This is a genomic window from Thiocapsa marina 5811 (assembly GCF_000223985.1).
In the GTDB taxonomy this organism is placed as follows: Bacteria; Pseudomonadota; Gammaproteobacteria; order Chromatiales; family Chromatiaceae; genus Thiocapsa; species Thiocapsa marina.
Map to the genome: position 1 here is coordinate 341,511 of NZ_AFWV01000004.1, position 44,977 is coordinate 386,487.

General features: G+C 63.0%; 43 protein-coding genes and 1 riboswitch (1 of these 44 running past the window's edge). Of the genes, 24 read left to right on the forward strand and 19 right to left on the reverse strand.

Annotated elements, in window-relative coordinates; all coding sequences use genetic code 11:
- The 6 genes from THIMADRAFT_RS25525 to THIMADRAFT_RS27025 form a co-directional block, all read left to right on the forward strand.
- On the forward strand, positions 1 to 834 hold the final stretch of the coding sequence (locus THIMADRAFT_RS25525) for a glycoside hydrolase family 99-like domain-containing protein (protein WP_007192430.1). 1,371 nt of this gene lie to the left of the window's left edge; only the last 834 of its 2,205 coding nucleotides appear in the window; its start codon lies beyond the left edge, outside the window; the stop codon is at positions 832 to 834.
- Positions 835 to 1,268: 434 nt separating this feature from the next.
- Positions 1,269 to 2,186 carry a glycosyltransferase family 4 protein gene (locus THIMADRAFT_RS07685; RefSeq protein ID WP_158308368.1) on the forward strand — a complete coding sequence of 306 codons (918 nt, stop codon included), beginning with the start codon at positions 1,269 to 1,271 and terminating at the stop codon, positions 2,184 to 2,186.
- Between the two features lie 112 nt (positions 2,187 to 2,298).
- Entirely contained in the window at positions 2,299 to 3,618 is a 1,320-nt protein-coding gene (locus tag THIMADRAFT_RS07690; protein WP_007192432.1) for a glycosyltransferase, read from the forward strand.
- Between the two features lie 13 nt (positions 3,619 to 3,631).
- Positions 3,632 to 4,600 (forward strand): glycosyltransferase family 2 protein, encoded by a 969-nt coding sequence (locus tag THIMADRAFT_RS26520; RefSeq protein WP_007192433.1) that lies wholly within the window; start codon positions 3,632 to 3,634, stop codon positions 4,598 to 4,600.
- On the forward strand, positions 4,597 to 5,448 hold the full coding sequence (locus THIMADRAFT_RS07705; protein ID WP_007192434.1) for an ABC transporter permease: 852 nt from the start codon (positions 4,597 to 4,599) through the stop codon (positions 5,446 to 5,448). Before THIMADRAFT_RS26520 ends, THIMADRAFT_RS07705 begins: the two co-directional genes overlap by 4 nt.
- A 10-nt stretch (positions 5,449 to 5,458) precedes the next feature.
- On the forward strand, positions 5,459 to 6,745 hold the full coding sequence (locus THIMADRAFT_RS27025; protein ID WP_007192435.1) for a DUF29 family protein: 1,287 nt from the start codon (positions 5,459 to 5,461) through the stop codon (positions 6,743 to 6,745).
- Here the strand turns inward: THIMADRAFT_RS27025 and ubiB are convergent.
- The 6 genes from ubiB to hslV form a co-directional block, all read right to left on the reverse strand.
- The gene (gene ubiB, locus THIMADRAFT_RS07715) at positions 6,742 to 8,403 is read right to left on the reverse strand and encodes a ubiquinone biosynthesis regulatory protein kinase UbiB (RefSeq protein WP_007192436.1); all 1,662 of its coding nucleotides are present in this window, start codon (positions 8,401 to 8,403) and stop codon (positions 6,742 to 6,744) included. The two genes, THIMADRAFT_RS27025 and ubiB, sit on opposite strands and share 4 nt — an antisense overlap.
- Complete coding sequence (locus THIMADRAFT_RS07720; RefSeq protein WP_007192437.1) at positions 8,400 to 9,050, reverse strand: ubiquinone biosynthesis accessory factor UbiJ; 651 nt, start codon at positions 9,048 to 9,050, stop codon at positions 8,400 to 8,402. The genes ubiB and THIMADRAFT_RS07720 overlap by 4 nt, the downstream gene beginning before the upstream one ends.
- Positions 9,047 to 9,796, reverse strand: coding sequence for a bifunctional demethylmenaquinone methyltransferase/2-methoxy-6-polyprenyl-1,4-benzoquinol methylase UbiE (ubiE, locus tag THIMADRAFT_RS07725; protein WP_007192438.1), 750 nt, complete (start codon positions 9,794 to 9,796; stop codon positions 9,047 to 9,049). Before ubiE ends, THIMADRAFT_RS07720 begins: the two co-directional genes overlap by 4 nt.
- A gap of 236 nt (positions 9,797 to 10,032) precedes the next feature.
- Positions 10,033 to 10,395 carry a gamma-butyrobetaine hydroxylase-like domain-containing protein gene (locus THIMADRAFT_RS07730; protein WP_007192439.1) on the reverse strand — a complete coding sequence of 121 codons (363 nt, stop codon included), beginning with the start codon at positions 10,393 to 10,395 and terminating at the stop codon, positions 10,033 to 10,035.
- A 259-nt stretch (positions 10,396 to 10,654) separates the two neighbouring features.
- The gene (hslU, locus tag THIMADRAFT_RS07735; protein ID WP_007192440.1) at positions 10,655 to 11,986 is read right to left on the reverse strand and encodes an ATP-dependent protease ATPase subunit HslU; all 1,332 of its coding nucleotides are present in this window, start codon (positions 11,984 to 11,986) and stop codon (positions 10,655 to 10,657) included.
- 190 nt (positions 11,987 to 12,176) lie between these two features.
- On the reverse strand, positions 12,177 to 12,722 hold the full coding sequence (gene hslV / locus THIMADRAFT_RS07740) for an ATP-dependent protease subunit HslV (protein WP_007192441.1): 546 nt from the start codon (positions 12,720 to 12,722) through the stop codon (positions 12,177 to 12,179).
- Positions 12,723 to 13,211: 489 nt separating this feature from the next.
- On the opposite strand from hslV, the gene THIMADRAFT_RS07745 reads away from it, so the two are divergent.
- The 5 genes from THIMADRAFT_RS07745 to THIMADRAFT_RS07765 all read left to right on the forward strand — a co-directional run bounded on the left by THIMADRAFT_RS07745 (position 13,212) and on the right by THIMADRAFT_RS07765 (position 19,615).
- Positions 13,212 to 15,911: a glycosyltransferase gene (locus THIMADRAFT_RS07745; RefSeq protein ID WP_007192442.1), complete on the forward strand. Its 2,700-nt coding sequence runs from the start codon at positions 13,212 to 13,214 to the stop codon at positions 15,909 to 15,911.
- Positions 15,912 to 16,045: 134 nt separating this feature from the next.
- Positions 16,046 to 17,155, forward strand: coding sequence for a DegT/DnrJ/EryC1/StrS family aminotransferase (locus tag THIMADRAFT_RS07750; RefSeq protein WP_040730326.1), 1,110 nt, complete (start codon positions 16,046 to 16,048; stop codon positions 17,153 to 17,155).
- 4 nt (positions 17,156 to 17,159) lie between these two features.
- On the forward strand, positions 17,160 to 18,128 hold the full coding sequence (locus THIMADRAFT_RS07755) for a glycosyltransferase family 2 protein (RefSeq protein WP_007192444.1): 969 nt from the start codon (positions 17,160 to 17,162) through the stop codon (positions 18,126 to 18,128).
- On the forward strand, positions 18,121 to 19,095 hold the full coding sequence (locus THIMADRAFT_RS07760; protein ID WP_007192445.1) for a WxcM-like domain-containing protein: 975 nt from the start codon (positions 18,121 to 18,123) through the stop codon (positions 19,093 to 19,095). Before THIMADRAFT_RS07755 ends, THIMADRAFT_RS07760 begins: the two co-directional genes overlap by 8 nt.
- A 112-nt stretch (positions 19,096 to 19,207) precedes the next feature.
- Positions 19,208 to 19,615 (forward strand): GtrA family protein, encoded by a 408-nt coding sequence (locus THIMADRAFT_RS07765; RefSeq protein ID WP_007192446.1) that lies wholly within the window; start codon positions 19,208 to 19,210, stop codon positions 19,613 to 19,615.
- On the opposite strand, the gene THIMADRAFT_RS07770 is transcribed toward THIMADRAFT_RS07765, so the two are convergent.
- The 9 genes from THIMADRAFT_RS07770 to THIMADRAFT_RS07810 form a co-directional block, all read right to left on the reverse strand.
- Positions 19,560 to 21,077: a hypothetical protein gene (locus THIMADRAFT_RS07770; protein ID WP_007192447.1), complete on the reverse strand. Its 1,518-nt coding sequence runs from the start codon at positions 21,075 to 21,077 to the stop codon at positions 19,560 to 19,562. The genes THIMADRAFT_RS07765 and THIMADRAFT_RS07770 overlap by 56 nt on opposite strands.
- A 259-nt stretch (positions 21,078 to 21,336) precedes the next feature.
- Complete coding sequence (locus THIMADRAFT_RS07775; protein ID WP_007192448.1) at positions 21,337 to 21,708, reverse strand: diacylglycerol kinase; 372 nt, start codon at positions 21,706 to 21,708, stop codon at positions 21,337 to 21,339.
- 8 nt (positions 21,709 to 21,716) lie between these two features.
- Positions 21,717 to 23,174, reverse strand: coding sequence for an aminomethyl-transferring glycine dehydrogenase subunit GcvPB (gene gcvPB, locus THIMADRAFT_RS07780; protein ID WP_007192449.1), 1,458 nt, complete (start codon positions 23,172 to 23,174; stop codon positions 21,717 to 21,719).
- A gap of 165 nt (positions 23,175 to 23,339) precedes the next feature.
- Positions 23,340 to 23,837, reverse strand: a complete 498-nt coding sequence (tpx, locus tag THIMADRAFT_RS07785) for a thiol peroxidase (RefSeq protein WP_007192450.1) — start codon at positions 23,835 to 23,837, stop codon at positions 23,340 to 23,342.
- A gap of 144 nt (positions 23,838 to 23,981) precedes the next feature.
- Positions 23,982 to 25,382: an aminomethyl-transferring glycine dehydrogenase subunit GcvPA gene (gene gcvPA / locus THIMADRAFT_RS07790; protein WP_007192451.1), complete on the reverse strand. Its 1,401-nt coding sequence runs from the start codon at positions 25,380 to 25,382 to the stop codon at positions 23,982 to 23,984.
- Positions 25,383 to 25,587: 205 nt separating this feature from the next.
- A complete protein-coding gene (gene gcvH, locus THIMADRAFT_RS07795) occupies positions 25,588 to 25,980 on the reverse strand; it encodes a glycine cleavage system protein GcvH (RefSeq protein WP_007192452.1) in 393 nt (130 codons plus the stop codon).
- A 138-nt stretch (positions 25,981 to 26,118) separates the two neighbouring features.
- Positions 26,119 to 27,210, reverse strand: a complete 1,092-nt coding sequence (gcvT, locus tag THIMADRAFT_RS07800; protein ID WP_007192453.1) for a glycine cleavage system aminomethyltransferase GcvT — start codon at positions 27,208 to 27,210, stop codon at positions 26,119 to 26,121.
- Positions 27,211 to 27,623: 413 nt separating this feature from the next.
- A riboswitch (glycine riboswitch) is annotated at positions 27,624 to 27,712 on the reverse strand.
- A 274-nt stretch (positions 27,713 to 27,986) separates the two neighbouring features.
- Positions 27,987 to 28,505, reverse strand: a complete 519-nt coding sequence (locus THIMADRAFT_RS07805) for an SCP2 sterol-binding domain-containing protein (RefSeq protein WP_007192454.1) — start codon at positions 28,503 to 28,505, stop codon at positions 27,987 to 27,989.
- A gap of 239 nt (positions 28,506 to 28,744) precedes the next feature.
- Entirely contained in the window at positions 28,745 to 29,281 is a 537-nt protein-coding gene (locus THIMADRAFT_RS07810) for a zinc ribbon-containing protein (protein ID WP_007192455.1), read from the reverse strand.
- A gap of 262 nt (positions 29,282 to 29,543) precedes the next feature.
- On the opposite strand from THIMADRAFT_RS07810, the gene leuS reads away from it, so the two are divergent.
- From leuS to THIMADRAFT_RS07845, 7 genes are all read left to right on the forward strand, one after another.
- The gene (leuS, locus tag THIMADRAFT_RS07815; RefSeq protein WP_007192456.1) at positions 29,544 to 32,204 is read left to right on the forward strand and encodes a leucine--tRNA ligase; all 2,661 of its coding nucleotides are present in this window, start codon (positions 29,544 to 29,546) and stop codon (positions 32,202 to 32,204) included.
- The gene (locus THIMADRAFT_RS07820; RefSeq protein WP_007192457.1) at positions 32,204 to 32,824 is read left to right on the forward strand and encodes an LPS-assembly lipoprotein LptE; all 621 of its coding nucleotides are present in this window, start codon (positions 32,204 to 32,206) and stop codon (positions 32,822 to 32,824) included. The genes leuS and THIMADRAFT_RS07820 overlap by 1 nt, the downstream gene beginning before the upstream one ends.
- 21 nt (positions 32,825 to 32,845) lie before the next feature.
- Complete coding sequence (gene holA, locus THIMADRAFT_RS07825; protein ID WP_007192458.1) at positions 32,846 to 33,880, forward strand: DNA polymerase III subunit delta; 1,035 nt, start codon at positions 32,846 to 32,848, stop codon at positions 33,878 to 33,880.
- A 324-nt stretch (positions 33,881 to 34,204) separates the two neighbouring features.
- Complete coding sequence (locus THIMADRAFT_RS07830) at positions 34,205 to 35,479, forward strand: glutamate-5-semialdehyde dehydrogenase (RefSeq protein ID WP_007192459.1); 1,275 nt, start codon at positions 34,205 to 34,207, stop codon at positions 35,477 to 35,479.
- Positions 35,480 to 35,537: 58 nt separating this feature from the next.
- Complete coding sequence (nadD, locus tag THIMADRAFT_RS07835; protein WP_007192460.1) at positions 35,538 to 36,167, forward strand: nicotinate-nucleotide adenylyltransferase; 630 nt, start codon at positions 35,538 to 35,540, stop codon at positions 36,165 to 36,167.
- 143 nt (positions 36,168 to 36,310) lie between these two features.
- Positions 36,311 to 36,667: a ribosome silencing factor gene (rsfS, locus tag THIMADRAFT_RS07840; protein WP_007192461.1), complete on the forward strand. Its 357-nt coding sequence runs from the start codon at positions 36,311 to 36,313 to the stop codon at positions 36,665 to 36,667.
- Between the two features lie 10 nt (positions 36,668 to 36,677).
- Positions 36,678 to 37,643 carry a helix-turn-helix transcriptional regulator gene (locus THIMADRAFT_RS07845; protein ID WP_007192462.1) on the forward strand — a complete coding sequence of 322 codons (966 nt, stop codon included), beginning with the start codon at positions 36,678 to 36,680 and terminating at the stop codon, positions 37,641 to 37,643.
- Positions 37,644 to 37,791: 148 nt separating this feature from the next.
- On the opposite strand, the gene THIMADRAFT_RS07850 is transcribed toward THIMADRAFT_RS07845, so the two are convergent.
- Entirely contained in the window at positions 37,792 to 38,229 is a 438-nt protein-coding gene (locus THIMADRAFT_RS07850; RefSeq protein ID WP_007192463.1) for a DUF29 domain-containing protein, read from the reverse strand.
- Positions 38,230 to 38,326: 97 nt separating this feature from the next.
- Here THIMADRAFT_RS07850 and THIMADRAFT_RS07855 point away from each other — a divergent pair, with 97 nt between their 5' ends.
- Positions 38,327 to 38,851, forward strand: coding sequence for a dihydrofolate reductase (locus tag THIMADRAFT_RS07855; RefSeq protein WP_007192464.1), 525 nt, complete (start codon positions 38,327 to 38,329; stop codon positions 38,849 to 38,851).
- Between the two features lie 189 nt (positions 38,852 to 39,040).
- Here the strand turns inward: THIMADRAFT_RS07855 and THIMADRAFT_RS07860 are convergent, their stop codons facing one another.
- Together THIMADRAFT_RS07860 and apaG are read right to left on the reverse strand one after the other, a co-directional pair.
- A complete protein-coding gene (locus THIMADRAFT_RS07860; RefSeq protein WP_007192465.1) occupies positions 39,041 to 39,898 on the reverse strand; it encodes a symmetrical bis(5'-nucleosyl)-tetraphosphatase in 858 nt (285 codons plus the stop codon).
- Between the two features lie 26 nt (positions 39,899 to 39,924).
- On the reverse strand, positions 39,925 to 40,299 hold the full coding sequence (gene apaG, locus THIMADRAFT_RS07865; protein WP_040730330.1) for a Co2+/Mg2+ efflux protein ApaG: 375 nt from the start codon (positions 40,297 to 40,299) through the stop codon (positions 39,925 to 39,927).
- A 157-nt stretch (positions 40,300 to 40,456) separates the two neighbouring features.
- Here apaG and THIMADRAFT_RS27395 point away from each other — a divergent pair, with 157 nt between their 5' ends.
- Together THIMADRAFT_RS27395 and THIMADRAFT_RS07870 are read left to right on the forward strand one after the other, a co-directional pair.
- The gene (locus THIMADRAFT_RS27395; protein WP_007192467.1) at positions 40,457 to 40,624 is read left to right on the forward strand and encodes a hypothetical protein; all 168 of its coding nucleotides are present in this window, start codon (positions 40,457 to 40,459) and stop codon (positions 40,622 to 40,624) included.
- 125 nt (positions 40,625 to 40,749) lie between these two features.
- Complete coding sequence (locus THIMADRAFT_RS07870) at positions 40,750 to 41,685, forward strand: Gfo/Idh/MocA family protein (RefSeq protein ID WP_007192468.1); 936 nt, start codon at positions 40,750 to 40,752, stop codon at positions 41,683 to 41,685.
- A 433-nt stretch (positions 41,686 to 42,118) separates the two neighbouring features.
- Here the strand turns inward: THIMADRAFT_RS07870 and THIMADRAFT_RS07875 are convergent, their stop codons facing one another.
- Positions 42,119 to 42,829 carry a Crp/Fnr family transcriptional regulator gene (locus THIMADRAFT_RS07875; RefSeq protein WP_007192469.1) on the reverse strand — a complete coding sequence of 237 codons (711 nt, stop codon included), beginning with the start codon at positions 42,827 to 42,829 and terminating at the stop codon, positions 42,119 to 42,121.
- Between the two features lie 395 nt (positions 42,830 to 43,224).
- On the opposite strand from THIMADRAFT_RS07875, the gene THIMADRAFT_RS07880 reads away from it, so the two are divergent.
- The 3 genes from THIMADRAFT_RS07880 to THIMADRAFT_RS07890 all read left to right on the forward strand — a co-directional run.
- Positions 43,225 to 43,413, forward strand: coding sequence for a Thivi_2564 family membrane protein (locus tag THIMADRAFT_RS07880; protein WP_007192470.1), 189 nt, complete (start codon positions 43,225 to 43,227; stop codon positions 43,411 to 43,413).
- Between the two features lie 46 nt (positions 43,414 to 43,459).
- Positions 43,460 to 43,747, forward strand: a complete 288-nt coding sequence (locus THIMADRAFT_RS07885) for a sll1863 family stress response protein (RefSeq protein WP_007192471.1) — start codon at positions 43,460 to 43,462, stop codon at positions 43,745 to 43,747.
- 194 nt (positions 43,748 to 43,941) lie between these two features.
- Positions 43,942 to 44,977 (forward strand): ISAzo13 family transposase (locus tag THIMADRAFT_RS07890; protein ID WP_007192473.1); only part of this gene is annotated, 1,036 nt, incomplete at its 3' end.

The window sequence follows — 44,977 nt, forward strand, 5'->3', positions numbered from 1 at the left end:
CCCGATTTCCCGTTTTGTATCTGCTGGGCCAACGAGAGCTGGTCTCGGCGCTGGGACGGGCGTGAGGCGGATATCCTGATCGCGCAGCAGCATTCGGAAACCGACGACTTGGCATTCATTCGTCACCTGCAGCCGTTCCTCCGAGACCACCGCTATATTCGTATCAACGGCCGTCCGTTGATTCTCGTTTATCGTATCGAATTGTTTCCCGATCCGATGCATACTGCCGAGATCTGGCGCGAGTACTGCGTTCGTTCGGGGTTGGGCGAGATTTATCTTGCCTGCGTTCAAAGTTTTGGTTTGTCTTCCGATCCGGCGGATTTCGGATTCGACGCGATCGTAGAGTTCCCTCCGCACGATCTCTCGGTACCGCTCGAAACGCGGCCTCCTTTAGACAACTCGGCATTCTCGGGCCAGGTCTATGATTATCCGGCAACCGCCGAGCGGTTCATGCAGCGGCCGTTGCCCGATCATCGATTTTTTCGCACGGCAATGCCCTCCTGGGACAATACTGCTCGAAGGCAGGATGCGGGCACGATCTTTCTGAATTCCACGCCCGACCTGTACGAACATTGGCTTTCGACGCTCGTCACGCAGTCGAGACGTTTGAACCCGCCTGGCGAGCGGTTCGTCTTCGTGAATGCCTGGAACGAATGGGCGGAAGGAAATCACTTGGAGCCGGATCAGTATTACGGCCATGGCTACCTCGAAGCAACGCGGTCGGCTCTGGACGATATGGCGCCGCCGCAGCTCGGAAGTGATCCGGGCGCCACCGTCGCGGCGAGCTCTGCCGCATCCGCCCACGCCCAATCCGTTAGATCCAGCGCATGTTGATGCCAATCCGCAAAATTGTCACTCGGCATGGTGGACTCTTCACTGCCATCTCGCGAGCGCTGACGATCACGCGTGCAGATGGTTTTGCGGGTTTGCGTGATCGTTTCCTCTGCGCATGGAGATCGGCCCGCGAACGGTCGGTCGATTTGTCGAGCACCGAACAACCGTCGGATCGGTTGCTTTCGGACCGACCGATGGGGCTGCGGCGAAACACTCCCGTGCCGGGCGCTCTCTTGATTGGGCACCCTTATGCCGTACTGGGCCGAGCGGAGGATATTCGAACGGCCGCATCTGCCTGCGATGCCGCAGCGATCCCCTTCGCTCTGCGAAACCTCTACGGTGACTACGGCCGCGAGACGGCGGGGTTGCATAAGGATTTCGACATGATGCACCGCGAGGATTCGACGGCGGTCTACCGCGCAAACATTCTCGTATTGAACGCCGACGAGATGGAGAGGGCGTGGCAGCATCAGGGCGAAAGTCTGGATAGCGGTGCCTACAATATCGGCTATTGGGCTTGGGAGCTCAGCCGCTTTCCGGATGCTTGGTTGCCGGCATTCGAGGGCTTGAACGAGATCTGGGCGCCATCGCGTTTCATTCAACAGGCGATCGCCGAGAAGGCTAGTTGTCCCGTGGTATGGATGCCGCTTGCAGTGGAGCACCGTATCACCGCAGCCGTGTCGCGTCGGACACTCGGGCTGCCCGAAGATCGCTTTCTCTTTCTTTTCTTTTTTGACTTTCGCTCATTCGTCAGCCGTAAGAACCCATTGGCCGTCCTTAGGGCGTTTCGACAAGCGTTCTCGAGTGCCGACGATTCGGTCGGTCTCGTCATCAAAACGAATGGTATGTCGGAGTGCTCGGACGCCTACGAGGAATTCAAGAGCAGCGGCGTCGCGGACGACGAGCGGATCACTTGGCTCGATCGTGTGATGGACGATCGGGAGATCAGGTCGCTGATGAGCCGGTGCGATTGCTTCGTCTCTCTGCACAGATCGGAGGGCTTCGGGCGCGGTCTTGCAGAGGCGATGTTGATGGGCAAACCGGTTATTGCGACCGGATATTCCGGCAATCTGGATTTCACGAACGAAGAGAACTGTTGCCTGGTCGATTACGCCTTGGCTCCGGTCGGCGACGACGAATATCCGCATGGTGCAGGGCAGCTCTGGGCTGAGGCCGACGTCGAGATGGCGGCCGATTTTATGAGGCGTCTTGTCGATGACCGATCCTTTGCTGCGGCGAAGGGGAGTGCAGGTGCTCGCTACATTCGGGCGTTTCATAGTCTCGCAGCGGTCGGTGCCCGTTACCGCCGCCGCCTTGAGCGGCTTGGTTTAGTGGATCCGTTGACCGCATGATGTCGGACTCGCGGCGCATCAGGATATACGCTTCGCGTGCCGGATTTCGGCAAGACGAATGAAGTCCCCGGCTAGGCTGTTCTCAAGCGTCATTGTATCTTGGAGAGCCGCGATGGAGCGTTCGCTTCGATCCCTATTCCGGCGGCTGCCGCTGCAGGATACCCGGCGGCAAAAGATCAAAGCTGCAATTCGCTCATCGCGGATGCCCCTGTTCGGCAGAAATGGTTTGGAGGAGCCGGGCTGGTCCCAGCTGGTTCCTCCCTGGACAGGAGACTGGTCTTGCCTGTTTCCGACTCCGCGTGTCGGAGCACAAGATATTCTCGTGATTGATTGGAAACCGCCGACTCCCGACCGCGATTCCGGCTCGTATCGTATGCGCATGATTTTGGATGTGATGCGCGAGGCGGGATGTGGTGTCGATTTTATCGGTGATCACGACGCCGAAGGTGTTTCCTATACGAGGTCGCTTGAGAAGCTCGGAATCTCCGTCGTTATCGGTCGGGAGGCGGCATGGCGGCATCTGATCGTCAACGGCGCTATGTACCGATTTGTGTGGATTTCGCGTCCGGAGATTGCCGAGCGGTATTTGCCGATGGTGCGGGCACTCGCGCCACGGGCCGAAGTGATCTACGACACGGTCGATCTGCATTGGATCCGTTTGCGCCGCGGTATCCCCTTCAGTCCCGAACCCGAGCCGCTTGCTCATCTTGCGGAGTCATTTCGGCGCATCGAAATATGCAACGCTCGTTGTTCCGATCTGACGATTGCGATAACCGAGGATGAAAAGCGCGCTCTTTTGGACGAGGATCCGGGAATAAAGGTTCACGTCTTGCCGAATATTCATGCGGTTTCTTCGGTTGTCGCTCCGGTTTCTGGCCGATCCGGCCTTTTCTTTATCGGTAGTTTTAGTCATCCACCAAACATAGACGCGGTATTTTACTTCGTCAGAGATATTCTCCCCCGTATTCTCGATCAGATCCCGACAGTGCACTTCTACATCGTTGGCAGTGATATGCCTTACTCCATTCGCGCGCTCAAGTCACGATGCGTCCGTCCGGTCGGTTACGTTCGCGACGTGGAGTCGTGGTTCCGACGCATGCGTGTCTTCGTTGCACCGTTACGGCATGGTGCCGGGATGAAGGGAAAAGTCGGCCAGAGCCTTGCCCTCGGATTGCCGGTGGTGACGACATCTGTCGGCGCGGAAGGTATGGGGTTGACCCACGAGGTCGAGGCTATGGTCAGCGAGGATCCGGGAGACTTCGCCTCTTCGGTAATTCGTGTCTGCCTGGACAATGATCTTTGGGGCCGTCTCTCTTCGGCAGGCCAAGCGCTCGTCGCTCAGCGTTTTTCGAAGGAGGCTGCCGAGCGTGCCCTGATTCCCCTTCTGCGAGTCGAGCCGTTGCAACGGGGTATGCGATGTGAGCGGGATTGATCCGGAGGGACCGGTGCCTCCGATCAGCGTCGTTCTCCGCCTTTCGGATCAGTGTCGGGGGCTGAGGGATTGTCTTGACAGTCTTCATGCTCAGAGCATCGGCGTAGAGCGGTTCGAGGTCTGCGTTTCAGCGGAAGGGCTTGCGGAGGCGTTGCCGGAGGACCTTCAAGCGATCAGGTCCACTCTGCCTTTCCGGTATGCTTCGGGACGCCATTCCAAGACTTCCGTTGATTCCTATGCCGGGTTGTCGGTTGCTCGTGGCCGCATCGTGTTTTTTGTGAGCGGGGATGAGGTCTTGGACCCTTGCTGCCTGGAGGAGCACCAACGCACCCATAAGGAGTACCCGGACCCGCATGTCTGCGTCCTCGGTTATACTCGGCTGCGGGGCGAGGCCGCACGTTCTCCGCTGATGCATTACCTCGCCGACGCCGGTTGCATGCCTTGCGACCATCCCGAGGCGTCGTCCGGGTCCGCTATGGATGGCTCAGCATTTTTTGGAGAATCGCGGTCCTTCAAGCGCGCGTTTCTTCTTGAGCAGGGTGCGTTGGATCCACGTCTTCCACTTGGCTTCGAATGGGGCGAGTTGGGCTATCGTCTGCATAGCAACGGTCTGAAGGTCACTCGCAACGCGGCGGCGGTGACCGAGATGGCGCGGTCTTTGAGTTTCGAAGATGCCTGCAGTCATAGCTATCGACAAGGTCGGGCGGATCGGGTCTTGGTTCAAGTTCATCCCGAGCCCGAGGCCCGCGCCTGGTCGCAGATCGATCGTGCAGAATCAGACTGGGAGGTTGTCGAGCCGATTTTCGAAGACGTTGTGAAAGCGGCCCGTGAGCTCGATCGATTCGCGCAAGAGCGGTGTCGCTTCGACCTTCCTATCGACGAGCTGGCGACACGCCTTCTTTATCGTAGCTATGCAGCTGCTTTTCGTGCACACCGCCTTCTGGGTGCTGTAGGCGGCGTCGTCAACGGAACCAATCCATGACATCCAATACCGTTAATGTTCAATCACCACTGCTTCAGCAGCTCAGTCATGGTCTTGAGCCTGAGCAGCTCAAAAAGGCTTGGCGCGATATATTCGAAGGTTGGCGTCGGCGAGAGCTTTGGGCCACCTTGGGTCTGCATGACATCCGCCAACGTTATCGGCGTTCTACCCTTGGGCCTTTCTGGATTACGATCTCAATGGGTGTGATGGTCTTCGCACTGGGTCTTCTATACGGACAGATCTTCGGTCAAGAGCTGCATGACTACCTGCCGTTTCTCGCCGCCGGATTCGTGATTTGGGGTCTCGTATCCGCGATGATCTTGGGAGGGTGTACGACCTTTATCTCTGCGGAGGGAATGATTCGCCAGCTCAATGCGCCAGTGTCCATCTACGCGTATCGCGAGGTTTGGACGGCGGTTATCGCCTTCGCCCACAATATCTGGATCTTCGTTGCCGTAGCTTGGTGGTATGACGTGGATCTAAGCTGGAATGCACTTTGGATTCTCCCGGCGGTTGCGATTCTCCTGATCAACGGTTTCTGGATGGCGCTCTTCTTCGGTCTGCTGAGCGCGCGTTTTCGAGATGTTCCACTGATCATCGGCAGTATCGTACAGGTGCTGTTCTTTTTGACGCCGGTCATTTGGCGGCCCGAGATGTTGCCGGACCGTGCACTTTTGCTGGAGTTGAATCCCTTCTACCACATGGTCGAAATCCTCCGCGCGCCGATGCTCGGTCACACACCTTCTCTCAGTAATTGGTTGGCGGTCTTGCTTATTGCCGTGGTCGGCTGGGGGGTTACGCTCTTCTTTTACTCCGCTTATCGTTGGCGGATCGCCTACTGGGTCTGAGGATAGGCAGATGGCATCCATTACCCTGGAGAAGGTCTCGGTATCCTTCCCGGTCTATAGCTCCGCAACCCGATCCATCAAGAATCGTTTGATACAGAGTGCGACGGGCGGGCAGATCCGTTCCGAATCCGGCTCCGATCGAATTTCGGTCGTGCAAGCGTTACAGGATATCAACCTTCAACTCGAGAGCGGGGATCGGATCGGTTTGGTGGGCCATAACGGCGCAGGCAAAACGACGCTACTCCGTGTCCTGGGTGGCATTTACGAGCCGAATGAGGGGCGGGTTGCGGTCGATGGGTCGACGGTACCGCTGTTCGACATCAGCCTCGGGATGGATCCGGAGAGTACGGGCTATGAGAATATCATTCTGCGTGGTCTCTATTTGGGTCTGAGCCGGTCTCAGATGCGTGGTCGGCTCGATGAGATTGCGGACTTCACCGAGCTCGGGGATTTTCTCAACTTGCCGATCCGCACCTATTCGGCCGGCATGCGGATGCGTCTGGCCTTCGCCGTCTCGACGTCGGTTGCTCCGGATATTCTTTTGATCGACGAGGGCATCGGAGCCGGCGATGCAGCATTCTTACAGAAAGCCAGCGAGCGCTTGAAGCTCTTTACCGAGCAGGTGTCGATCATTGTGTTGTCGTCCCATTCAGAGGAGCTGATCAAGCGAATGTGCAACAAGGCGCTGCTGATGGAGCACGGTCGCGTTGTGGGATCAGGGTCGACCCAGGATGTTTTGACGCAGTATCGGCAGCGGCAGGAAGGGGGGGGAAGCGTCGAAATCAGCGCTCCGCTCCCGCTCGAGATCGCGTCCAAACCCGCGACCCCATCCGACCCATCGGCTTGGGCGATGGAAACGGCGAGATTCCTGAGAGAAGGTCGTTGGGATGCCGTGGACGTCGACCGTCTTGTGGAAGAGGTTGTCTCCCTCGTGGATCCCGATCCCGATCGCGATCTGATTGAAGGGCAGCTGACTTATCTTTTGGTGCAGTTGCTGATATGGCATTGGCGCGAATCGGAGAGATCCGGACTAAGGCGCGAGACTATCGATCAGGTCAGGCACCAGACGGAGTTGATGATCAGGGAGGATAAAAACGTCGTCGATGCCGCAGAAAAGTCTCTAGAGAGCGCCTACAAGAAGGCGCGATCGACGGCAGCGCAACGTATGGACATCGAAGAATCGCAGCTCCCTGCGAAATGCCCGGTTACATTGCCGCTCCTGCTGGATCGCACCTGGTTCCCGGGGCAGGCGGCAGCCGACGATGCGGTCGCTAGCCGGCGAGCTGCTGACGCCTAGGCCTGACGCGCCGCAGAGAAAAACAGCAGCGCGCCGAGCATGTAGCAGCCTGCGACGAGTGCAACTCCGGTCGTGGCAGGCAGCCACGGACCCGGGCCGAGCAGCAGCACGAGTGTGCCGCAGACGATCACGGTGGCGCCCCCGAGTGCGCGGACCGACTGGGATGTCGAATTGGCCGTGTCGTGGCTGCCGTTGCGGCCGTGGTCTCGGAGTGATCCGGCCTCGGCAGCCCGTAGACGCTTGTCGTAGGTGCTGAGTATCCGGTAGGCCATTAAGGGGATCTCGGGTGTCTGGTCGGCGACCGAGATGAAGTTCTTTTTGGTCCGGTCGAGCAGACCCACGACGCCGATCTGATCCTTCATCCAGCGTTCCATGTAAGGCTTGGCGGTCGTCCAGAGATCCAGCTCGGGGTAGAGCTGTCGGCCGAGGCCCTCGATGTTCAGGAGTGTCTTCTCGAGCAGCACCAACTGCGGCTGGATCTCCATGTCGAAGCGTCGGGCGGTCTGAAACAGGCGCACCAGGAAGTGTCCGAAGGAGATCTCGGCCAGAGGCTTCTCGAAGATGGGCTCGCTGACGGTGCGGATGGCGGACTCGAATTCATCCACGCGTGTCCCGGACGGGACCCAGCCGGATTCCACGTGCAGCTCGGCGACGCGCCGATAGTCGCGCTCGAAGAAGGCGAGCAGGTTCTCGGCGAGATAGCGTTGATCCTCGGTCGTGAGTGTGCCGACGATCCCGAAGTCGATCGAGATATAGCGCCCGGACGGCTCGACGAAGATGTTGCCCGGGTGCATGTCCGCGTGGAAGAAGTTGTCTCGGAAGACCTGGGTGAAGAAGATCTCGACCCCGCGCTCCCCGAGCTGCTTCATGCTCACGCCTTGGGCCTTGAGCCGCGCGACATCGCTGACCGGGGTCCCGTAGATGCGCTCCATGACCATGACGCCGGGGCGGGTCCAGTCCCAGTAGACCTCCGGGATGTAGAGCATCTCGCTGTGGATCCAGTTGCGACGCAGCAGGGAGGCGTTGGCGGCCTCGCGTTGCAGATCCAGCTCGTCGTAGATGGTCTTTTCGTACTCGCGGACCACATCGACCGGGCGCAGCCGACGCCCGTCTTTCCAGTAGCGCTCGGCGAGATGGGCGACGGTGTACATCAGCCCGAGATCACCGCGGATGGTCCGCTCGATGCCTGGGCGCAGCACCTTGACCACGACCTCGGTGCCGTTCTTCAAGCGTCCGGTGTGGACCTGAGCGATGGAGGCGGATGCGAGCGGGATGGGGTTGAACTCATCGAGGACATCGTCGACCGAGCAGCCCCAGGCCTTCTCGATGATGGCGCGGGCCTCCGCGCCGTCGAAGGGCGGCACCCGATCCTGGAGCTTGGCCAGCTCGACGGCCAGGTCGTCCGGGAGCAGATCGCGTCGGGTCGAGAGGATCTGACCGAATTTGACGAAGATCGGACCCAAATCCTCCAGCGCGAGGCGCACGCGCACGGGGTAGGAGGTCGGCAGGTCGCGCCGAAACCAGTGCCAGGGCGAGATGTACATGACCCAGCGCAGCGGCCGAAAGAGATGGGTCGCGAGGATGACCTCGTCGAGTCCGTGGCGCAGAAGGATCCAGTTGATGCGGAAGAGCCGCAGGGCCTCGCGGGGTCCGATCATGACGGGGTGCCGGACCCCGCATGCGGTCGAGCGAGGCGCTCGAGGCGTTCGATACGCGCCTCGGCGCGCTCGACATCGTCGCGCAGGATGTCGACCTGCGCGAGGAATGCCTCGACCTCGTAGCGGGTCGGGGTCAGGCGGGCCTCTTCCTGAAGGTATTCCTGAAGATCCTCGGTCAGGGACTCGGATGTCTTGCGTGCCCACTGCGCCGCTGCACGCGCTTGGTTGCCGACCTGGTGGGCGAAGGGGTCGCCGATCACGCGGGCGAGCTGCTCCTCCCAATCCACGTCGAGGCCGGCGATGGCACGGTTGAAGGCTTGGGCCAGGGACGTATCGCCGAGGATCTCGACCTCGCCCTGGATGATCTGCGTCTCCTTGCGCTCGGCCATGCCCATGCGGGCGAGCGCGAGCGGGGTGCCGCGGATCAGGCAATCGGGCTCGGCGTCGTAACCGCCGAAGAGCTGGAGGCGCTGCTCACTCGGGATGATGGTCACGCGCGTGCCGAACCCTTTGAGCTCGATGCCGATGATCCGTCCTTCCAGTGCAGCGAATGCGGCCGAGCCCTCGGGGTCCAGCGCGATGTAGCGGTTCAGGGCCTGCTCGACGACGGCCAGCACCGCGTCCGGGATCTGGATGCCTTCGGTCACAGTTTGTAACCTCGGTGGATGGCGACGATACCGCCGCTGTGGTTGAAGTAGTCGCAGCGCTCGAACCCGGCCGCCTCCATCATCGCGCGCAGCGTCTCTTGGTCCGGGTGCATGCGGATGGATTCGGCCAGATAGCGATAGCTTTCGGGGTCGTTCACGACCAAGCGCCCGAGCGTGGGCAGGACCGAGAAGGAGTAGAGGTCGTAGGCCTTGCTCAAGGGGCGGCTGACCGGGTGCGAGAACTCCAGGATCAGCGCCCGTCCGCCCGGACGCAGCACACGCTGCATCTCCACGAGTGCGGCCTGCTTGTCGGTGACGTTGCGCAGACCGAAACCGATGGTGACGCAGTCGAAATAATCCGAGGGGAACGGCAGCTTCTCGGCGTTGATCAGGGCGTAGTGCAGGTTGCCGACGCGTCCGCGGTCGAGCATGCGCTCGCGCCCTTCGGTCAGCATGGAGGCATTGATGTCGGACATGACCACCAGCCCCTGCGCGCCGACGATGCCGGAGAAGCGCTCGGCGAGATCGCCCGTCCCGGAGGCGAGATCCAGCACCCGCTGACCACGGCGCACGCCCGAGAGCTCGATGGTGTGACGCTTCCAGAGCCGATGGATGCCCAAGGACATGAGGTCGTTCATGAGGTCGTATCGGGAGGCGACCGAATCGAACACGGCGCGCACGCGCGATGCCTTCTCCTCGACCGGTACCTGCTGATAACCGAAATGTGTCGTCTTGTCGTCGGACATGCTGTGTCTCTGCTGAACCGCGCGTGATTGGATCTGCACCGCTTCGGGGTTTGCTTGGCCTTGACGCGAACAAGGGCCGTCGGCGGCGCGGTTCAGATCGATGATGTTTTCAAAGGCCGAGGCCTTGATGCGCCGATGGCCGTGTGATCCGGGTCGGTCGACGCGAGCTTCAGGCGTGCGTCGTGCCGGGCGGGCGACAGTTTACAACATCGGGTCCACGACAGCGGCGTCGGGGATCAGGACGCGCGGACCTTTCGCTTCTGTCCGGCCTTCTCGAGCTCGTCGAGATATTCCTTCCACAGGCGTTCCTGCTCGACCCCGAGGCGGTACAGGTGCTCCCAGGAGTAGATTCCCGTGTTGTGCTCGTCGTCGAAGTGCAGACAGATGGCGTAGTTGCCGACGGGCTCGATCTTGTCGATCCCGACGTCCTCCTTGCCGAGCTGCAGGACGCGCTGCCCGGGGCCGTGGCCCTGGACCTCGGCGGAGGGGGAGTAGACGCGCAGGTACTCGCACGGCAGGTTGAAGTGCGAGCCGTCGTCGAAGGTGATCTCGAGGATCCGCGATTGTTGATGCAGGTTAAGCTCGGTGGGTGTCGGCATGGGATTCTCCGGCGTCCGCGATGCTGTCGCGGACGTTTTTGGATGGAATTGATCGGCTCAAGAAAGATGTTGCTCTAAACCGCGTCCAGAGCGACATGCGTCATTTTCATGTTGCGTTTGGCTTCGGAGATGTCCTCGGTCTCGATGAGGCGCGGTTTAAAATTTCTTTAATACTCTAAACCGCGCCGACTCCGACAGTCATCGGAGCTGGCGCGGCCAAGCCAGGCCAACACATGATGCATACCGCACCGGGCGCGGTTTACAGGATGTAGCGCGACAGGTCCTCGTCGGCCGCGAGCCCGGCCAGATTCCGATCGACATAGGCGGCGTTGATGGTCACGGTCACGCGATCCAAGTCCGATGCGTTGTAGGAGACGTCCTCGAGCAGCCGTTCCAGAACGGTGTGCAGGCGACGTGCCCCAATGTTTTCGGTCCGCTCGTTGACCTGCCAGGCGATCTCGGCGAGTCGACGAATGCCGTCCTCGGTGAACTCCAGGGCGACGCCCTCGGTGGCCATCAGGGCACGGTACTGATCCGTCAAGGAGGCGTCCGGCTCGGTCAGAATCCGCACGAAGTCCTCCGTGGTCAGTGCCTTGAGCTCGACACGGATCGGCAGGCGGCCCTGCAGCTCAGGGATCAGATCGGACGGCTTGGAGAGATGGAAGGCACCGGAGGCGATGAAGAGGATGTGATCGGTGCGCACCGAGCCGTGCTTGGTCGATACAGTGCTGCCCTCCACCAGCGGCAAGAGATCGCGTTGAACGCCCTCGCGCGAGACATCGGCGCCGGCCATGCCTTCGCCGCGCTTGGTGACCTTGTCGAGCTCGTCGAGGAACACGATGCCGTTTTGCTCGACGTTCTCGATGGCGCGCAGCTTCAGCTCCTCGTCGTTGACCCGCTTGGCGGCCTCCTCATCCTTGAGTAGCTGTCGTGCGTCGCGGATGCGCAGCTTGCGACGCTTCATGCGGCCCTGGCCCAGGTTCTGGAAGAGCCCCTGAAGCTGGTTCGTCATCTCCTCCATGCCGGGCGGCGCCATGATCTCGACACCCATCGGCGAGGCGGAGACCTGGATCTCGATCTCGCGCTCGTCGAGCTCGCCGGCGCGCAGGCGATCACGGAACTTCTCGCGGGTCGCCGAGCTGGTGACGGAGCGGCTCTCTTCCTCGAAGCTCGACGGCGGCGGGAGGAGTGCATCGAGGATCCGCTCCTCCGCGGCGGCCTCGGCCTGTCCCGCGAGCTTCGCCATCTCCTGCTCGCGCGCAAGCTTGATCCCGATGTCCGCCAGATCGCGAATGATGGACTCGACATCGCGTCCGACGTAGCCGACCTCGGTGAACTTGGTCGCCTCGACCTTCAAGAAGGGTGCGTTGGCCAGGCGGGCCAGACGCCGCGCGATCTCGGTCTTGCCTACACCGGTCGGCCCGATCATCAGGATGTTCTTGGGTGTGATCTCCGAGCGCATCGGCTCCGGGATCTGAGCCCGACGCCAGCGGTTACGCAAGGCGATGGCGACGGCGCGCTTGGCCTCGTCCTGACCGACGATGTGCTTGTCGAGCTCCGAAACGATGCGTTGTGGGGTGATTTCCGACATCTGGATCTGTCCGTCGAGAGGGTCGCCCGGGTCGAGCGACCGGTTGGGATGGAGGATTGACCTCACAAGGCTTCGCCATGGAGCGCCGTCGGCTCGTCGACAGGGTCGCCGTCGCCGGCCGAAGACCGTACTTGCGGGGATCGCCCCGGGGTTCCGCCAAGACGCGGGACCACGACGCCGCGAATGGCCTTCACCCTTCGGTATCGAGCTCTTCGATCACCAGGTTGTGATTGGTATAGATGCAAATGTCCGCGGCGATGTTCAAGCCCTTCTCCACGATCTCGCGGGCGCCGAGCTCGGTGTTCTCGAGCAGCGCACGGGCCGCGGCCTGAGCGAAGGATCCACCGGATCCGATGGCCATGAGGTCGTTCTCCGGCTCCACCACGTCGCCGGTGCCCGAGATGATGAGCGAGGTCTGCGCGTCGGCGATGCAGAGCAACGCCTCGAGTCGACGCAGCATGCGATCCGTCCGCCAGTCCTTTGCGAGCTCGACGGCGGATCGGGTCAGATGGCCCTGGTGTTTCTCGAGCTTGCCCTCGAAGCGCTCGAAGAGCGTGAAGGCGTCCGCCGTGGCCCCGGCGAATCCGGCGATGACCTGACCCTTGAACAGGCGCCGAACCTTGCGCGCGTTGCCCTTCATGACCGTCTGCCCGAGCGAAACCTGCCCGTCGCCGCCGATCACGACCTTGCCGCCGCGCCGAACCGAGAGAATCGTCGTACCGCGAAAACTTTCCATCGTCATGCTTCGTTGCTGGACCGATCCGGCTATTCTACGGCATCGGCGCGCGAAGCGATGCGCTTTGAGGCGGCACGGTGATGCACGAAACTCCTGCTACCCACGAGATCAATCGCTCGTGGCATCCGCTCTGCGGCGTCACGCATGCCCTGTGGCGCTCTACGCCAGGTGCCGCGATGGCCGGAGTGACGAGCAAGCTCGGCGGCGTTGCGGTATCCCGGGACGACCGGCGGCCTCGCGCGCACGGCCGGCCCCGATCACCAGAACGGCTGGATCGCAGTCGTCGGGATAAGCGCCGTAGCGTGGACAAGCGCCAGCGCAGTCCGCCAACTCCGGCGCCTGAATCGGTGGACTGCGCTGCGCTTGTCCACCCTACCGGCCGGGCTTACTGCCGAAGGCTCGGTGTTGGCTTGTCACGAATTGGCATTTCCGGCATCCTCTATAAGGTAATTCTTGATCTCTCTTCATTTCATTTGCGATGGATCTATCATGCGAGTGTTGATCGTGACGCATGCCGCGTGTTTTCAGACCGATCGAATCGTGTCTGGAAACGCGGTTCGAGCGCACTATTTCGGTAAAGGGCTTGTCCAGAACGGTATTGATGTCACCTTCGCGTATCCCAAGGATTTGGCTTCGGATGAAGAGCGCAATGAATCGGGTGCCGATTCAAGCGATGTTCGCTTCTTCGGGAGTCGGTCCGAGCTTCACGAACTGATCGGCGAGGTCAAGCCGCACGCCATCCTGGTCGGTTATTGGGAATTCTTGGAGCATTTCCCCGACGATTACGAGATCCCGTTGATCGCGGATGTCATTGCGCCGCGAATTCTCGAGGCGCTTTTTCAGGATCACCAGGACGTCAATCTGCACGCGAGCAGGATGCTTGCATTGTATCGCAAAGCCAGTCGCTTTATCTGCGGCACACAGCGGCAGCGTCAGTTTCTGATTCCCTGGCTCATTCTGGCCGGGTTTGATTGCCGCTTCGGGGCTCCCATCGACATCATTCCGATCTCGACGGAACCTTTGTTGCCGCGCCGTCGCTTGGATCCGACGGATCCTTGGGTCATCGTTACGGGCGGCGTGTCTTGGCCTTGGCGTATGGGACAACGCTATACCGATGTAATACGGGAGACTCTTGCCGACGGCAAGGCGATGAAGGGGCGCTTGCTTCTGCTTTCGGGCGGCTATGTTCACGAAAATGCGCCCGACTCCGAGAGTGCATCCTCCGCGAATGAAGACAGGCAATGCGACGCGACGCTTCAGCATGTCGGTCTATTACCGTACGGTGACATGGAGCGGTTGTTCAACGAGCAGTGTAATATCGGTCTTGAGCTCTCCGACTACAATATCGAACGGGATTTCAGCGCGTCCTTTCGCTCCATCGAGTTTTTGCGGTGCGGGCTGCCGGTGATCTGCAATCACACGCTTGAGTTGGCCCGCCAGGTCAACGACTATGATGCGGGGTGGGTCATCGAAAAACCGGAGGACTTGCCGTCGCTGCTCGCAGCGATTGCGGGTGATCCGCTGGGTTACGATCGGAAATCCGCCAATGCCATCCGATTGATCGAAGAGCGCTACCATTATCTCGAGACGATCGTCCCTTTGGTGGAATATCTTCAAGATCCCATGGCGCCGGAAAAGACCGATGATTGGTTCTTTCGTGGATCCGAGACACTGGCGTTGGATCTCTATCACCAGGTCAGCGAGCTGGATCATCAACTGCGCATCCGCGACAAACAGATCACCGATTTGCGGCGGGATGGCGAGAGTCTCAAGGCGCAATTGGACGAGGTGCTCGGAAGCGCAAGTTGGCGGATCGTTCAACCCGTCAGAAACCTTGCCCGGAGACTGGTGACCTTGAAGGGCTTGCTCCTGCGTGCGGGGGCGCGCGTCTATCGGCAAGCCTGGAAGCATCCCGGGCCGCGCGAGGAGTTCGCGTTGGGGTCGGGTCGATACGCCCCGCGGGCGGCGGAGTCTTCGCGGGACAAGTGGTTTGATCGCAAGGGTCGCTATGTCGCGATCGTGAGTCGGGAGGATGTCTTTCCGACGAATCACGGCGCGGCGGTAAAGATCGAGCGAACCGCATGGGGCTTATCGCATCTCGTCGACGGGGTCTTTCTGATTACGGGTGACTGGGGGCGCTATTACGAATTCAAGAACGGAGGCGCCACGGAGAAGTATTTTCCGTTGCCGATCAGGCTCTCCGGGGTCTCCGGGATGGTGTTGAGAAAAAGGCTGCTGCGAACGGGCATTCCGATCAACGAGGCCTACATTTACCAGGCGCTGTTTGATTGGGGCTATTTCGTTCGTCTCATGTATCTCGCCCTGCGGTATCGCGTTGTGCTGTATCAGGCGGAATTTCCGGCGTACGCGCAGGCGTGTGTCAGGGCGAAGCGTCTTCTGCGCGGAAAGACCCTGTTGGTCGAGCACAACGTCGAGTGCGATCGTATCAAGGCCCAATATCCCGAGGTGTCGGCGCAGACCTACGCATGGCTGCGGGATCAGGAGGTCGGACTCTGTAATCAGGTCGATGAGGTCATCGCGGTCTCTCAGCCGGATCGGGATTTGCTCGTCGGTCACGGCGTGATTGCGGACAAGGTGCATGTGATCCCGCACGGGGTTGATCTGGGGGCGTTCGAGAAGACCTATGCGTTCAGCCTTCGCGAGGCCTATGGTGTGTCTGCGGATACTCGCATCATCCTGTACCACGGAATTTACAGCTACGCGCCGAATCTCGAATCCATCCGTCTGCTCGCGACAGAGATCCTGCCGCGACTGAGGCTGCGGGGCTGGAAGGCTAAGGTCTTTGCCATCGGACCCGAGGCGCCCCTCGACGCGATCGATCCGGATGTCGTCTTTACCGGTTCAGTCGATCAGCTTGCGCCTTATCTCACAAGCGGGGACGTGGCCGTGGTTCCGCTTCAAAAAGGCGGCGGAACGCGGATGAAGATCTTGGAGTATTTTGCGGCCTCGATACCAGTCGTGACCACCTCGAAAGGAGTCGAGGGGATCCCGGCCGAGAACGGCTCTCAGGTCCTCATCGAAGATACCTTCGACGGCATGGCGAATGCGATCATTCGATTGTTCGAGCACCCGGAGGAAGGGAGGGTAATGGCCGAGCGGGCGAAGGACATCGTCGAGCGTTCGGATTGGAAATCGATTGCCGATCAGTACTTGAGCCTCATCGAATGAGGGTCCGGCAATCGGGCTATGTTAAGCTTGCCGTCTTGCCGGGGGGCGGCCCCTCGGCGTTCGTGCAGGGCATTCGGCGGTGTACGTTGCCGAATCCAGCCATTGTTCCATCGGTTATCCATAGGGCTTTGATCTTGATCAGCATCAACGAACCCGCGCGCGAATACGAAGCCTTGTCCTCGGAGATCGAGACCGCGGTCCTTGAAGCCTTGCGCAGCGGACGCTGGCTTTTCGGAAAGGCAACCGAAGCCTTCGTGCGGCGTTTTTCCGAGTCTGTCGGCGTCGAGCATGTGATCCCGGTCGCGAACGGGACCGATGCCCTCGAGATCGGTCTCCGGGCGGTCGGCGTCGGGTTCGGGGACGAGGTTGTGACCGCGGCCAATGCGGGTGGCTATACCTCGATCGCCTGTCGGATCATCGGGGCCGTGCCTGTATATACCGACATCGCGCTACCGGGTATGACGATCGATCCGGCCGAGGTATCGGCCCTGTTGTCGCCGAAGGTCAGGGCCGTTGTGGTGACGCATCTTTACGGCAATCTGGGCGATGTCGATGGCGTGCGCCGCGTTCTCGCCGAGGCCGGACGCGAGGATGTCGCCGTCGTCGAGGACTGCGCCCAGGCGCATGGTGTCGGCGATCCGGGGCGCAGAGGTGGCAGTCTCGGCGACCTCGCCACCTTCAGCTTCTATCCGTCGAAAAACCTGGGTGCCCTCGGGGACGCGGGTGCCGTGGTCACGGGGCGAGACGACCTCGCGCGTCAGGTCCGGTTGCTCGCGCAGTACGGTTGGGAGAGTCGGTACAGGAGCGTCGTGCCTTACGGGCGCAACAGCCGGATGGACGAGGTGCAGGCCTCGATCCTTACGATCAAGCTCGGCCACCTCGCTGCCGTCACCGCCTCGCGCCGTGCTGTCCTGTCGCGCTACCGGGCCGCGTTGCCCGCGAGCTACCGACTCTGCGCGCTCGAGGGCGCGGCATCGGTCGGACATCTTGCGGTCATCCTCTGCCCAGATCGTTCCGCTGCGGAGGATCATCTCAAGCGTCGCGGGATTCAAACGGACATCCATTATCCGACCCTCGATTGTGACCAGCCGGCCTGGCGTGACCTGCCGATGCGCCTCGGCGATTTGCGGAAGAGTCGTGACGCGGTCGAGCGGATCCTGACGCTGCCCTGTCATCCCCATCTTTCCGAGTCCGAGTTGACGCTTGTATGCGACGCCCTTGCGTCGCTCCCCGCAGCGAGTTGAGCCCATGTCTCAGTCAATCGATCGCTCCATCATCATCCCGGTCTACCGCAACGAGGAGAACATTCCGGATCTTCTCCCGGTACTCGAGCAGCTGACGGAGTCGCTGGACGGGGTCACGGAGGTGGTTTTCGTCGTCGACGGATCTCCCGATCGCTCGGGAGACGCGCTGCGGGCCGGTCTTGAGAGCTGCGCGTTTCCGGCGCGCCTGCTCTTTCACAGTCGCAACTTCGGATCCTTCGCGGCCATCCGAACGGGCCTTGTCCATGCGAGGGGCGAGCATTTCGCCGCCATGGCGGCGGATCTTCAAGAGCCGCCGGAGTTGATACTGGACTTTTTCCGCACGCTCGAGCGGGACGAGGCGGATGTCGTTTTCGGCCACCGCGCCGAGCGCAACGACAGTCGATCCTCGATGTTCTTGTCGAATCTGTTCTGGGGCTTTTATCGGCGCTTTGTAGTGCCCGATGTCCCGAGCGGCGGGGTCGATATCTTCGCCTGCAACCGCAAAGTCAGGGATGCGCTCTTGTCGATCGAGGAGAGCAACAGCTCGCTGGTGGCGCAGCTCTTTTGGGTCGGTTTCCGTCGCAAGTTCGCGAGCTACAGCCGGCGCGCTCGGGAGAAGGGAAAAAGTGCCTGGTCGTTCAAGCGTCGCTTCAATTACATGCTGGACAGCATCTTTTCCTATTCGGATCTGCCGGTCATGGTCTTGTTGTGGACAGGGATCCTCGGCATCGTCTTCTCGCTGCTGCTGTCCCTGCTCATCCTGACCGCGAAGATGTTGGGGTTCATCGAGGTCGCGGGGTATACCCCTGTGATGTTGACGATCCTGATCATGGGGAGCATCACGCTCTTTTCCCAAGGGTTGATGGGATGCTATCTCTGGCGGACGCTGGAGAATACGAAGCATCGGCCCCTGAGCCTGATCTGCGATGAATGCGTGTTTCCAGGCCGAGAGACGAGTCAAGGCGATGACTGAGCAAGCTTATTTCGTTCATCCTGCCGGGATCTGCGAAAGCAGCACGATCGGCGCGGGAACCCGTATTTGGGCCTTTTCGCATGTCCTTCCGGGTGCCCGAGTCGGCGGCGACTGCAACATCTGTGATCACGTGTTCATCGAGAACGATGTCAACCTCGGTGACCGCGTCACGATCAAAAGCGGCGTGCAGCTTTGGGATGGCATTCGCGTCGGCGACGACGTTTTTATCGGTCCGAATGCGACCTTTACCAACGATCGCTTTCCGCGTTCCAAGCGTTACCCGGAATCCTTTGCGGTGACGACGCTCGAGGACGGTGCCTCGATCGGGGCAAACGCAACGATCCTGCCGGGCTTGACGATCGGAAAGCGCGCCATGGTGGGTGCCGGCGCGGTGGTCACGCGGTCGGTTCCGCCGAATGCCGTCGTTGCCGGCAACCCGGCGCAGATCATCGGATATCAGTCGGCGTCCGAGAGCAAGCAGGCGCGGCTCGGCACCCTATCCGTTCTGGAGGCGAGCCGCCTCGCTGTCGAGGGTCTGCCCGCGCTCGCGGTCAAGGGGTGCGGCCTGGTGCAATTGCCGGTCTTCAATGACTTGCGCGGCGATCTGATGGTCGCCCAATTCGATCGGCATTTGCCGTTTTCGCCGAAGCGCGTCTTCTTCGTTTACCATGTTCCGAACGATCACGTGCGCGGCGAGCACGCCCATCGCGAATGTGCGCAGTTTTTGGTGGCCTTGAACGGCGCCCTGTCGGTGGTCGTGGATGACGGCGCGGAGCGACAGGAGATCCGACTCGATTACCCCGGGGTCGGTCTCTTGATCCCGCCGCTGGTCTGGGGAATACAGTACCGCTTCTCCGCCGATGCGGTCTTGGCGGTATTCGCGTCGCACGACTACGAGTCGAATGAATACATTCGTGATTACGACGAGTTTCTGCGTCTGGTGACCGCGCCTGAATCACCGACATGATGAAGCACCTGTTGGCATTGTTCATCATCCCGGCCGTAGGGTGGGCGAGCGAGAGCGAAGTCCACCGAACCTCGCGCCGACTGAGTTCCGTGAGCGCGCCCGCGTCGCCGGCATGATGAAACGCTTGTTGGGTGATCAGGGTCTGCTCGGCGACGGTCTGCGTTTTGCGCTCGTCGGTGCAGGCAACACCCTGTTCACCCTGGCTGTCTTCCAGCTCCTGCTGTTTTGGCTGTCGCCTCTGCCCTCCTATTACCTGTCTTGGGCGATCGGCTTGGCAGTCTTGCTGGTAGCCTTTCCGAGCTATGTCTTCAAAGGCAGCACCGCGACGGTATGGCGTACCATATCGACCGTCGCGATCTACCTCGCAAGCCTCCTGATCGGCGGCATTCTCTTGAGTGAGCTGACCTCGATCGGGATCAGTCCGCGCCTCGGCATTCTGATCGCGATCGCCTTTACAACCCTCTTTAATTTTGCGGCGTCGCGGCTGGTGTATCGGTTGATTCGGCCGAATCCGGCTTAGTCGGACCCGCCGATTCGGCACTGCCTTCTTGTTGCTCCGCTAAGGTGCTTAAGTAAGTTGAAAAATCCAGCCGCGGGCTGTTGCGAAGCTCGTCGCTCAAGGTCTTGGGGTCGAACGGCTCCCAGGCATCCTCGCCCCAATCGGGATTCTCGATGATGGTCTGTACCTTGCCCTGCTCGGCGAGGATGACGCTCATAGTCGGATAGGTCCATCCCCAGCTCATGTTGACAAACTGGCGCTGAGCTTCGGGGGTCAGCTCGGCGAGGGCTTGCTCGTGAGAGAGAAGACCGCGGTGGTTGTCCAACAGGCCGCGGAAGCTCGCGATGTAATGCCGCCATTCGTTCGTTGCGGCAACGTTCCATCCGACCTGCCCAAGCGCAAGCGCAAGGACAACGCCTGCAACGAAACCGGACTCGATGTATGCCTTGGTTTGGGTTGCACGCAAGGACGCGACTGCCATCAGAAACACCAACGGCGGGATCAGGATTGGCCCGTAGCTTCTTGCATCGAATTGCAGCTTGGCCGACAGCGCGCGCTCGGCGATCAAGGGCGAGAGTGCGGCGAGGGCTGCGGCGAGGGCGATGATCATCCACAAGACGCGCTGTGCCTTCACGAATCCGCGGCGCGTCACATAGACCCCGACAAGCAGGATGGCGCCGGCGATCAGTCCGAGAATTGCGGGTGGATTGTAGTAGCCGTAGCTTCGGATGAAGGCGAGCGACGTGATGGTGGAAAAATAGGAGAGCGAGCGGCTTTCGTAGTACTCGGATTTCGGTATCAATATAAACGACAGCACGACGGCCGTGACCGCGATCAAGAGTGCGGTCAAAGCGACGAAATAGAGGCGGTCGCTGGCTGTCTTGGAGCGGAGCAAGCGGTATAGCCCCGCCAAGGCAAGGAGCGGCGCCATCAGGACGAAGGTCTCGTGGATGACGAAAATGGGCAGGACGAGTGCAAAGACGAAGATGTTGTTGAAGAGCCCGGTCCGGAAAAACAGGATCGTAAAGAAGAGTAGCCAAAAATAGCTGCCGGCAAGCTGTGCCTCTCCGATGGCGGAGAAGGCGCCCGCCATGACACCGGCGAGATAGTAAAACATCGGGAAGATGAAAAGATGCTTGTACTCCTTCGGGAGTACGAGGTAGGAGAGTGCGATCAAGACGATCGGTGTCATCAGCATCGTGAGGCCGTGAATCCGCGCCAAGACGACAAGGTCGTCGATGCCCAGCTTCATGGCAAGGATCGTCGCCCACTGATGCAGGAGATAGGATGCGTTGCGGGGGGTCTCCCAAAAGAGAAACTTTTCGCCGGTCGCGAGACTCAGGAGATGAAAGGCGCCGTCGGCATGAAGTCCCCGCAATGCGTAAGCGCCGTAGGCGGCAGCAATGGCGCAGAGCAGGAGCGAAAAGAGCAAAACGAAAGATGTATAGGATCGGTTGGCCGACGTATTCTCGACTACGAACATGGTGACGGGTCCTTGTATTCCATCAAAACAACAGCCTGCAGGCTGGCGAATGAGCGATATTGACGGTCGGGTGCGCGGCGCGCATCACGTCTGTGGCGACGTTCATAATCGCGGCAGGTCGGGTGGACGAGCGGGAACGAAGTCCACCTAACCCCGCGCCGGCGCTGGTGGACTGCGCTTCGCTTATCCACCCTACAGCGCAGAATCATCGCAGTGGCCGGCGTTATGAGCACTGCCATGGCTGCCGAGTCGCGACGTCTCAGAACACCTTCGGGATCAGGATCAACCCCCAGACCACGACGGCAAACACGATACTCGAAAAGACCGCGGCGGAGGCAATGTCCTTTGCGCGGGCCGACAGCTCGTTGCGCTCCATGCCGACACGATCGACATTCGCCTCGATCGCCGAGTTCAGCAGCTCGACGATGGGGACGATGAGCAGGCTGCCGACGAGCATGGCGCGTTCGACTGCGGAATCGCCGAACCACAGACCGAGGGGGATGAGCGGAATCAGCAGGAAGACCTCCTGACGGAAGGCCTCTTCCAGCTCGAAACAGGCTTTGAACCCTTTCATGGAGTAGCCGAAGGCGTAAACGACCCGCCGCCAGCCCTTGGATTTTCCTTTGGTCATGTGGATCCTTACTGCTGTCCCTGAGATTGCCAGGCGAGATCGAGCTGACGAGCTGCGCGCACGTCATCGAGTCGTCGCACCGGCATGGTGTGTGGAGCCGTCTTCACGAGCTCGGGATTGGTTTGCGCCTCCTCGCGGATCGCGACCATGGCCGCGACGAAGCCGTCGAGATCCTCCTTGCTCTCGCTCTCGGTCGGCTCGATCAGCAGACATTCGGGCACCAGCAGCGGGAAGTAGGTGGTCGGGGCGTGATAGCCGTAGTCGAGCAGGCGCTTGGCGAAATCCATCGCGTTGACGTCCAGCTCCTTCGCCTCGCGCCTGAGCGTGATGATGAACTCGTGGCTGGCGCGCCGCTGCGGGTAGGCGGCATCGAATCCGGCGGTCTTGAGCCGTGCCATCAGATAGTTCGCGTTCAGGGTGGCGAATTCGGAGACGCGGCGCATCCCCTCGCGTCCGAGCATCCGGGCATAAATGTAGGCGCGCAGCAGGATGCCCATGTTGCCGCCGAAGGCGGTGAGGCGCCCGATGCTCTCGGGGCGCTCGGGCTCGCCGAGCCAGCGGTACGCGTCTGCTTCGAAGGCAACCAAGGGAACCGGCAGATAGGGCTCCAGTCTTGCCGAGACACCGACCGGTCCGGCACCCGGACCGCCCCCGCCGTGGGGCGTGGAGAATGTTTTGTGCAGGTTCATATGGATGACATCGAAGCCCATGTCGCCCGGGCGTACCTTGCCGAGAATGGCGTTGAGATTGGCCCCGTCGTAATAGAGCAGCCCGCCGGCGGCATGCACGCGCGCGGCGATCGCCTGGATGTTGCGGTCGAACACGCCGACCGTGCTCGGGTTGGTCAGCATGATGCCTGCGGTCTGAGGCCCGACGGCCTGCTCGAGCGCGGCAAGGTCGACGTCGCCGTCGGGACCGGTCGGGATCTCGCGGACCTTGAAGCCGCACATGACCGCGGAGGCCGGGTTGGTGCCGTGTGCCGCGTCCGGGACCAGGATTTCGGTGCGGGCGAGATCGCCGCGAGCCAGATGATAGGCGCGGATCATGGCCACACCGGCTAGCTCGCCTTGTGCGCCGGCAGCTGGGGCCAAGGAGACCGCGTGCATGCCCGTGACCTCCTTGAGCATCTCCTGCAGCTCGTAGAGACAGGCCATGAAGCCTTGGCTGTGTGACTCGGGTGCCAGCGGATGGCGCGCCAGAAAACCGGGCAGCATCGCCAAGCTGTTACAGGCCCGCGGGTTGTACTTCATGGTACAGGAGCCCAGCGGGTAGAAATGGGTGTCGATCGAGAAGTTCTTCTGCGACAGCCGTGTGTAATGGCGTACCGCCTGAAGCTCCGAGATCTCCGGCAGGGTCGGTCGACTCCGACGCAGCAGCGCGGCCGGAATGTCGGTGACCTCGGGCATGGCGAGCGGTGCCTGCGCGGTGGCACGGCGTCCGGGTCTGGAGCGGTCGTATATCAGCATGGCAGTCGGCTTCGGTGAGTGAATCGGTTCGGAACCGCAAGGGCGCAGCGGCGCAACAAGCGACACGGTCGGGGGCAGGTCTCGGCTCGGCGATGCCGTCGTCGTGCCGGGCTTGGCCTGCCCCCGAGAATCCGTTGCGCCGCTGCGGTTCGGAATGAACGTGCCTCAGAGTGCTGCCAAGGCCGCGTCGTAATCGGGCTCTTGGGTGATCTCGGGCACGAGCTGGGTGTAGACCACCTTGTTGTCGGCATCCAGGACCACGACGGCGCGGGCGGTGATGCCGGCGAGCGGGCCGTCCTCGATGAGCACGCCGTAGTCCTTGGCGAAGCTGCGCGAGCGCATCATGGAGAGTGCGACGACGTTCTCGATGCCTTCGGCTCCGCAGAAGCGGCCCATCGCGAAGGGCAGGTCGGCCGAGATCACCAGGGCGACGGCGTCGGATTTGCCGGCCATGGAGGTGTTGAAGTGCTTGGTGGAGGTCGCGCAAACCGGCGTATCGAGGCTGGGCACGATGTTGAGCAGCTTCTTCTTGCCGGCGAAATCGGCCAATGACTTGTCGCCGAGGTCCTTGTCGACCAGCTTGAAGTCGGGCGCGGCGCTGCCGACGGCGGGCAGATCGCCGGAGAGCTTGACTGGATTGCCTTGCAGTGCTGTTTGAGCCATGAGCCTATCCCCATCGTTTGTGGTTGGATGTTGCGTCCGCGTCTGTCGATCGAGCTGTCGCTGCCCGACCTCCCGAGGCCGGCGTGGTGGGCCTGTTCGCCCTAGTCGCCCTCGGTCCAGCGGACAGTGCTAACGCAAGCGCCGCTAGGGGGCGGGTGCCACCGGTCGGGGTGCCTGCGTTCCGGTGGCGATGATACGCCCGAGCTTGCTTGCGTAGGATTGCATCTCATCCTCCGTTCTCAGCTCGGTCGCGCAGACCAGGGCCGCGGGATCGAGCTCCGGATAGTCCGTGCCGAGATCGAATCCGCCCAGGATGTCGTGTGCAGCCAGCGAGCGAAGGACATCCGCCGCCGGTGCGGGCAGCCGCAGCACCTGCTCGTGAAAGACCGGGCGGTCGAACAAGGGCTCCACGCCCGGCACCTCGCACAGCAGTTGCGTCAGGTGTGCGGTATTGGCATGACAGGCCGCGGCGACCCGCTCCAAACCCTCGGCGCCCAGGAGGGTCATGTGGATGGTCGCGGCGGTGACCAGCAAGCCTTGATTGGTGCAAATGTTCGAGGTCGCCTTGTTGCGCCGGATGTGCTGCTCGCGGGCCTGCAGGGTCAGGGTGAAGCCCGGCTTGCCGTCGAGATCGAGTGTGCGGCCGACGATGCGTCCGGGCAGTTGGCGGACGAATTCCTGACGGCAGCAGAGAAATCCGGCATAGGGTCCCCCGGAGGCGAGCGGCATGCCCAGGGGCTGCGCCTCGCCGCAGGCGATATCCGCTCCGGCGCTTCCCCAGTCGCCGGGCGGGGAGAGCAGGGCGAGCGCGACCGGGTTGACGACCCCGATAACCAGGGCGTTTCGGGCATGGGCCCAGTCGGTGAGCGCGTCGACGTCTTCGAGCACACCGAAAAAGTTGGGCTGATTGACCACGAGCGCGGCGTAGGGGCCTTGCGCCTCCAGCGCATCCAGGGCCTCGATTGCGGTGTGTCCGCCACGCGGGTCAAACGGCACCTCCACCAGCTCGATCCCCTGGGTGGAGACGATGCTGCGCAGGGTGCTTCGATAGGCCGGATGCAGGGATCGCGGTACGAGAACCTTCTCCGACTTGACCTTGCGGTTCGCGCGCACGGCCATCAAGACCGCCTCGGCCAGGCCCGAGGCGCCGTCGTAGAGCGATGCGTTGGAGACGTCCAGTCCGGTTAAGGCGACCATCATGGATTGGAACTCGTAGAGCAGCTGCAGGGTGCCCTGGCTGGCCTCGGCCTGATAGGGCGTGTAGGCGCTGTAGAACTCCCCGCGGGTCGCGATCTGCCAGACGGCGGCCGGGATGTGATGATCGTAGGCGCCGGCGCCGATGAAGCAGAGCGGCTGCCCGTCGGCACGTGCGCGCGACTGCATCAGTCGCGCGATGTCCATTTCGGCCATGCCGGCGGGAATGGCCGCCAGCTCCCCGATCTGAAGCTCGGCCGGGATCTCGTCGAACAGATCCTCGATGGAGGCAACGCCGACGGTGTCGAGCATCGCGGCGATGTCGTCGGGGGTGTGGGGTACAAAAGGCATAGCTTAGGGTCCCGGCTGAACCGCGTCTGGTGCGGTATGCGTTGTTCGAGCGTCGATTCGGCCGCGTACTCATTCACAAGCCTCGCAGCGGACGCGGTTCAGAGATTTAAAGGCTTTTCAACACGAAACCGCGTCACCTGCGGGCGTTCGTGGCGCCTGCTCGGTTCGACCTCATGAGTGCATGGCATGTCCTACCGGACGCGGTTTAGGTCTCGTCCTCGACGACCTGCTGATAAGCGGCTGCATCCAGGAGCCCGGCGAGCGCAGTCATGTCGTTCGGCGCGATGCGGAAGATCCAGCCTTCGTCGTACGGGCTGTTGTTGATCGACTCCGGGCTGTCGTTCAGAAGCGCGTTGGATTCGATGACCTCGCCGGCGAGCGGGGCATAGATATCGGACGCGGCCTTGACCGACTCGACCACGGCACAGGCCTCTTCGGCGTCGACCTCGCGCCCTTGATCCGGGATTTCGACGAAGACGATGTCGCCGAGCGCCTCCTGGGCGTGATCGGTGATGCCGACGGTGACGGTACCGTCGCCGTTGTCTCTGATCCACTCGTGGCTCTTGGTGTATCTCAGGTCAGCAGGGACGTCGCTCATGGTTCTCTCCGGTCAATCGACGGGTTGTCTTGGCGCTCTTCGCGCATTTCAAAATAAGGTCGGAAAGGTCCCCGAGCCCGACACGACGTGCAAATGACGCATGTCGTTCTGGACGCGGTTTCGACCTGACCACATGGGTCAGAGGTCGATAAGGACTTGGCCGTTGCGCACGAACGGCGGTTTGACGATGCGCGCGCTCACCGGCTTGCCGCGGATGTCGACCGCGCAGTCCGCGGGTGTGCCGGGCTCGACCCGAGCGAACGCGATCGAGCGCTCCAGGGTCGGCGAGAAGCCGCCCGAGGTGACCTCGCCGACCACCCGGCCGTCCGCGAGGACGCTCTGGTGGGGGCGCAAGACGCCGCGGCCGGTCAGGAGGAGACCGACGAAGTCGCGTCGCTCCGGGTGATCGCGTCGAGCGGCCAGTGCCTTGCGGCCGATGAAGTCGCGCTCCTCCGGCTGCCAGGCGATGGTCCAGCCCAGGCCGGCGTCGAGCGGGCCGACCGTCTCGTCCATGTCCTGGCCGTAAAGGTTCATGCCGGCCTCCAAGCGAAGCGTATCGCGAGCGCCGAGACCGCAGGGGCGCACGTCCGCCGCGACGAGTGCACGCCAGAGTGCCGCGGCATCCGCGCTCGGAAGCATGATCTCGAAGCCGTCCTCTCCGGTGTAGCCGGTGCGCCCGACGAACCAGTTCGCGGACTCGGCGGCGAAGAAGGGCCCGGCCTGCATCGCCGGCGCGCGCAGGTCCTCGGGCAAGAGCGACTCGACGCGGTTCCGTGCATCGGGTCCCTGTACGGCGATCATGGCGAGGTCGTCGCGGCTTCGGATCTCGACCTGACGGCCCTCGGCCTGTGACAGCATCCAGGCGATATCCTTCTCGGCGGTCCCTGCGTTGACCACCGCGCGGTACCGCTCGGGTCCGCGAAAGTAGAGGATGAGGTCGTCGATGACGCCGCCTTGCGGATCGAGCATGCAGGCGTAGAGGGCCTTGCCCGGCGCGGTGAGTTTGGCGGCATCGTTGGCGAGCAGATGTCTCAGGAAAGGCAGGGCATCCGGACCCTCGATGTCGACCGGGCGCATGTGGGAGACGTCGAACATACCGGCGGCGCGGCGCACCGCGTGATGCTCTTCGATCTGAGACCCGTAGTGCAGCGGCATGTCCCAGCCGCCGAAGGGGACGATCCGCGCGCCGAGACGCTCATGCTCCGAAAACAAGGGGGTGCGCAATCCCATCGGACTCTCCGTTCGCCTAGAGGGCTCGCCCGGCGGGCTGGCCTGTTAAGTCGACACCGCTTGCGAGGCGCCGACCTGGATCAAAACCGAGCGCGCGTGCGCTCGGTGATAACGGGCGAAGAAAGCGGGTGATGTGCGAGGGCCGCGTGCAGCACCTGTCGTCCGCTACGGGACGTCGGGCCGGGTTGCGAGTGCGCTCGAGGGCGCGGCCCCGGATGCGGGGACGACGGAGCAGGCGCGCGTCGCGTTCCGGACCCGTGCAGGCACGAGCCTTCGGGATCCACCCGGATCCTCGACACCGCCCCTCTGTCCCAGACCTGAGAGTTTGCAGGCGACCGAACGGCTCGGTCGCTGCTGCCCCTTCGGTGGGTCCGGACTGTCGATGCAGTCCGGACCGCTCTCCAGAGTCGGTCGTTATTCCCGCGGTCCTTTTGCCTGAGCGATTCCGGGCAGTGTTGCGCCTTCGGCGCCGGCCGAGGCCGGACTCTCCCGCGGGACTTGACGCGAAACGGGACTATAAGCGCGGTTCGGTCGGATTTCCAGACATGAGGGGTGCGGACTTAAACCGCGCTCGGTGCGGTATGTGTCGCGGCTTGGATGGGCTTGGCCGCGCCAGCTCCGACAACCCCCCGAGCCGGCGCGGTTTAAGGTGATTCACGGGAAAGGAAGAATCTGTGTCGGTGCGCATTGATTCGCACGTACGGATTAGGCTTGCCTGCTGGTTCTGTCCGGGTCCCGAGGGGCGACCTCGATCGCCCCGACCGTCGCGCGTCGACCTACGGGCAAGCACTCTTATCGCCCGGGACCTTGCCGGTCAGCTGCAGGAAGGTGTCGAACGGACCCATGACGCCCATGGCCTCCATCTTGGGGCCTTTGAACTTGAGCTTGCCGGTCGCCATCGCGCCCATCGCACCGCAGCCTAGGCGGCCTTCGCCCATGCAGACCCAGTCCTCGTCGGTTGCATTCATCAGATAATCGACGTTCGGGTCGAGCGTCGTGGTCTTCACCGCGCCGCCGTAGGTGCACATCGCCTTGCCGTCCTTGTCGCTGATCTGCAGCTCGACACGGCTGCCCTCGCCGCACTTGGTGCGGTAGAGCTGGATGACCTTGTATCCACGACCGGCGTTGTTTGCCGCCCAGTTATCGCCCCCCAGACCGGCGGTGAGCGTGCCGGCGCCGTTCCAGGCCTGGCAGGCGGAGGCGGCCCAATCGGCGTCCATGAAGGTTGCGGCCTGAGCGCCGGCAGAGACGGTCAGGGCGAGTGCCGGGAGAGCGAACGCGATGCGGCGAATCATGATGGTGTCCTCGTCTGGTGTGTTGTGCGGGCGCGGAAGGTGCCCGTTCTTGGTCTTATCGTTCGAGCATCTCGATGCTAGTCGGCGCGGGGTCTGTGATGCAACTGCGGGGCGACGAGCTGATCGGGTCGCTCGCGGGGCGGGGTCCATTCGTCATGTCGGCGATGGCGGCACGTGGCGCGGAGCGCCACGGGGCATGCGTGACACCGCGGAGCGGATGTCAAGAGCGCTGTCGATCCTCAACCCTTGTCGCGAGGCTCGTCGCCGCGGCGGAAGCTCATGCCGCCGCAGTCTGCACAGGGCGGGATGCGTCCGGCCTTGACGAAATGGGTCTCGGCCCCGCAGCGGTCGCAGACCAAGGTGCCGGGGCCCGTGACCTCGCCGGCCTGATAGAGGCTCATCTGGCGCGCAACCTCGGCCCACTGGGCCAGCTGCAAACTGGTCTGATCGGCGACCTTGGAGAAGGCGTCCATCATGCGCTGCTCGATCAGCTGGAGGTCGAAACGCCACCAATCGCGGATGTCTTGGCCGGTCTCGGCGATATAGTTGGCCGCGTCCTCGATGTCGCGCTTGATGTAGTCGGAGACCTTGTCGGCCTCTTCGCGTGTCAACTCGCCGAGCTCGACCATATTGTCGCGTGCCTTCTCGAGGATCTCGCGGAACTTGGGGGCCGATTCTTCCCGGGTCTTTTCGATGGTCTCATGGGTTTCCTTGAGCATCCGCTCGTAGGCATCCACCAGTTTGTCCGTCGTCGAGCCTTTGTCTTCTTCTTTCATCATCCTCTCCGGTGGGTAGGGCGCGGGGGCAGCACTTGCCGCTGCGTCGGCGTCCGACGCGTGTCACGCAAGGGTGCCGATTCCTGAAGTGTGCAGCATGGCCGCAATTTCGCAAGGACCGGGTGCATCGGCCGCTCTTGCCCTGCCCTTGTGGTTGTGCCCCCGATGTGCTCCGTTCCCGTGTCCAAGTCGCCGCGGATCCGTCCGCTGCGGTATCCTAACGCCCATCGCCGTCACCCCCTTGCCGGAAGACCGAAGATCCATGCAGACAGACTACGACCCGCAGGCCGTCGAGGCCGCGGCCCAGCGCTATTGGGAAGACAACCAGTCCTTCAAGGCCGTCGAGGACCGCTCGCGGGAGAAGTTCTACTGTCTCTCGATGTTCCCCTATCCCTCGGGGCGTCTGCACATGGGTCATGTGCGCAACTACACCATCGGCGACGTGATCGCGCGTCATCAGCGCATGCTCGGCAAGAACGTGCTCCAGCCGATGGGGTGGGACGCCTTCGGTCTGCCCGCCGAGAACGCGGCCATCCAGAAGGGCATCCCGCCCTCGGAATGGACCAAATCGAACATCGATTACATGCGTACCCAGCTCAAGCAGCTCGGTTTCGGGTACGACTGGGATCGGGAGCTTGCGACCTGCAATCCGGAGTATTACCGCTGGGAGCAGTGGCTCTTCACGCGCCTGATGGAGAAGGGGCTGGTCTATCGCTCGCAGGCGACGGTCAACTGGGATCCGATCGACCAGACGGTGCTCGCCAACGAGCAGGTCATCGACGGCAAGGGATGGCGCTCGGGCGCGCCGGTAGAGAAGCGCGAGATCCAGCAATGGTTCGTGCGCATCACCGATTATGCCCAGGAGCTGCTGGACGCGCTCGACGGCCTGGACGGCTGGCCGGAGCAGGTCCGCACCATGCAGCGCAATTGGATCGGGCGCTCCGAGGGTGTCGAGATGCGCTTCGGGATCGAGGGCTCGGACGAGACGCTGGAGATCTACACGACCCGTCCGGATACGCTCATGGGCGTGACCTATGTGGCCGTTGCTGCCGAGCATCCGCTCGCGCGCCGTGCCGCCGAGGATCAGCCTGCACTCGCGGCCTTCATCGAGGAGTGCCGCAAGGGCGGGACCTCCGAGGCCGAGATCGAGACGATGGAGAAGAAGGGCCATCCGCTCGGCCTGAACGCACTGCATCCGGTCACCGGCGAGGCGGTGCCGATCTTCGCCGCCAACTTCGTGTTGATGGGCTACGGCACGGGTGCGGTGATGGCAGTCCCGGCGCACGACGAGCGCGATTTTCATTTCGCGCACAAATACGGCATTCCGATCCGGCCCGTGATCGTGCCCGAGGATTGGAAAGATCTCGCGCTGGAGATCACGTCCGCTGCCGGAACGCCCGCGGAAAGCCGCCCGGTCGTCGCGGTGCCCGGAGACGCGTCACGCGTCCCGCTGGACTGGTCGCAATGGGACGCGCGTTTCGAGCAAAAAGGCGTTCTCATCAACTCCGGCCCTTTCTCGACATTGACAAGTAGCGATGCCTTCGAATCCATCGCGACCTGGCTGACGAAGCACGATAAGGGCCGGAAGCGCGTGAACTTCAGGCTGCGCGACTGGGGTGTTTCGCGCCAACGCTACTGGGGCTGCCCCATCCCGGTGGTGAACGGCCCCGACGGCAGTCTGCGCCCCGAGACCGACCTGCCGGTGCGCCTGCCCGAGAACGTCGTGGTCGACGGTTCGGGCTCGCCGCTCAAAAAGATGCCGGCCTTCTCGGATCTTCCCGGCGGCGAGACCCGCGAGACCGACACCTTCGATACCTTCGTCGAATCGAGCTGGTACTACGCCCGCTACTGCTCGGCGGATTGCGACACCGCCATGCTCGACGAGCGTGCGCGCTACTGGCTCCCGGTCGATCAGTATGTCGGCGGGATCGAGCACGCCATCCTGCATCTGCTCTACGCGCGCTTCTTCCACAAGCTGATGCGCGACGAGGGTTTGATCGACTGCGACGAGCCCTTCGCCCGGCTCTTGACCCAAGGGATGGTGGTCGCCGAGACCTGGTACCGCGAGGACGCCGACGGGCGCAAGCAGTGGATCAATCCCGCCGAGGTCGAGACCGAGCGCGACGAGAAGGGCCGCTTGGTGCGCGCCTGGCTCGCGGCCGACGGCCTGCCGGTGACCTTCGGCGGCATCGAGAAGATGTCGAAGTCCAAGAACAACGGGGTCGACCCGCAGATCCTGACCGAGCGCTACGGTGCGGATACGGTGCGGCTCTACACCATGTTCACCTCCCCGCCCGAGCAGTCGCTCGAATGGAACGACGAGGGTGTCGAGGGCGCCTTCCGTTTCCTCAAGCGGCTGTGGTGGCTGGCGACGACCGAAGCGGAGACCATCCGCGGCGCAGGCGATCCGGCCGCGATCGATCTCGACGAGGCGACCGGCGAGGCCAGGCGCGAGATCCACGGCGTGCTCAAGAAGGCGCGCTTCGACTACGAGCGTCAGCAGTTCAATACCGTCGTCTCCGGTTGCATGACCCTGGTCAACGTGCTCTACAAGCTCGACCCGGACTCACCGGCACGCGGCACCGTTTTGCGCGAGGGTCTGGCGATCGTGCTGCGTCTTCTCGCACCGATCGCACCCCATGTCACCCATCATCTGTGGCGCGAGCTGGGGTTCGGGGAAGACATCCTGGGCTCGACCTGGCCCGAGGTCGACGCAGCGGCACTGGTGCAGTCGACGATCGACTACGTGGTCCAGGTCAACGGGAAGCTGCGCGACAGCGTGAAGGTCCCCGCCGACGCCGATCGCGCGACCATCGAGGCGGCCGCGTTGGCGAGCGAGAACGCGCGTCGCTTTATCGGCGAGGCGACCGTACGCAAGGTCATCGTCGTCCCGAACAAGCTTGTCAACATCGTCGCCAACTGATGTCGAAGCCCGGCCAGCAGCTTGATCTTCAGACCGACCCCCGGCGCGATTTTCAGGCCGAGATGTCTCTGCGTGCCCCGGCTCTCGCACGGCAAGCGTCTGCATCGCGAGTCCGGCTCCTGGCGTCGGCGCGGTTCGCCCGTCTCTTGGTCCTGGGTCTGGTGTGTCTTGCCCAGCTCGGCTGCGGCTTTCATTTGCGGGGTGTCGTGGAGATCCCGACCGAGCTGAATCCGCTCTACATCCAGGCCGCCGGCAACTCGCCCGTACGCGAAGCCCTCGTCGACCAGCTCGCGGGCAGCGAGGTCGCCTTGGCGGCAACCGCGGGCGAGGCGAGGTTGATCCTGCGCATCTTCTCGGAGAGTCGGTCTTCTCAGGTGGTTGCCGTCGATTCGAGCGGCCGAGTCTTGGCCTACGAGCTTCACTATTTCGTCAGCTACGATGCCGTCACACCCGACGGCGCGCAGAAGGTGCCGGCCCAGTCGCTCGATCTGGTCCGCAACTTCGACAACCCGGACGTGGAGGTCCTCGGCAAACAGCTCGAGGAGGCGTTGATCTACCAGGATTTCGCCCGCGACGCCGCGGATCGGATCCTGATGCGTCTGCGAGTGACGCTGCTCTGAGCGGCCCCGAGCCCCGAACCCATGCGCCTGCGCTTCAACCAGCTCCAAGACGCCTTGTCCCGCGGTCTGGCCCCGCTGTATCTGGTCTGCGGCGACGAGCCTTACCAGCTCGGCGAGGCGGCGCGTCTGATCCGCGAGGCGGCGCGTCGTCAGGGTTTCGCCGAGCGCGAGGTCCTGGATCAGGACGCCTCGTTCGATTGGCATGCCCTGGCCGCCTCCGCCGATGCCATGTCGCTCTTCTCCTCGCGCAAGCTCATCGAGCTGCGCATCGGCACGGCGAAGCTCGGCAAGGACGGGGGTGCGGCGGTGCGCGCCTATTGCGATCGGCCTTGTCCCGACAATCTGTTGCTGATCATCGCGCCCGAGCTCGATCGCAAGGAGCTGCAGAGCCAGTGGGCGAAGCGTGTCGAGTCGGTCGGCGCACTGGTGCAGGTGTGGCCCCTGAAGGGGCGCGAGCTGGTGCAGTGGCTCGGACAGCGCCTCCAGTCGGTCGGGCTCCAGCCAGGGCCAGGCGTGGCCGAGCTGCTGGCCGAGCGTGCCGAGGGCAACCTGTTGGCGGCGGTGCAGGAGATCGAAAAGCAGCGTCTGCTGCGTGATCCGGGACCGATCGAGGTCGCCGATCTGCTCGGAAACCTCGCCGACAGTGCCCGTTTCGACCTCTTTTCTCTGACCGACGCGGCCTTGTCGGGAGACCGCGCCCGCACCCAACGGGTCCTTTCGGTTCTGCGCGCGGAGGGGACCGCGGATGTCCTGGTGCTCTGGGTCTTGGCGCGGGAGATCCGGACCCTGGCCGAAACGGCCGGCGCACGGGCGGGCGGCGCGCGTGCGCCGGGTGCGGGGGATGCGCGCATGCCGCCGCAGCGTCTTGCGGCAATGGAGCGTGCCTTGTCGCGTCTCTCGCCGACCCTGTTGCGAGCATTGCTCCATCAGTGCTCGCTGGTCGATCAGTCGATCAAGGGACTCGCCGCAGGCGATCCTTGGCACCGTCTGGCCGTGGTTGCCGATGCCTTGGCCGCCGGCGGCTTTCGAGCGGGTCGGCCGATCCCGCAGCGCTGAGACGCGTCCGGCTCGGTCTTCCCGGTGTCCGCGCAGTGACCGCTTGTGTGTGGTCCATCGCGGCTTTTCGGCTATACAGACCCCGGGCAGCGTCTTACACTGATTCCGAAAACCGCAGCAGGCTCCAGCGGTCGTCGAGTCTGCCGGCCTTGCTCGTGACTCCGGTCATCGTGGCTCGTGGCGCAGAGCGCCAGGGGCATGCGTGACACCGCAGAGCGGGTGTCACGAGCAAAAACCGCGCAGGCTCCAGCGGTCGTCGAGTCTGCCGGGGCCGCTCCCATCCAGAAACAGTGCATACCGCGCCGAGCGCGGTTTAGGTTCGAGATGAGCGAACGACAGATCACCGATATCGACGCCTACATGGCCGACCTTGGACGCCGCGCCCGTGCTGCGTCGCGCGGTTTGGCGCGGGCGACAACCCGCCAAAAGAATGATGCCCTCTCCGCGATTGCCGACGCGATCGATGGCCGGCGCGAAGCCATCGTCGCCGCGAACCAGATCGACCTCGAGCAGGGTGCGGCCAAGGGTCTGGATGCCGCCCTGCTCGATCGGCTCGAACTGACCGAGGGGCGTATCGACACCATGATCGAGGGCCTGCGCCAGATCGCAGCCCTGCCGGATCCGATCGGCGCCATCACGGATCTGGATTACCGCCCGTCCGGCATCCAGGTCGGGCGCATGCGTGTCCCGCTGGGCGTCGTGGGCATCATCTACGAGTCGCGGCCGAACGTGACCGCGGATGCCGCCGGGCTCTGTCTGAAGTCGGGCAATGCGACACTCTTGCGCGGTGGCTCCGAGGCCTTCGAGTCGAACCAGGCGATCGCGGCCTGTATCGGGCAGGGTCTGGTCGAGGCCGGTCTACCCGCCGACGGGGTGCAGGTGGTTGCCACGACCGACCGCGCGGCGGTCGGTGCCATGATCGCCATGCCCGAGTTTGTCGATGTCGTCATCCCCCGCGGCGGCAAGGGTCTGATCGAGCGGATCAGCCGCGAGGCAAGGGTTCCGGTCATCAAGCATCTCGACGGCATCTGTCATGTCTTCATCGACGCCGATGCGGATCTCGACAAGGCGTTCGACATCGCCATGAACGCCAAGACGCAGCGTTACGGCACCTGCAACACTATGGAGACCCTCGTGGTGGACGAGGCCGTCGCGGCGACCATCCTGCCGCGCCTAGCCTCTGCCTATCGGGAGAAGGGTGTCGAGCTGCGCGGATGTGCGCGCACCCGCGAGATCCTGCCCGAGGCGATCGCCGCAACCGAGGCCGACTGGGACACCGAGTATCTGGCACCGATCCTCGCCATTCGTGTCGTCTCCGGGCTCGATGCGGCCATGGACCACATCGCCGCGCACGGCTCGGCCCATACGGATGCGATCGTCACCGAGGACTACAGCCGGGCTCGACGCTTCCTGCGAGAGGTCGATTCGAGCTCCGTGATGGTCAACGCCTCGACGCGCTTTGCCGACGGGTTCGAGTACGGTTTGGGCGCGGAGATCGGGATCAGCACGGACAAGTTTCACGCGCGCGGTCCGGTCGGGCTCGAGGGTCTGACCTCGGTGAAGTTCGTGGTGCTGGGAGACGGCGAGGTCCGCACCTGATGACCGGGGGATCGCTCGGCGGCGTGGATTCGGCTGTCGGTCGCATCTCGAATCCTCGATGATCGGCGTCCTCGGCGGCACCTTCGACCCCATCCATTCCGGACATCTGCGCCCGGCGCTCGATTGTTTCCAAGCGCTCGGTCTGGAGGAGATCCGACTCGTCCCGCTCAATGTCGCGGTGCATCGTGCGCCGCCGGTCGCCTCCTCGGCGCAGCGTCTGGCCATGTTGGAGGCCGCGATCGCCGGTCAGCCGGGTTTCGTCGCGGACCCCCGCGAGCTCGAGCGGCCGGGCGGCTCCTACACCTACGACACCCTGATCTCGCTGCGCGCCGAGCTGGGCGGGGAACGCCCCTTGTGTCTGCTCATCGGCGCCGACGCCTTTGCGGGCTTCTTGGGTTGGCATCGTCCGGCCGATATCCTGGGCTTGGCGCATCTCGTGGTGATGCGGCGCCCGGGCGCGTCCGAAGCACTGGATCCGGCCTTGGAGTCGTTCTGCTCGGGACGTCTCCGGGGCCGGGCCGGCGACTTGGCAGAGACGCCGGCCGGCCGCATCCTCTTTCAGAGCGTCACCCAGATCGATGTCTCGGCAACCCGTGTTCGCGAGTTGATCCGCCGGGGTCTGAGTCCGCGCTGGCTGCTGCCCGATGCGGTGATCTCGATCATCGCGGCGGAAGGTTTGTATCGGTAGGCCGGATGCCCGCCGAAATATATATTTTTAATCTCTTAAACCGCGCCAGCTCGGGCGGCCGTCAAGTCTGCCGCGGCCGATCCCATCGAAAAACATCGCATGCCGCGCCGGGCGCGGTTTAATTCAAACGCAGAGGAGATCGCATGCAGCTCGAGACACTTCGAGAACTGGTCGTCGACACGCTGACCGACATGAAGGCCCGCGACATCGAGGTCATGGACGTGCGGGGCAAGACCGCCATCACGGACTATATGATCGTCGCGTCCGGCACATCGGACCGACATGTGAAGGCCATCGCGGAGACCGTGGCCTACAAGTCGAAGGAGGCGGGCGAGACCCCGCTGGGTCTGGAGGGCGTCACCGAGGGCGAGTGGGCCCTGGTGGATCTCAACGGGGTCGTGGTGCATGTCATGCTCCCCAAGGTGCGTGACTTCTACAATCTCGAAAAGCTCTGGACTGCACCGGCCGCGGTTGCGAAGGTCGCCGCCGTTCCCGTTTAGGGCCGACCCGGTGGACCGCTTCGACCGGATCTTCGAACTCAACCGCATCCTTCAGGCGGCTCGACATCCGGTCTCGCGGCAGCGATTGCAGGAGGCCCTCGAGTGCTCGCGCGCGACCGTCACGCGGCTCATCGAGGACATGCGTCTGTACCTGAACGCCCCGATCGTCTACGACCGGGATCACAACGGCTACACGTACGATCTGGCCGACGGCGCGATGTACGAGCTGCCCGGTCTGTGGTTCAACGCCTCCGAGCTGCACGCCCTGCTCACGGTGCAGCAGCTCCTCACGAGTGTCGAGCCCGGTCTGCTCGATCCGCATCTCAAGCCGTTGCAGAAACGTATCGGCGATCTGCTCGAGCTGCAACGCCCCGGATTCGACGGGCTTTCGGCGCGGGTTCGCATCATGCAGGTGGGCGCGCGCCGCGGCGGCCGCCACTTCCAGGCGGTGGCCGGTGCCTTGGCCCGGCACCAGCGGTTGTGGATCCGCTATTTCAATCGCGGCGACGATCGGCACAGCGACCGCGAGGTCTCGCCCCAGCGTCTCACCTACTACCGCGACAACTGGTATCTCGACGCCTGGTGTCATCTGCGCGAGGGTCTACGCACCTTCGCCCTGGATGCGATCGAGGCCGCGCGTCCTCTGTCCACGACCGCCTTGTCGGTGGCCGACGAGGATCTCGATCGACACTTCGCCGTCTCCTACGGGATCTTTGCCGGCACGCCGCGGCAGACCGCGGTGCTGCGATTCAGCGCCGAGCGCGCCCGTTGGGTGGCGAAGGAGCAATGGCATCGAGACCAGTCAGGGCAGTTCCTCGAGGACGGGCGCTACGAGCTGCGCATCCCCTACAGCAACGCGCTCGAGCTGACGATGGACGTGCTCAGGTACGGGCCGGATGTCGAGGTGGTCGAGCCGACGGTCCTGCGCGATCTGGTCCGAGAGCGTCTCGCCGCGGCGCTGGCGCGGTACGGCTAAACCGCGTCCGGAGCGACATGCATCGTTTTTGGATTGGCGCTGCCTCGGCCGGACCCTTGAGCGTCGGAGGTGACGCGGTTTAGGATGATTTACGGAAAAGGAGCCATCGTCGTCGTTCGGCGACTGAAGTCGCCCCTTGTACATGACTTTACGGTTCGTTGCCCGGTCCCGCGTCGTTCAGGATCTGCTCGATGGTGAAGGGGCAGGCCGGCGGGAAGGTCTCCTCGGCGAGGCCGGTCTCGCGGGCCGCCTCGAGGATGGCATCGCCATAGGCGTCAAGGACCGCTTGTTCCAGCTTAGCCTTGAGACTGGGGTTCTGTTCGAGATGCCGATGAAGACGTCGGCGCTGCTCCTTGATCGTGAGTGTCCAACTTCGACTGCGCCGATTGGGCTGGAACTGCCACTTGAGCAGATGCGTAAACAGCCGTGCGAGTCGGTTTTCAAGCTCCCGCAACTCGCTCTTGCCCATGCTCTCGATCTCCTCGGCGATATGCTCGATGTCGGCCTGGTCGATCCGTCCGCTGCGCAGGAGTGCGGCTTGGGTGTTGGCCCAGGCGTAAAAATCCGCGTCGTAGGTGCTCTCCATCTCAGTCCTCGGGGAATGGCTGCGGCGTTGCAGGTATGATTAGAAACGCAAAGGCGCCAAGGCGCAAAGCACGCGAAGTCAGACAAGGTGATCTGCCATGACATCCACCGAACGCCAAGCCCCGCCCCTCTGCCTGGTTGCCGCGATCGCGGACAACGGCGTGATCGGTCGGGAGAATCGACTGCCTTGGCATCTTCCGGCCGATCTGGGGCACTTCAAGCAATTGACGCTCGACAAGACGATCGTCATGGGGCGACGGACCTGGGAGTCCCTGCCGGGTCTGCTGCCGCGTCGACGCCACATCGTCCTCTCGCGTGATCCGGCATTTCGTCCCGACGGCTGTCTCGTGGTGGATTCTCTGGATGCCGCGATCGATGCGGCCGGCCCGGTCACCGAGCTGTTCATCGTCGGCGGGGCGGCACTCTATGCCGAGACGCTCCCGCGCGCCGACGGACTCTATCTGACGCTGGTGCATGCCGCCGTCGAGGGCGATGCCCGCTTTCCGCGCTGGGATCCAGCGGATTGGGTCGAGGTGAGCCGGGTCGAGCGTGCGGCCGACGAGCGCAATGCGTATGCGATGACCTTCTTGGAACTACGCCGCGTGCCCTGGCTTCGGGCTTGATCATAGACCAAGCCACTCTCCTGAATGCAGCTGTCGCGTGGACAAGCGCCGTAGGGTGGACAAGCGCAGCGCAGTCCACCACCGCCGGCGCAGAGTTCGGTGGACTTCGCTCTCGCTCGTCCACCCTACGGCGCTGGTGCACCCTACGGCGCTGGTGCATGCGGCGGGCTCATGAAGATCGCCCGTGCTTTACTCCGATCCGGGCCGCAGATAGCCCGCGCAGTCGATTTGGACGGGGGTTATCGGCCTCTTTCCCGCTCCGTCTACGGTGCCGTCGATCCGGATTGCGGTCAGGGCGCCGCCCCAGAGACAGCCGCTATCGAGTCCCCAGACGTTGTGCTCGGCGAGATAGCCGATGGTGGACCAGTGGCCGAAGATGATTCGCGCGTCGCGGGTGCGCCGGTCCGGCATCCGAAACCAGGGCAGACGTCCGGCCGATTGGCTGCCGATCTCGCCCTTCTCGCCGAGTGCAAGTGCGCCGTCGGACGCGCAGAACCGCAGTCGGGTCAGGCAGTTGGTGATGAACCGCAGACGGTCCATGCCGGTCAGGTCGGGCGTCCAGCGCTTGGGTTTGTTGCCGTACATCGCCATCAGATAAGCGCGGTAATCCGGGCCGCGAAGGGTCGACTCGAGCTCCTGCGCGCACGCCTGCGCGTCCGCAAGGCTCCATTGCGGAGGCAGACCGGCATGGATCATCGAGAAACCGAGATCCGGGTCATGGTGCAGCAGCGGGCGATGGCGCAGCCAGTGCAGGAGCGCGTCGCGGTCCGGCGCCTGAAGCACCTCATCGAGCGTGCTCTTGCCTGCGTGCCGGGTGTTGCCTTCGGCCAAGGCGAGTAGATGCAGGTCGTGGTTGCCGAGGACCGTGACGGCGCAATCACCCAGAGCGTGCACGAACCGCAGTACGGCAAGCGACTCGGGGCCACGATTGACCAAGTCGCCGACGAGCCAAAGTCGGTCGACGCCCGGATCGAATTCGAGCCTCTCGAGCAGCTGGCGCAGCTCCCGATAGCAGCCCTGGATGTCGCCGACGGCATAAATGGCCATGGTCGCGCCGGTCTCGGCCGTTGCGCTTAGTGTATGGTCATTGCGGACGCCAACGAGAAGGCAGGGATATCGGCATCGAAGCGGGTCCCGTCGTCGCCGATCATGCCGTAACTGCCGTGCATGCTGCCGATCGGGGTGGCGATGATGGTGCCGCTCGTGTACTCGAAGCGCTCGCCCGGCTTCAGATGGGGCTGCTCCCCGACGACACCTTCGCCTCTGACCTCCTGGGCCTTTCCGTCCGCGTCGGTAATGATCCAATGCCGATCCAGCAGGCGCGCCGATTGGTCACCGTGATTCTCGATCACGATCGTATAAGCAAACACATAACGTCCTTCTCCGGGGGAAGACCGCTCCGGTTGGTACTGACTATTGGCCGAAATCTTGATCGAAAACTCTTTCACCTGAACCTCCACGTCGCAGACAAGCGCATCGGATCGCGTGATAATACACATGGCCTCGTCGCGCGATCCAGGTGCATCGGAGCCGCTCTCTCATTTCGGTGTCCCGCAAGGACAGCGAGCCACGCAGCCAGAGTCGTGACATCAGGTCGGTTGACGCATGCGCTCCAAATCATCTCCTCCCAAGCCCGATCTCGTGGTGTTGGTGATCGTCTTTGCTTTGATCGGGATGGTGGCGACTCTGGCGTATCAAATCGGCCTTTACGCCAATGTCGAGCGCGCGCCGATCGCCGAGCAGGCGGTCGCTCCGAAGGACTTCGGCGGATGAAGACGTCGGCGCGCCGGAGGACGATGTGATTTCAACCGATCCTCTGGACGCCATGCCGTGCGACGCACGCCGAGGCTTCGTCTCCGGGGGGCTCCGAGGCTCAACAACGCATCCGGTGTCAGCCTATGTCCGATAAACTCCGCGTCGCCGTCATCGGTGTCGGCTATCTGGGGCGATTCCATGCCCTGATCTACTCGCGCATGCCGGACGTCGAGCTGGTGGGCGTGGTCGATGTCGACCCGGCCCGCGCCGCAGCGGTCGCGGCCGAGGCCGGATGTGCCGCTTGCGGGCGGATCGAGGATGTCATCGAGCGCGTCGATGCGGTCAGCATCGTGGTCCCGACGACCGCGCACCTGGAGGCGGCTGCGCCATTCCTGTCGCGCGGGATTGCAGTCCTGCTCGAAAAGCCGATCGCGGCGAGTCTGGCCGACGGGATCGAGATCGTCCGGCTCGCGCAAGCCCATCATGCCACCTTGCAGATCGGGCATGTCGAGCGATTCAACGCCGGCGTCATGGCGCTCGCACAGCGCATCCATGCACCCGTCTACATCGAGGCCCAGCGGATGGGCGGATTCACCGAGCGCGCGACCGATGTCGACGTGGTCTCCGATCTCATGATCCACGACATCGACATCATCCTCTCCCTGGTCGGGGCCCGGATCGCGCACATCTCCGCCGTGGGCGCCTCCGTGCTGACGGATCACGTGGATATCGCGAGCGCCCGATTGGAGTTCGATCAAGGCACCGTCGCCAATGTCGTCGCCAGCCGCGTCTCGGAGAAGACCACCCGGCGAATCCGCGTCTTCCAGCCGGGCAGCTACCTCTCGCTCGACTTCATCGCGCAGACCATCGATATCGCCGCGCCTCGCGCCGCCGCCGGTTCCGCACGCCCCGAGATCGCCCGCGAGCGGATCAGCGTCGAGCCGGTCAAGCCGCTGGATCTCGAGCTTGCCGAGTTCGTGCGCTGTATCCGCGAGGGCCGGCCGCCGCTGGTGGACGGGCAGACGGGGTTGAACGCGCTCGAGGTTGCTTTGGAAGTCCGCGCGCGCACGGGGCACTAAACCTAAACCGCGTCCGGCTTGACCTGCGCCGGGATGCTTTGGCCGCTGCGTCCTAGCCATCAATGGGCGCTGCAGCAGACGCGGTTTAGGAATCATAATATTGTTTTCAAGATCATTTTTGATTTTGGTCGTGCCGTTCGAAGGGCTTTTTGGGCTGCCGTCGGTTTTTGTCAAGCCGTGCGAGGCAGAACCGACCGTCGGCGTCATCCTCGAGCCTAATCGTTGTCGTTGTCGTTGTCGTTGTCGTTAGTCGTGTCCGACGACCGTGGCAAAGGTGCTTTGTCGCCGAGTTGTTCGACGTATTCTCGAACCGTTCCTAACGCTAAACCGAGTCTGGTGCGAAAGGTGTCGGCATCCGTTCGTTTCCCGTGACACCCTGCCGGTTCAACCGCCCGCGCGCGACTCCGGATCGCGCCGGGTGACCTGTCGTCTCTCAGCCCATGAATTGCTCGTACATGGCTTCCGACTCCCCGTAACAGGCGCAGGCTGCGGTTTGCAGGCCGGGCCGATCGAGCACTCGGATGTCGCCGCGGCTGTAGTGAATGAGGTTGCGCTTTTGCAGCGCCGTCGCGGCCTTGGTGACGCCGACCCGCCGCACCCCGAGTAAGAGCGCCAGGAACTCGTGGGTGGCATGGAAGTGATCCGAGTGCGCCCGGTCCTGGGTCATCAGCAGCCAGCGGGCGAGACGCGCTTCCAGCACATGGAACCGCGTGCAGGCGACCATCTGCTCGACCTGGTTCGTCACCACGAAGAGATAGCGGTTCAGCGTGAGTTGAAGCGCCGTGCTCTTTCTGAGTGCTTCGGGAAACCGCTCCGCGGTCATGCGCCAAGTGGGACCCGCGCCGCGGACAACGGTGCGCAGCAGCGTCACGTCGATCCCCAAGACCAGCGGTGTCCCGACCATTCCCTCCCTGCCGACCAGTCTGACCTCCAGACCGGCGTGATCGATCGGTCGCGTCACCAGCGAAAAGTAGCAATCGGTGGGGAAGTAGACGTGGCGTATCTGCTCCCCGGGTTCGTTGATCACCTCGTCGCGCGCAAGCTCGACCGACTCGCAGCGTTTCAGCACCTGCCGATGATCCTCGTCCGGCAGCGAGGCGAGAAGACGATTGTCGGACAGAGCGGAATTCTTCTCGGGTTGCACGGGCGGTCTCCTCTTAGGCCGGTTGGAACGGAAACACTCGGCAAGCGCGGCGCGTTGCCGTGGCGTGGGACACCGGGGGCGAAGGTTTGCCGTCCAGCGCCGAGCCATGATCCCGATGGGTTGCTGAACCCCGTCTCGGCCTGCGGGGCTCCGTCAGCTCTCGAGCTTTAGCATTTACGTCAAAAAGCGCCTATATTCAGTGCGCTAACAAACATAGCGCGTCGATCGGCTCCTTTGTGTGCGATGGCGTACAGACCGGGTCGGCAACGCGTGTCAACCTGTCTTTCATCCTGTATGACCCTCTTCGACCGTGAGCAGAGGGGCGCCGTGAAAACCGGCCGGTTCGCGACGGTACCACGTCCCGAGGGCTTCTCAACCATCATGGGAAAATAGGCATGAATTTAATCAACTTGGTCGTCGTTTTGGTCGTCATCGGGGTCATCCTGTGGCTTATCAACAATTACATTCCGATGGATGGAACCATCAAGAAGATCCTGAATGTGGTGGTCGTGATCTTCGTGGTGCTTTGGCTGCTGTCCGCTTTCGGGCTCCTCGGCTCCATGTCCGGAATACGCATCGGTTAATTCGGCGTTTCGTCGGGTTGACGATCGGGAACAGGAGCAAGAACCCATGCTGACGAAAGACGAATTTATTGCAGACATGAAGACGCGGATCGACGCATGGAATGCCGAAATCGACGTGCTTCAGGAAAAGGCGCACGACATCAAGGAAGATGCCAAGGTGAAATACGAGGAGCAGCTCTTGTCGGTACGCGCTGCGGGTGTGGAAGGGGAGAAGCGGCTTGAGGAGATGCAGGCCGCTACGGAAAGCAACTGGGAGCAGCTCAAATTAGAAACCGAGCGGGCCTGGGATGCCTTCAAGGATTCCTTCAATACGTTTAAATCGCACTATAGGTAGACATCGAGACCATCGCGTTGCGTGAAACGCAGCTGTAGGGTGGACAAGCGCAGCGCAGTCCACCAGTAACGATTCACTAACAAGTAACGCATTTTATCTCAGGCGTTTTCTATAAAAAGAGCGTTACCGACTTGAAAAGGAGCCGACCTGCTGCGAGCATCGCTCCCGACGATCCGAACGGGAGTGGTCGCTCTATGAACGAATTTCCGGGCTACGGCGCAGCGCACGAGGAGACGATGCGGATGTTCTCGCGCACCTTGGACGAGGACCATCGCCGCCGCTATGCGGCGATCGAGGCGCTGAAGATCGGTTTCGGCGGCATCGCCTACGTGGCGCGCGTGCTGGGGATGAGTCGACGCACGCTCTACACCGGGATTCGCGAGTTGGAACAGTTGCGCGAGGACGACCCGGACCATCCGCAGCGCCCGAGCGGCGATGCCAAGCGGGTACGCCGCCGCGGCGGCGGTCGCCCGCCGATCACCGAACGCAAGCCTCAGCTGGAGTCGACTCTCCGCGAGGTGCTCGACGCCCACAGTGCCGGCAGTCCGACCGACGAGCGGGTGCGTTGGACCGATCTCAAACCGCTGCAGTTGGCCCATCGCCTGCTCGAGCGCGGGTTCGAGATCAGTCGCAACACGGCCGCCGCGTTGCTGGATCGGGCCGGTTTTCGCCGCCGTGCGCTGCGCAAGGAGTTGATCACCGGCGTGGTCGACCCGACGGCGCGCGAGGAGCAGTTCCGCCACATCGCCGCGCTGCGCCGCCTGGCGCGGCGGCGCGGCATTCCGGTGTTCAGTATCGACACCAAGAAGAAGGAGCTGCTCGGCACCCTGTCGCGGCCCGGCCAGTGTTACACCACCGCACCGCAAACGGTCTTCGATCACGACTTCCGCCACCTCGCCGACGGCATCCTGGTGCCGCACGGGGTCTACGACGTGCGCGCCAACGTCGGCTTCATCACGCTCGGGACCTCGCGCGAAACCAGCGCCTTCGTCTGCGACGCCATCGCCTTGGCCTGGACGGTGCTGTTCAGGGCGATGTACCCCAACGCGACCGAACTGCTGTTGCTGTGCGACTGCGGCGGGGCCAATGCCGCGCGCTCGCTGCGCTTCAAGGAGGTGCGCATTCCACGCCATTCGGCCACCTGTTCCACCAACATCCGGCCGGCGATTCCACCGGCATTCGGCCACCCGTTCCACGACCATTCGGCCGGGGCAGTCGGAGCGAAGCGAC

What these genes read in the sequence shown, in the direction of transcription:
- THIMADRAFT_RS07690 (WP_007192432.1), top strand. Translation starts at nt 2,299, where the DNA reads ATGGAGCGTTCGCTTCGATCCCTATTCCGGCGGCTGCCGCTGCAGGAT.
- THIMADRAFT_RS07705 (WP_007192434.1), top strand. Translation starts at nt 4,597, where the DNA reads ATGACATCCAATACCGTTAATGTTCAATCACCACTGCTTCAGCAGCTC.
- THIMADRAFT_RS27025 (WP_007192435.1), top strand. Translation starts at nt 5,459, where the DNA reads ATGGCATCCATTACCCTGGAGAAGGTCTCGGTATCCTTCCCGGTCTAT.
- ubiB (WP_007192436.1), bottom strand. Translation starts at nt 8,403, where the DNA reads ATGATCGGACCCCGCGAGGCCCTGCGGCTCTTCCGCATCAACTGGATC.
- ubiE (WP_007192438.1), bottom strand. Translation starts at nt 9,796, where the DNA reads ATGTCCGACGACAAGACGACACATTTCGGTTATCAGCAGGTACCGGTC.
- THIMADRAFT_RS07730 (WP_007192439.1), bottom strand. Translation starts at nt 10,395, where the DNA reads ATGCCGACACCCACCGAGCTTAACCTGCATCAACAATCGCGGATCCTC.
- hslU (WP_007192440.1), bottom strand. Translation starts at nt 11,986, where the DNA reads ATGTCGGAAATCACCCCACAACGCATCGTTTCGGAGCTCGACAAGCAC.
- hslV (WP_007192441.1), bottom strand. Translation starts at nt 12,722, where the DNA reads ATGGAAAGTTTTCGCGGTACGACGATTCTCTCGGTTCGGCGCGGCGGC.
- THIMADRAFT_RS07745 (WP_007192442.1), top strand. Translation starts at nt 13,212, where the DNA reads ATGCGAGTGTTGATCGTGACGCATGCCGCGTGTTTTCAGACCGATCGA.
- THIMADRAFT_RS07755 (WP_007192444.1), top strand. Translation starts at nt 17,160, where the DNA reads ATGTCTCAGTCAATCGATCGCTCCATCATCATCCCGGTCTACCGCAAC.
- THIMADRAFT_RS07760 (WP_007192445.1), top strand. Translation starts at nt 18,121, where the DNA reads ATGACTGAGCAAGCTTATTTCGTTCATCCTGCCGGGATCTGCGAAAGC.
- THIMADRAFT_RS07765 (WP_007192446.1), top strand. Translation starts at nt 19,208, where the DNA reads ATGATGAAACGCTTGTTGGGTGATCAGGGTCTGCTCGGCGACGGTCTG.
- THIMADRAFT_RS07770 (WP_007192447.1), bottom strand. Translation starts at nt 21,077, where the DNA reads ATGTTCGTAGTCGAGAATACGTCGGCCAACCGATCCTATACATCTTTC.
- THIMADRAFT_RS07775 (WP_007192448.1), bottom strand. Translation starts at nt 21,708, where the DNA reads ATGACCAAAGGAAAATCCAAGGGCTGGCGGCGGGTCGTTTACGCCTTC.
- gcvPB (WP_007192449.1), bottom strand. Translation starts at nt 23,174, where the DNA reads ATGCTGATATACGACCGCTCCAGACCCGGACGCCGTGCCACCGCGCAG.
- tpx (WP_007192450.1), bottom strand. Translation starts at nt 23,837, where the DNA reads ATGGCTCAAACAGCACTGCAAGGCAATCCAGTCAAGCTCTCCGGCGAT.
- gcvPA (WP_007192451.1), bottom strand. Translation starts at nt 25,382, where the DNA reads ATGCCTTTTGTACCCCACACCCCCGACGACATCGCCGCGATGCTCGAC.
- gcvH (WP_007192452.1), bottom strand. Translation starts at nt 25,980, where the DNA reads ATGAGCGACGTCCCTGCTGACCTGAGATACACCAAGAGCCACGAGTGG.
- gcvT (WP_007192453.1), bottom strand. Translation starts at nt 27,210, where the DNA reads ATGGGATTGCGCACCCCCTTGTTTTCGGAGCATGAGCGTCTCGGCGCG.
- THIMADRAFT_RS07805 (WP_007192454.1), bottom strand. Translation starts at nt 28,505, where the DNA reads ATGATTCGCCGCATCGCGTTCGCTCTCCCGGCACTCGCCCTGACCGTC.
- THIMADRAFT_RS07810 (WP_007192455.1), bottom strand. Translation starts at nt 29,281, where the DNA reads ATGAAAGAAGAAGACAAAGGCTCGACGACGGACAAACTGGTGGATGCC.
- leuS (WP_007192456.1), top strand. Translation starts at nt 29,544, where the DNA reads ATGCAGACAGACTACGACCCGCAGGCCGTCGAGGCCGCGGCCCAGCGC.
- THIMADRAFT_RS07820 (WP_007192457.1), top strand. Translation starts at nt 32,204, where the DNA reads ATGTCGAAGCCCGGCCAGCAGCTTGATCTTCAGACCGACCCCCGGCGC.
- holA (WP_007192458.1), top strand. Translation starts at nt 32,846, where the DNA reads ATGCGCCTGCGCTTCAACCAGCTCCAAGACGCCTTGTCCCGCGGTCTG.
- THIMADRAFT_RS07830 (WP_007192459.1), top strand. Translation starts at nt 34,205, where the DNA reads ATGAGCGAACGACAGATCACCGATATCGACGCCTACATGGCCGACCTT.
- nadD (WP_007192460.1), top strand. Translation starts at nt 35,538, where the DNA reads ATGATCGGCGTCCTCGGCGGCACCTTCGACCCCATCCATTCCGGACAT.
- rsfS (WP_007192461.1), top strand. Translation starts at nt 36,311, where the DNA reads ATGCAGCTCGAGACACTTCGAGAACTGGTCGTCGACACGCTGACCGAC.
- THIMADRAFT_RS07850 (WP_007192463.1), bottom strand. Translation starts at nt 38,229, where the DNA reads ATGGAGAGCACCTACGACGCGGATTTTTACGCCTGGGCCAACACCCAA.
- THIMADRAFT_RS07855 (WP_007192464.1), top strand. Translation starts at nt 38,327, where the DNA reads ATGACATCCACCGAACGCCAAGCCCCGCCCCTCTGCCTGGTTGCCGCG.
- THIMADRAFT_RS07860 (WP_007192465.1), bottom strand. Translation starts at nt 39,898, where the DNA reads ATGGCCATTTATGCCGTCGGCGACATCCAGGGCTGCTATCGGGAGCTG.
- THIMADRAFT_RS27395 (WP_007192467.1), top strand. Translation starts at nt 40,457, where the DNA reads ATGCGCTCCAAATCATCTCCTCCCAAGCCCGATCTCGTGGTGTTGGTG.
- THIMADRAFT_RS07870 (WP_007192468.1), top strand. Translation starts at nt 40,750, where the DNA reads ATGTCCGATAAACTCCGCGTCGCCGTCATCGGTGTCGGCTATCTGGGG.
- THIMADRAFT_RS07880 (WP_007192470.1), top strand. Translation starts at nt 43,225, where the DNA reads ATGAATTTAATCAACTTGGTCGTCGTTTTGGTCGTCATCGGGGTCATC.
- THIMADRAFT_RS07885 (WP_007192471.1), top strand. Translation starts at nt 43,460, where the DNA reads ATGCTGACGAAAGACGAATTTATTGCAGACATGAAGACGCGGATCGAC.